The 56387-nt window shown below is 66.3% G+C and carries 54 protein-coding genes and 1 tRNA gene (1 of these 55 running past the window's edge); 32 read left to right on the top strand and 23 right to left on the bottom strand.

Features of this window, described 5'->3' with window-relative positions:
* From ABS78_RS02580 to ABS78_RS02530, 11 genes are all read left to right on the top strand, one after another.
* Positions 1 to 142, top strand: the end of a protein-coding gene (locus ABS78_RS02580; RefSeq protein ID WP_293374585.1) for a ParB N-terminal domain-containing protein. Its footprint begins 1838 nt before the window's first position; the window shows 142 of its 1980 coding nt (coding positions 1839–1980); the start codon falls outside the window, past its left edge; the stop codon is at positions 140 to 142.
* A 398-nt stretch (positions 143 to 540) separates the two neighbouring features.
* Entirely contained in the window at positions 541 to 852 is a 312-nt protein-coding gene (locus tag ABS78_RS02575; protein ID WP_293374584.1) for a DUF736 domain-containing protein, read from the top strand.
* A gap of 72 nt (positions 853 to 924) precedes the next feature.
* Complete coding sequence (locus ABS78_RS02570; RefSeq protein WP_293374583.1) at positions 925 to 1833, top strand: zincin-like metallopeptidase domain-containing protein; 909 nt, start codon at positions 925 to 927, stop codon at positions 1831 to 1833.
* Positions 1834 to 2443: 610 nt separating this feature from the next.
* Positions 2444 to 4786, top strand: coding sequence for a hypothetical protein (locus tag ABS78_RS02565; RefSeq protein WP_293374582.1), 2343 nt, complete (start codon positions 2444 to 2446; stop codon positions 4784 to 4786).
* Positions 4779 to 8996 carry a DEAD/DEAH box helicase family protein gene (locus tag ABS78_RS02560; protein WP_293374581.1) on the top strand — a complete coding sequence of 1406 codons (4218 nt, stop codon included), beginning with the start codon at positions 4779 to 4781 and terminating at the stop codon, positions 8994 to 8996. Before ABS78_RS02565 ends, ABS78_RS02560 begins: the two co-directional genes overlap by 8 nt.
* A gap of 2 nt (positions 8997 to 8998) precedes the next feature.
* Positions 8999 to 11221, top strand: a complete 2223-nt coding sequence (locus tag ABS78_RS02555; RefSeq protein WP_293374580.1) for a hypothetical protein — start codon at positions 8999 to 9001, stop codon at positions 11219 to 11221.
* Positions 11218 to 12099 (top strand): phospholipase D-like domain-containing protein, encoded by an 882-nt coding sequence (locus ABS78_RS02550; protein WP_293374579.1) that lies wholly within the window; start codon positions 11218 to 11220, stop codon positions 12097 to 12099. Before ABS78_RS02555 ends, ABS78_RS02550 begins: the two co-directional genes overlap by 4 nt.
* Positions 12096 to 13736: an Eco57I restriction-modification methylase domain-containing protein gene (locus tag ABS78_RS02545; protein WP_293374578.1), complete on the top strand. Its 1641-nt coding sequence runs from the start codon at positions 12096 to 12098 to the stop codon at positions 13734 to 13736. The genes ABS78_RS02550 and ABS78_RS02545 overlap by 4 nt, the downstream gene beginning before the upstream one ends.
* Positions 13737 to 13742: 6 nt before the next feature.
* A complete protein-coding gene (locus ABS78_RS02540) occupies positions 13743 to 14363 on the top strand; it encodes a hypothetical protein (RefSeq protein WP_293374577.1) in 621 nt (206 codons plus the stop codon).
* 232 nt (positions 14364 to 14595) lie between these two features.
* Positions 14596 to 15111, top strand: a complete 516-nt coding sequence (gene mobC / locus ABS78_RS02535) for a plasmid mobilization relaxosome protein MobC (RefSeq protein WP_293374576.1) — start codon at positions 14596 to 14598, stop codon at positions 15109 to 15111.
* Positions 15108 to 16136 carry a relaxase/mobilization nuclease domain-containing protein gene (locus tag ABS78_RS02530; protein WP_293374575.1) on the top strand — a complete coding sequence of 343 codons (1029 nt, stop codon included), beginning with the start codon at positions 15108 to 15110 and terminating at the stop codon, positions 16134 to 16136. The genes mobC and ABS78_RS02530 overlap by 4 nt, the downstream gene beginning before the upstream one ends.
* A 9-nt stretch (positions 16137 to 16145) precedes the next feature.
* Here the strand turns inward: ABS78_RS02530 and ABS78_RS02525 are convergent, their stop codons facing one another.
* Complete coding sequence (locus tag ABS78_RS02525; RefSeq protein ID WP_293374574.1) at positions 16146 to 17387, bottom strand: type II toxin-antitoxin system HipA family toxin; 1242 nt, start codon at positions 17385 to 17387, stop codon at positions 16146 to 16148.
* Between the two features lies 1 nt (position 17388).
* Positions 17389 to 17619, bottom strand: a complete 231-nt coding sequence (locus ABS78_RS02520; RefSeq protein ID WP_293374573.1) for a hypothetical protein — start codon at positions 17617 to 17619, stop codon at positions 17389 to 17391.
* Positions 17620 to 18063: 444 nt separating this feature from the next.
* On the opposite strand from ABS78_RS02520, the gene ABS78_RS02515 reads away from it, so the two are divergent.
* A complete protein-coding gene (locus ABS78_RS02515) occupies positions 18064 to 18330 on the top strand; it encodes a helix-turn-helix domain-containing protein (protein ID WP_293374572.1) in 267 nt (88 codons plus the stop codon).
* A 31-nt stretch (positions 18331 to 18361) separates the two neighbouring features.
* Here ABS78_RS02515 and ABS78_RS02510 read toward each other — a convergent pair whose 3' ends face one another.
* The 3 genes from ABS78_RS02510 to ABS78_RS02500 form a co-directional block, all read right to left on the bottom strand.
* Positions 18362 to 18619 carry a ribbon-helix-helix domain-containing protein gene (locus ABS78_RS02510; RefSeq protein ID WP_293374571.1) on the bottom strand — a complete coding sequence of 86 codons (258 nt, stop codon included), beginning with the start codon at positions 18617 to 18619 and terminating at the stop codon, positions 18362 to 18364.
* Positions 18616 to 19269, bottom strand: a complete 654-nt coding sequence (locus ABS78_RS02505) for an AAA family ATPase (RefSeq protein WP_293374570.1) — start codon at positions 19267 to 19269, stop codon at positions 18616 to 18618. The genes ABS78_RS02510 and ABS78_RS02505 overlap by 4 nt, the downstream gene beginning before the upstream one ends.
* Positions 19270 to 19409: 140 nt before the next feature.
* Positions 19410 to 20783, bottom strand: a complete 1374-nt coding sequence (locus ABS78_RS02500; protein ID WP_293374568.1) for an integrase arm-type DNA-binding domain-containing protein — start codon at positions 20781 to 20783, stop codon at positions 19410 to 19412.
* Positions 20784 to 20905: 122 nt separating this feature from the next.
* Between ABS78_RS02500 and ABS78_RS02495 the strand changes: the two genes are divergently transcribed.
* Together ABS78_RS02495 and ABS78_RS02490 are read left to right on the top strand one after the other, a co-directional pair.
* Positions 20906 to 20990: transfer RNA gene (locus ABS78_RS02495), tRNA-OTHER, on the top strand.
* 342 nt (positions 20991 to 21332) lie between these two features.
* Positions 21333 to 22424 (top strand): Fic family protein, encoded by a 1092-nt coding sequence (locus ABS78_RS02490; protein WP_293374566.1) that lies wholly within the window; start codon positions 21333 to 21335, stop codon positions 22422 to 22424.
* 18 nt (positions 22425 to 22442) lie between these two features.
* On the opposite strand, the gene ABS78_RS02485 is transcribed toward ABS78_RS02490, so the two are convergent.
* Entirely contained in the window at positions 22443 to 22820 is a 378-nt protein-coding gene (locus ABS78_RS02485; RefSeq protein ID WP_293374564.1) for a hypothetical protein, read from the bottom strand.
* Positions 22821 to 22893: 73 nt separating this feature from the next.
* Between ABS78_RS02485 and ABS78_RS02480 the strand changes: the two genes are divergently transcribed.
* Positions 22894 to 23625, top strand: coding sequence for an SOS response-associated peptidase (locus tag ABS78_RS02480; protein WP_293374562.1), 732 nt, complete (start codon positions 22894 to 22896; stop codon positions 23623 to 23625).
* Between the two features lie 214 nt (positions 23626 to 23839).
* Positions 23840 to 24085, top strand: a complete 246-nt coding sequence (locus ABS78_RS02475; protein ID WP_293374560.1) for a hypothetical protein — start codon at positions 23840 to 23842, stop codon at positions 24083 to 24085.
* Here ABS78_RS02475 and ABS78_RS02470 read toward each other — a convergent pair.
* The 5 genes from ABS78_RS02470 to ABS78_RS02450 form a co-directional block, all read right to left on the bottom strand.
* A complete protein-coding gene (locus tag ABS78_RS02470) occupies positions 24082 to 24408 on the bottom strand; it encodes a hypothetical protein (protein WP_293374558.1) in 327 nt (108 codons plus the stop codon). The genes ABS78_RS02475 and ABS78_RS02470 overlap by 4 nt on opposite strands.
* Before the next feature lie 190 nt (positions 24409 to 24598).
* On the bottom strand, positions 24599 to 25069 hold the full coding sequence (locus ABS78_RS02465; protein WP_293374556.1) for a hypothetical protein: 471 nt from the start codon (positions 25067 to 25069) through the stop codon (positions 24599 to 24601).
* A 216-nt stretch (positions 25070 to 25285) separates the two neighbouring features.
* Positions 25286 to 26527: a DUF3363 domain-containing protein gene (locus tag ABS78_RS02460; protein ID WP_293374553.1), complete on the bottom strand. Its 1242-nt coding sequence runs from the start codon at positions 26525 to 26527 to the stop codon at positions 25286 to 25288.
* Positions 26528 to 26822: 295 nt separating this feature from the next.
* A complete protein-coding gene (locus tag ABS78_RS02455) occupies positions 26823 to 27755 on the bottom strand; it encodes a DUF2493 domain-containing protein (RefSeq protein WP_293374551.1) in 933 nt (310 codons plus the stop codon).
* 248 nt (positions 27756 to 28003) lie between these two features.
* Positions 28004 to 28492, bottom strand: a complete 489-nt coding sequence (locus ABS78_RS02450) for a GcrA family cell cycle regulator (RefSeq protein WP_293374549.1) — start codon at positions 28490 to 28492, stop codon at positions 28004 to 28006.
* Positions 28493 to 28753: 261 nt separating this feature from the next.
* Between ABS78_RS02450 and ABS78_RS02445 the strand changes: the two genes are divergently transcribed.
* Positions 28754 to 28993, top strand: coding sequence for a hypothetical protein (locus ABS78_RS02445; RefSeq protein ID WP_293374547.1), 240 nt, complete (start codon positions 28754 to 28756; stop codon positions 28991 to 28993).
* Between the two features lie 52 nt (positions 28994 to 29045).
* On the opposite strand, the gene ABS78_RS02440 is transcribed toward ABS78_RS02445, so the two are convergent.
* Positions 29046 to 29450, bottom strand: a complete 405-nt coding sequence (locus ABS78_RS02440; RefSeq protein WP_293374545.1) for a single-stranded DNA-binding protein — start codon at positions 29448 to 29450, stop codon at positions 29046 to 29048.
* 29 nt (positions 29451 to 29479) lie between these two features.
* Positions 29480 to 29827 (bottom strand): hypothetical protein, encoded by a 348-nt coding sequence (locus ABS78_RS02435; RefSeq protein WP_293374543.1) that lies wholly within the window; start codon positions 29825 to 29827, stop codon positions 29480 to 29482.
* 145 nt (positions 29828 to 29972) lie between these two features.
* Here ABS78_RS02435 and ABS78_RS02430 point away from each other — a divergent pair, with 145 nt between their 5' ends.
* Positions 29973 to 30287 carry a hypothetical protein gene (locus tag ABS78_RS02430; protein ID WP_293374541.1) on the top strand — a complete coding sequence of 105 codons (315 nt, stop codon included), beginning with the start codon at positions 29973 to 29975 and terminating at the stop codon, positions 30285 to 30287.
* Positions 30288 to 30500: 213 nt separating this feature from the next.
* Here the strand turns inward: ABS78_RS02430 and ABS78_RS02425 are convergent, their stop codons facing one another.
* A complete protein-coding gene (locus ABS78_RS02425) occupies positions 30501 to 31298 on the bottom strand; it encodes an IclR family transcriptional regulator (protein ID WP_293374539.1) in 798 nt (265 codons plus the stop codon).
* A 99-nt stretch (positions 31299 to 31397) separates the two neighbouring features.
* On the opposite strand from ABS78_RS02425, the gene ABS78_RS02420 reads away from it, so the two are divergent.
* The 12 genes from ABS78_RS02420 (at position 31398) to ABS78_RS02365 (ending at position 43649) form a co-directional block, all read left to right on the top strand.
* Complete coding sequence (locus ABS78_RS02420) at positions 31398 to 32195, top strand: fumarylacetoacetate hydrolase family protein (RefSeq protein ID WP_293374537.1); 798 nt, start codon at positions 31398 to 31400, stop codon at positions 32193 to 32195.
* Complete coding sequence (locus tag ABS78_RS02415; RefSeq protein ID WP_293374535.1) at positions 32192 to 33136, top strand: acetaldehyde dehydrogenase (acetylating); 945 nt, start codon at positions 32192 to 32194, stop codon at positions 33134 to 33136. The genes ABS78_RS02420 and ABS78_RS02415 overlap by 4 nt, the downstream gene beginning before the upstream one ends.
* On the top strand, positions 33133 to 34191 hold the full coding sequence (dmpG, locus tag ABS78_RS02410; RefSeq protein WP_293374533.1) for a 4-hydroxy-2-oxovalerate aldolase: 1059 nt from the start codon (positions 33133 to 33135) through the stop codon (positions 34189 to 34191). The genes ABS78_RS02415 and dmpG overlap by 4 nt, the downstream gene beginning before the upstream one ends.
* Before the next feature lie 16 nt (positions 34192 to 34207).
* Positions 34208 to 35053 (top strand): alpha/beta fold hydrolase, encoded by an 846-nt coding sequence (locus tag ABS78_RS02405; RefSeq protein ID WP_293374531.1) that lies wholly within the window; start codon positions 34208 to 34210, stop codon positions 35051 to 35053.
* Positions 35050 to 35901, top strand: coding sequence for an NAD(P)-dependent oxidoreductase (locus tag ABS78_RS02400; RefSeq protein WP_293374529.1), 852 nt, complete (start codon positions 35050 to 35052; stop codon positions 35899 to 35901). The genes ABS78_RS02405 and ABS78_RS02400 overlap by 4 nt, the downstream gene beginning before the upstream one ends.
* Positions 35885 to 37171: a Rieske 2Fe-2S domain-containing protein gene (locus tag ABS78_RS02395; RefSeq protein ID WP_293374527.1), complete on the top strand. Its 1287-nt coding sequence runs from the start codon at positions 35885 to 35887 to the stop codon at positions 37169 to 37171. The genes ABS78_RS02400 and ABS78_RS02395 overlap by 17 nt, the downstream gene beginning before the upstream one ends.
* On the top strand, positions 37164 to 37754 hold the full coding sequence (locus tag ABS78_RS02390) for a 3-phenylpropionate/cinnamic acid dioxygenase subunit beta (RefSeq protein WP_293374525.1): 591 nt from the start codon (positions 37164 to 37166) through the stop codon (positions 37752 to 37754). Before ABS78_RS02395 ends, ABS78_RS02390 begins: the two co-directional genes overlap by 8 nt.
* A 102-nt stretch (positions 37755 to 37856) precedes the next feature.
* Positions 37857 to 40034 carry a TonB-dependent receptor gene (locus tag ABS78_RS02385; protein ID WP_293374523.1) on the top strand — a complete coding sequence of 726 codons (2178 nt, stop codon included), beginning with the start codon at positions 37857 to 37859 and terminating at the stop codon, positions 40032 to 40034.
* Positions 40035 to 40120: 86 nt separating this feature from the next.
* The gene (locus ABS78_RS02380; protein ID WP_293374521.1) at positions 40121 to 40849 is read left to right on the top strand and encodes an SDR family oxidoreductase; all 729 of its coding nucleotides are present in this window, start codon (positions 40121 to 40123) and stop codon (positions 40847 to 40849) included.
* Between the two features lie 65 nt (positions 40850 to 40914).
* Entirely contained in the window at positions 40915 to 41781 is an 867-nt protein-coding gene (locus tag ABS78_RS02375; protein WP_293374519.1) for a VOC family protein, read from the top strand.
* Positions 41782 to 41876: 95 nt separating this feature from the next.
* Complete coding sequence (locus ABS78_RS02370) at positions 41877 to 43214, top strand: MFS transporter (protein ID WP_293374518.1); 1338 nt, start codon at positions 41877 to 41879, stop codon at positions 43212 to 43214.
* A 114-nt stretch (positions 43215 to 43328) separates the two neighbouring features.
* Positions 43329 to 43649: a 2Fe-2S iron-sulfur cluster-binding protein gene (locus ABS78_RS02365; protein ID WP_293374517.1), complete on the top strand. Its 321-nt coding sequence runs from the start codon at positions 43329 to 43331 to the stop codon at positions 43647 to 43649.
* 242 nt (positions 43650 to 43891) lie between these two features.
* Here the strand turns inward: ABS78_RS02365 and ABS78_RS02360 are convergent, their stop codons facing one another.
* The 3 genes from ABS78_RS02360 to ABS78_RS02350 form a co-directional block, all read right to left on the bottom strand.
* Positions 43892 to 48139: a strawberry notch-like NTP hydrolase domain-containing protein gene (locus ABS78_RS02360; protein WP_293374515.1), complete on the bottom strand. Its 4248-nt coding sequence runs from the start codon at positions 48137 to 48139 to the stop codon at positions 43892 to 43894.
* Between the two features lie 267 nt (positions 48140 to 48406).
* Complete coding sequence (locus tag ABS78_RS02355) at positions 48407 to 50443, bottom strand: ParB N-terminal domain-containing protein (protein ID WP_293374513.1); 2037 nt, start codon at positions 50441 to 50443, stop codon at positions 48407 to 48409.
* The gene (locus ABS78_RS02350; protein ID WP_293374511.1) at positions 50421 to 51425 is read right to left on the bottom strand and encodes a toprim domain-containing protein; all 1005 of its coding nucleotides are present in this window, start codon (positions 51423 to 51425) and stop codon (positions 50421 to 50423) included. The genes ABS78_RS02355 and ABS78_RS02350 overlap by 23 nt, the downstream gene beginning before the upstream one ends.
* Before the next feature lie 118 nt (positions 51426 to 51543).
* Between ABS78_RS02350 and ABS78_RS02345 the strand changes: the two genes are divergently transcribed.
* Positions 51544 to 51762 carry a hypothetical protein gene (locus tag ABS78_RS02345; protein ID WP_293374509.1) on the top strand — a complete coding sequence of 73 codons (219 nt, stop codon included), beginning with the start codon at positions 51544 to 51546 and terminating at the stop codon, positions 51760 to 51762.
* Between the two features lie 16 nt (positions 51763 to 51778).
* Here the strand turns inward: ABS78_RS02345 and ABS78_RS02340 are convergent, their stop codons facing one another.
* A complete protein-coding gene (locus ABS78_RS02340; protein ID WP_293374507.1) occupies positions 51779 to 51955 on the bottom strand; it encodes a hypothetical protein in 177 nt (58 codons plus the stop codon).
* A 636-nt stretch (positions 51956 to 52591) separates the two neighbouring features.
* Here ABS78_RS02340 and ABS78_RS02335 point away from each other — a divergent pair.
* Positions 52592 to 52840, top strand: coding sequence for a hypothetical protein (locus ABS78_RS02335; RefSeq protein WP_293374505.1), 249 nt, complete (start codon positions 52592 to 52594; stop codon positions 52838 to 52840).
* Between the two features lie 252 nt (positions 52841 to 53092).
* Here the strand turns inward: ABS78_RS02335 and ABS78_RS02330 are convergent, their stop codons facing one another.
* From ABS78_RS02330 to ABS78_RS02310, 5 genes are all read right to left on the bottom strand, one after another.
* Entirely contained in the window at positions 53093 to 54448 is a 1356-nt protein-coding gene (locus tag ABS78_RS02330) for a hypothetical protein (protein ID WP_293374503.1), read from the bottom strand.
* Positions 54449 to 54450: 2 nt separating this feature from the next.
* Positions 54451 to 54972, bottom strand: coding sequence for a Mov34/MPN/PAD-1 family protein (locus ABS78_RS02325; protein WP_293374501.1), 522 nt, complete (start codon positions 54970 to 54972; stop codon positions 54451 to 54453).
* Positions 54926 to 55411, bottom strand: coding sequence for a hypothetical protein (locus ABS78_RS02320; protein ID WP_293374499.1), 486 nt, complete (start codon positions 55409 to 55411; stop codon positions 54926 to 54928). The genes ABS78_RS02325 and ABS78_RS02320 overlap by 47 nt, the downstream gene beginning before the upstream one ends.
* A gap of 3 nt (positions 55412 to 55414) precedes the next feature.
* Positions 55415 to 55900, bottom strand: coding sequence for a hypothetical protein (locus tag ABS78_RS02315; protein ID WP_293374497.1), 486 nt, complete (start codon positions 55898 to 55900; stop codon positions 55415 to 55417).
* A gap of 83 nt (positions 55901 to 55983) precedes the next feature.
* On the bottom strand, positions 55984 to 56387 hold a 404-nt coding region (locus ABS78_RS02310; protein WP_293374484.1), incomplete at its 5' end, for a hypothetical protein.

The following is a 56387-nucleotide window of genomic DNA, read 5'->3' as shown; positions in this document are numbered from 1 at the left end:
CCTTAAGAAGCCCGATATGGCGTCTGAGGCCGAGGCCTTGCTGGCTGGAAAGGGCTGGTTGCCCAGCCTGCTTCGGGCGCCGGTCCCGGTGGAGGCTCAATGCGACGCCGAGGCGCCGGAACTGACCGAAGAAGCCGCCTGACGGCAGGCCGCTGATCGCGGCCTCCATCTCTCTGACTCGGGGCCGTTCGCCGATGAGGCGGGCGGCCCTTCCTTTAGGTTCGCCGTGACCGGCGGCGCTGCTGGGGGTGATCTCGGTCGCCAGGCCAATCGTCCTGCCTCCGCACCGACCCATGCCGCCTCTCTGGCCTGATAGGACCGAGGGGTGCGGGCCGTTCCGCCCCCGCTGATCGCCGCAACGCCGGCTCTTCGACTTCTTTCCCCTTCGGCTGCGCCGAATTCCTCGCGCGGCAAACAAGTCGTCGCCGGCGTCCTCCGCTGCGCTGCGGGCCTGACGGCTGCGGCGCTCAGCGCCCCTCGTCCTGGAAATCGCCATCGAGGCCGCGATGGGCGCGGTCCGAGCAACCAGGAGACTTCACCATGGCGACCATCGGCACCTTCACCAAGGACGACGCCAGCAACTACAACGGCGCGATCAAGACCCTGACGCTCGACGTCAAGAAGGCCACCTTCCGCAAGGTCGAGAAGACCAACGACCAGGCGCCCGACTTCCGCATCTTCTCCGGCCAGACCGAATTCGGCGCCGCCTGGATGAAGACCTCCAAGGAGGACCGGGCCTACCTCTCGGTCAAGCTGGACGACCCGAGCTTCCACGCTCCGATCTACGCCAGCCTGGTCGACGCCGACGAGGGCTACAGCCTGATCTGGTCGCGCAGCCGCCAGGCCGACTGACCTTCCCGCAGAGCGCCCCGCCGAACCGGGCGGGGCGCCGCTTCCCCAGAACCCACATCACAGGAGGCCGCCATGACGCGCCCTCACGAGACCTCGCGCCCGGACGTCTACAGCCGGGTCACCAACGCCATCGTCGCCGACCTCGAAAACGGTGTGCGCCCCTGGACCAAGCCCTGGTCCGCCGAGCATCTGGCTGGGAGGATCAGCCGACCGCTACGCTCCACCGGTGAGCCCTACAGCGGCATCAATGTCATCCTGCTCTGGGCAGAATCGGTCGCCCGCGGCTTCACGGCGCCCATCTGGATCACCTTCCGCCAGGCGCTGGCGCTCGGCGGCCACGTCCGCAAAGGCGAGCACGGCTCGACCGTGGTCTACGCCAACCGGATCACCCGCACCGAAGCCGGCGACGGCGGCGAGGATGTCGAACGCTCGATCCCGTTCCTGAAGGCCTACACCGTGTTCAATGTCGATCAGGTCGAAGGTCTTCCTGCCCACTTCTATGCGGTGAGCGAGCCTCGGCTCGACCCCGCCCAGCGGATCGACCACGCCGACGCCTTCTTTGCGGCGACCGGCGCCGACATCCGCCACGGCGGGAATCAGGCCTACTACGCCCTGCAACCCGACTACGTGCAGATGCCGCCGTTCGAGTGCTTCGAGGACCCGGAGGCCTACTACGCGACCCTAGCCCACGAATGCACCCACTGGACCCGGCACGCGACCCGGCTCGACCGTGACTTCGGCCGCAAGCGTTGGGGCGACGACGGCTATGCCCGCGAGGAACTGGTCGCCGAACTCGGCGCTGCGTTCCTCTGCGCCGACCTGGGACTGGAGCTTGAGCCCCGACCCGACCACGCCAGCTACATCGACAGCTGGCTGAAGGTGCTGAAGGAGGACCGGCGGTTCATCTTCACCGCCGCTGCTCACGCGCAGCGCGCGGCCGACTTCCTGCACGCCCGCCAGGCCGTGACGATCGAGGCCTGAGCGGTGCGCGGCGAGCGCCCAGCGCTCGCCGCAACAGCCGTCTTTGGTGACATGGGCGTCTTCGACGTCTTGGATGGGGCCGACGGCTAAACAGTTGGCGCGCCGACTTTCACAGTTCGCAATTGGGTTTTGGCACCTCGCCGAGGACCGGAGCGATGTCGCACCGACTGAACGCCCTGTCGTTCCGGCAAATGCACGCTAACATGGCACCGGGGCTGGGCTAGCACTCTCGATTATTCGGGGCACTGGGGTGAGTAAGCGCGCAGGTGGGGGTCGCGACTGGGATCAGCGTGGCCGATTTCGCGACAACAGAGAAGGTGCTCAGGACAGGATGAAGCGCGTCCACGCGCTCCTGGCTGCACGCGTAAACTCCAGCTCTGACGGCGCGCTTGATCGGCCCGGCGTGAGTACTCCTACGGCGCAGCGCTACACAACGTCCGCCGAGCCCACAGCCTGGAAGGCACCTGGCCAAGGACGCCTTGTCCCGACCGCCATACTGGACGCAGTCGCAGACGGCCAGGATCGTGTCTTACTGGCATGGCCCTTCACGCCGGTAAACGGCTTCGCTGCGGCGGCGCTTGCCCTGCGGGAGGGGCGTGCGACGGGACGATTGGCGCACGCGACGCTCGGGTTCTGGCCCTGGCGTGCCGGCGCGAGCTTCGCCGCTCGATCGATCCTCGTGCATCCCGGCGATGTTCATCAAGCCGCGGCGAGGATTGCCACGGAGATGCGTGGCACACAGGCATGGGCCCTGCCTTCGCTGGCCCATGAGTCCCAGTGCCTTCTGGACTTGCGACTCATGGACCTGAAGCCGCCGACCGGCGGCGGCTCTGCCAAGTCGATCCTCGTCCGCAGCCCTACGCTGCTCGAAACGACTTCGGTCTTCGCACCCATGGCGGGCACCGGCCTTCCGTATCTGCCAGACCCTACGCAGGTTCTTCGGCGCGTGCGAGCCTACACGCACATGCGAGATGAAAATGCGGGTCTTACCGATCACGTGGCGGCCATAGGGGATCCAATGTGCGCGCCATTTGGGCTGTTCGGCTTGCCCGCGGAAAACCGGGCTGACCGGCTCGGCCGCTACTTCGCGGCCAAGCGATTTTCGGAGATAGGGCTTGACGGCGTGTTGGTCGACGCCACGCGGAATGGACGCTCTGAGCTCTCGGACGACTGGGATCGTCGACTCGCGGTCCTCCTCGACGCGCTGGCAACCGTCCCTGGGCGGCGGCCCCCCGTCATCGTCCTCGTCGAAGACGTCTTCGCCATGCGGCGGGCAGCCAAGGTCCTCAGAGTTCATGCCGCGGCCCAGCAGCCGCGGCGACGGCGCGCCATCGAGACCGGCGCCTATCTGCCGGACCCGTCGCCATTTGCCGCCGCCATAGACCTGGGAGTCGTTCACCCGCCGGTCCAGTTCGACGCCGACATCAAGGACGCGTCCCTTGCGCCGCTCAGAGAGGATCTCGTTTCGCTGGGGCGCACCCTGCGTGAGGCCGGTCATCAGAAGGCGGCGGAGGGCGTTTCGCAGGCGCTCGCGCTGCTCCGGCGATCGGCCAGTCTTCCGATCGGTTTGGAGGAAGCCCGGGCGATCAGCGACATTCTCTATGACGCCGACGACGAAGTGGACGTCAGCGCGCGCAGCCTGTTTAGGCCCAAGATGGCCTTGGCCGCGCTCGCCGCGATCAAGGATACGGTCCCGGAATTTGGCCAGGTCGCAGCCCGCCTCGCCGCCGCGGTGGAAGCCAAGGTAGCGGCCTGGTCCGATGAAACCCCCGTCTCGGCCAAGCTCGCATCGGTTCTGCAGGACGCTGATTGGAACCGGCGCACCACGCTCATGGCGGTTGGCGACCGGCGGGTGATGGAGGCCTACCTCGGGTCCGATCGGGCGGTTGGCTACGACGGAGCCGTCACCGACCACGGCGGCCTGAGGCAAGAGCTTCAGGACAGAAGCTACGAGCGTCTGATCGTTGTGAGCCCGACGCCACATGCCATCCGAACGCTATTGTCGGTCGCCACCTGTCCGAGCCGCGTTCTGCTGCTGGGCGATGCGGCAGGGAGCGCCCTGGTCGTCGCGGAGGCCGCACCCATCGGCCAAATCGCCGCGTTCGCGCCGATGGCCGCCCGCGCCCAGGCGCTCGGGACCGCGCTCGCCCGCGGCGGCGCCAATGAGCGGCTCGACCTCGCCGAGGCCGAGTTCCGCATCGCAGCGACCCTGCCGGAAGGGGAAATCGACTTCACCCAGGCCGGCGAGCGCTATCGCGGCGACATTATCCAGCTTCGGACCCAGCGCGGCCATCGCCTCGCCTACCGGCCCACGAGTGACGTGCTTCTCTCGTCGCCCGGTGAGCTTCGCCCGTTCGAGAAGGTGCAGGCCCGTGAGGTCAAGAAGGGCGATCGTCTTCTCGTCTTGAACGCCGAAGTTCGCGAACCCATACGCCGTGCGCTCGCCGGCTCGCGCGAAGCCTTGTCGCAACTCCAACTCTACCACGATCACATCAACAGGATTTTCGCCGAAACGCCCGGCGGGTCGGTCGTCGACAAAGCCCGGCACATGCTCGCGGCGATGCGCGCCATCGACCCGACGATCAACGCGAGCGAGATCCCGAACATCAGCCGCTGGCTCACCGCTGGCCAAGCGTCGGGAGGGCCGGATGGCGTCAAGCAGCCGCGCGCAGCCCGCGACTGGGCCCGCTTCCGGACCTTCATGTCCGCGGCGGGCGTCGCCACACCCGTAGCGGACCTCTACTGGCGGGCCGCGGTCGTGCCGGCGCGGTCGTACCGGGCGCAGGAGGGCTACTTCTTCAACCAGCGGGTCGTGCAGTTCGTCCGCGATCCCGAGAGCGCCGCGATCGGCGGGTCGGCCTGGGCTTCCATGCCGGGGCTCTGGCAATCGGTGCTCGACGCCGTAGACGAGGTAACTGGCGTCGAAACCGTTCGGGGAGAACGCAATGGCTGATCCAAGGGCGCTCGATGGACTGAACGCCGATGAGCGGCAGCTCCTCAAGGAGGCGGTCTGCGACGCCATCCTGGAGCGCACGAGAAACGTTGTCAGCGGCGACGGCGAACACGGCGCCGTAGTCTTGGGTCAGAAGCCCTCTCGGGCGCTCTCCAGCGGGTTCATCCTGCCGCGCTTGAACGAAGATGGTGACGATGAGGCGAGCGACATACGGATCGCAGCGCACGGGATGGACGTGCGAATTCGTCAAGCCCCGGGAGTCCTCTCGGTGCACCCGCACCTCTCAGTCTATGTCCGAGCGATCCCAACCTCAGAAGAGCTCTTCGCCCGCCGCGGCCGGCTGATCCCCATGGCCGATTTCAACGACGCCGCCCGGCAGCACATTCGGGACGAGGTCAATCGGTGGGCGGCGGCCGATCCGCCGACCGATACCTCGCCGCGCGGGCGGGCGGCTTGGCGCGCGCAGATCACTCGAGATGTCTACATCGCCATGGGGGTGGGCGTTCCGCAGGGTGCGCAATTGCCCGCTGGCGACGAGCGCGATGCTGACGCGGCAGGGGCGGACATCGAGCCGTCACCCGTGCTGAACGGCCGACTGCAGATCCCCTCGCATCATTCGCGCCGATACGACATTCCGCAGAAGTGGATCAGGCTGCCGGTCGCCGCGCCTGTCCTTGAACTCCCGCTCCCCTGCGATCCGGCAGGGTGGGCGGCCGCCTCGGCAACGCACAAGGCCGCCCTGCTCGCTGTGATCGGCGCGACCTATGCCGCTTGGATCGCCAGCCCCGAGGGCCAGGAACAGGCGTGGCGTCGGGTCTATCCGCCGTCGGAGGCGTTCTGGAGTCCTGACCGTTGGGACGCCTTCGTCGCCCAAGCGCGGCAGTCCCCGCCAAATCCCGCCGACCTCGTGCCGACTTTCGATGCGCAAGTGCTGGTCCAGGCGCTCGGCGATCCGATCCATCCCGGCGAACACTCCGTCAGGATCGCCCTGGAAAACCTGCGCGAGAGCGACAGCGATCTCGAATGCGGCCTGTTCAATGTCGCGCTGCTCGTGCGCCTGCCCGAACCGGCGCTGGGACCAATGCGCCTGGAGCGTGTGCGGCGCAGCTATCACCTCGCGGGCTTCATGACGATGCCGGGTATCGGGGTGAACGGCGGCATCGAGGATCTCGGACTGAGCGATGGGACTCGAATCCTCCGCACAACGTGGATGCCGCGGTACGTGCTGCCGAGAATGCGTGCGACGGAAATCAGTGCGGTCCCGACAGCATACGGCGTGCTCGGCGAAACGGCGCGCGAGGTCAGCGACCTACAGGCCCTCCCGCGGGCGATGGACGCATGGATAGAACGGGTTCGGACAACGACGGAACTGTCGGGGCCCGGCGAAGAGGGCACCGCCGCCGACGAAGTGAGCCAATCCGCCCGCTTTCAGGACGACCTGGCGGCCTGGACGCGAGAATCGTCGCGGATCAACCGGGGCATCGATGTGCTCGTTGAGGCGCGCGCAGCCTGGTCGCAGGCGCCGACCGATGCGCGCGCCGCACCCTATCGGGCCTGGATTCTTCTGAACCAGACCTTCGACGCGGCAAATCCGCCGCGGGAGGGTGAGCCGCCGCCTGGCTGGCGTCTCTTCCAGCTCGCGTTCGTGTTGGCCCACATTCCGACGCTCGCCTCGAGGCTGCCCGAGTATTCCGACCGCTTCGAGGCGGGTTTCGACGAGGACGCCGTCAGCCTGCTCTACATGTCGACTGGGGGCGGTAAGACAGAGGCGTTCTTCGGCATCCTCGTCTACGCGCTCTTTTTGGACCGCCTTCGCGGTAAGCATCGCGGCGTGACCGCGATGATGCACTATCCGTTGCGGCTCCTGACGGTCCAACAAGCCCAGCGTCTCGCCAGGCTTCTTGCCCGCGCCGAGATGGTCCGCCGATCCGAAGGGGTGGGTGGAAGTCCCTTCGAGATCGGTTTCTGGGTCGGAGGGAGCAATACGCCCAATTCCACGGAAGCCCGCCCGGGGGTCGTGGAAGAATCCCTGAGGTGCGTCCCAGCCTGGAGTGATCCGCGAGCAGCCGACGAGGGCGCCCTGCTAGCGAGCCAGGAGCGCGTCGATAGGGAGTACGCCGCAGCCCGCGAGGCCTGGAACAAGCTGCCGGAGTGCCCCTTCTGCCGGTCCGGGCGCGGGACGGCGTTGCGACTCTTTCCTGAACGGCACAACCGTCTCGGGATCGTTTGCCTGAACGATCGATGCGACTGGAACCGGGCGCACCGGTCGGAAGCGCCCGAGCCGTTGCCGTTCCTGCTTGCAGACACGGACATTTATCGGCGGGCGCCATCGGTGCTGCTCGGTACGATCGACAAGCTGGCGCTGCTCGGCCAGAGCACGACGACCGTCGACCGGATCGCCGGGATGTTTGGGATGGCCCGGTGGGTTGAAGGCGGTGTCGGCGGCCTACTGCATATGCCGAGCGGCCAACCGGCCGGTGCCGCCCCGCCGGCCGGTTGGGGCAGGGTATCCCCGGCCTATCGGGCTGGCGCGGAAGTGTTCTTCGACCCGTTCCCCAGTCTCATCGTCCAGGATGAGATGCACCTTCTCGAGGAAAGTCTCGGGACCTTCGGAGGCATCTTCGAAACCGGGCTGTTCGCGTGGCTCGAACGGCTCGCCAGGTTGTTGGGGAACCGCGCCTGCCGAATCCCGGGCGCTCCAGACCGGCCGCGGCTGCCGCACGTCATCGGTGCAACGGCGACGGCGGCTGACGTGGCCAAACATGCGCGCGCACTCTACCAGAAGGCCGTCGTTCAATTTCCCCACCCCGGCCCCGCCTTGCACGGGGGCTTCTACACCCAGATGGCCCAATTCATCCCCGGGGGCGAGGCGGACCGTTCGCGGGCGGCCGCACGCGCGACCGCGCGGGGGCGCGAGGCCGCCGCGCCGTGGGGGAGGGTCTACGCCTCCCTGATGACCAATGGCCGGCTGCACACGGTCACCACTCTTTCGGTCCTCGCCGCCCATGCCGCCACAATCACCCGCTGGCAGCGGGACCTGGCCTCGGCCGATCCAGTCCGCACGGCGAGGGCCGCCCGGGAAATCCAGGAAAACGTCCTGCGGTCGCGTTGGGGCGACCAGCGTCGGGCCGCGGTCGATGATGCAATCGCGGCCAGCCGGTTCGATCGCTTGGCCGCGCTCGTCGACCTGCACCGGATCGAGCTCACCTACGTCACCAACAAAAAGGGCGGTGACCAGATCCTGTCCGCGCTCGAAGGCGAGGTCCGGGAGGCGCATGCCGCCATGGGTCCGGACTACGAACTGACCAATTTCGAGATGTCTTTGATTTCGGGAGGCGTCGACATCGGTGGGATTCAGGGCGTGATCCGCGCGGCGGAAAGGGCCTTTGACCCCATGGCCGACGACATCGCCGGGGCCTTGCGCGGGATTGTGGCGACGTCCGCCATTTCCCATGGCGTCGATGTGGAGGTGTTCAATGCGATGGCCTTCGCTGGCATGCCATCGGATATCGCCGAATACATCCAGGCCTCCTCTCGGGTCGGCCGGACCCACGTCGGCTTCTCCCTTTTGATCCCGACACCGCAAACCCGGCGTGACCGCTTCGTGGTCGAGGTGCATGAGTCATTCCACCGGCTGCTGGAACGCATGATCTCGCCCCCGGCGGTTGAGCGTTGGGCGGATCGGGCGATCGCGCGAACCATTCCCTCGCTCGTCCAGACATGGGCCGCCGGGGTCCGCCACCAGGAGCGTTTCGTCGCGGCGGCCGACGACGACAAGGGCCTCGTCGCCCTTCCCACCACCGTGGAGGCGATGGACCGGCTGCTTAAGGACCCGAATCAGTTCGATGACTGTGTCCGTTTCGTCGCCACGGCGGTCGGCACCGGCGCGCAAATCGGCGGCCCCACCAATCCCGAATACTACGGCGATCTCGTGCGCGGGGCGGCGGCTCGCATTCAGGCCAGCGTCGGCAGCGGCGAGTTCGTGGGAAGGCTCGGGGATTTTTGGAACAACCCGCTCAGCGGCATGCAACGCCCCATGACCAGTCTACGCGACGTCGATGCGGCGGGTCAGATTCTGGCATCAGGGCGCACGCCGCGGAATGAGACGATCTCGTGGGAAGAGGTCTCCGACGCGATGGCGATGGTCCGCAACCGCGGTGTCGCTCGCCGGCGCCGCGGCGCCGCGAGCGAATTGGATGGCGAGGCCTGACGATGACCAAACCACCCATCATGCAGCGTTCGCGCAGCCAGCTCGCCACTGCCTACGCTCCGCACAGCCTGTTCACCTTCGAAGGCGGCTCCGGCGCCTGCATGGCCTTGCCATTCACAGGCAACCCCACGGCCGAGCTCCGCCCCATCACGCAACGTCTGATTAGCGAGCAGATTCAGGAGTATTTCGAGGCGTGGGCAGGCCGGGCGATGCGGGGGCAAAACCTGCGCCACCCTACGCCGGCCGCCCTGGCGGTCGATGCTCGCGTTCTCAGCGACGATGCCGTGCGCGTGCGCATCGGCGATCTCGCGTTCCAGATCCCAGACCGGGTTGGCTACGTGCCGTTCCCGCTCGCCTTCACCTGTACGCGCTGCGGACTGCATCGCGAGTGCCGGCGGCTAAATCGCCTGACGGAGGAGGCGGAGCGGTTTCCGCAGGCATGCCCGACCGGTCGCACCGGCTGCGCCAACGACTGGGAGCAGATCGACGTGGTCCTCGCCCACTGGTCGGGTGAAGTCGAGGCGCTGTCGCCAAGCTACCGGCACTGGGTCTCAAACCGCGCCGAAGTGCGGGAAATCACCCGCTGCGGAGCCTGCGACTCGGATCGATTCTATCTGCGCCGGCCGCCCGGCCCCCTCGCCGGGTGGCACTTCGAATGCGTCAATTGCCGGACGGTGCGTCCCATCCTCCAGCGTGATCGGCGCACCCTGGAGCTGCTGGGGCCGTTACTCGATCAGAACCTGGCGATCGTGGCCGAGATGAACATGGAGCCGGTGTCCTACCGCGCGTCCGCGGCCTACTACCCCCATGGCGACCGGCTGCTCGTGTTCGACCAGGACCAGTTCGTGTCTTTGCTGGCCGCGAGCCAGGTCAATCAGCTCGAGGGCTTCATTTCTACGCGCTACGGCTACCCGCCGACGCACCTTTCCGACACCGACAAGGCCCGCCTGTTGGAGGCGGCCGGACGCCGCGGCGAGTGGCAGAACTACACGGCGATGCGTGATCTGCTGCAGACCTTAGTCGCCGGCGGTGTAACCCCTGCAGAGCAGATCGAAGCCTCCCGCGCGGTTCTGACGCGCTGGGAGGACGACTGGAACGCTTCGGTCTTCGCAGGCCACCAGTCCGCGACTCAGGGCATCGCCACCGCCTGCCGTGAGCGACAGAACTATGTGCGCCGGTTCGATCCGCTGCGAATGAGCGTGGACCACGAGACGCTGGTCCAAGAGAAGCTGCACGGTGGCCAGATGCACGACGGTAAGGACGTCTCGGTCGATGTCACCATCCTCGATCCGTTCCTGCGGCCAGACGGCCTCACAGAGCCCGAGTTTGACCAGCTGAGACGCGAGAGCCGCCGGCGTCTGGATTTTCTCGGCATCGCTGAGATGCGTCTGATCCGTGATGTGAAGGTCTGCGAGTACACCTTCGGCTACACGCGGACGTCGTCGTCACCGATCGTCAAGCGGGAGAAGGCCGGCGATGGAGAGTTGCCGGTTCGCTTGAGGCTGTTCGATCGTGTTCAGGTTGGCGACGACGCCCGGCATCCGGTCCTATGCCTGCTGCAATCGAACGAAGGGTTCTATGTCCGGTTGGACGAGGACGCCGTCATTGAATGGCTCACCGAGAACGGCGTGCAGCTGGCGCCGGCCCCGGCGGGGGTACGGCTCGGCGGTCGCCTGATCGAAGAATTCGCGGGGCTAGAACATGACCCCGCATCTTGCTTTTCCCGCTTCCTTGACGAGTACCGTCGCGAACGGGCCGTCCCCCGCCAAGCCTATCCCTTCGTCTACACGCTACTGCATACCCTGGCCCATCACCTGATCGGTGTGAGCGCCTCCATGTCCGGCCTCGACCTGGGGTCCTTCGGCGAGCACATCTTCGCACCCGACCTGGCGTTCCTGGTCTATCGCCGGGGTATGACGATGGACCTGGGCAACCTTTCCTCGATGTGGCGGGACCGCGGCGATCCTCAGTTTGGGAACGAGGTTCTCGACCAAATGGTCAATCCCGTCAGCCTGAGGTGCGGGTCTGAGAGTGTCTGCAGCCACCGCGGTGGCGCATGCCCGGATTGCGTCCTCATCCCGGAAAACGCCTGCATCACCCGAAATGAACTCCTTTCCCGCTCCGTCCTGATCGGTCGCGGCGCGCCGCGCTGGGACGACAACGGGACGCCGCTGCTCGGATTCTATGAGGTCGCGGCCCGCCGCGCAGGCGCAGGGCCGGCATGACGACTTCAGCAGCCATAGGCGAAGCGCTCGGGAGATCGTTGGTCGAGGCGTTAGGCCCGGATTGTTCAACGGCGGCGCTGGTCGCGCGCTTGCTGCAATCAAGCCCCAACGGCATGCTCGATGCCGTCCGGCTTGAAAGCGCGCCGGCTGGTGCGGCCCTGCGTGTCCTGACGGACTTCGAGCGGCGTGGCTGGGTGACCGCGATCGGTCAGGGGTGGACCGGTGGACCCGAGCGTATGCCTGGCGGCATTCCGGGTTTTCTCGACGGGGCGGCCGCGATGTATAGCGCCTTGCCCCACGACGGCCGCGCTACGACGGTCGTGACCTTCCCCGCGTCGACAAACGGAGTGGTTCGGGCGCTTCCCAGAACGGGCTTCAGCTACGCCGGTCTCGTTTCATCTGATGAGGCTTTCGCTCGCATAGCGGACGCCGCGGTGAACACGCTCACGGTGCTGACGCCGTTTCTGAACAAGGACGGGCTGGACTACGTGGTCACGTTGTTTCAGCGCACGCGCGCCGTCCAAAAGGTTCTGGTGGTTCGGCGCTACGGCGGCGCCTTGGCAAGGGCGAGCGAACGCATCGAAGAACTGGCTCGACTGGGCGTGGACGTCCGCAACTACACCCTCCCATTACCGAAGGGCTTCGAGACGTTTCACGCCAAGGTGATCCTGGCAGACCAAGACCTTGCCTACGTCGGCAGCGCGAACATGACCCGCTACGAACGGCGGTCCATGGAGCTCGGCGTCCTCGTGGACGGCAAGGCCGCCCGCGTCGTGGCGAGCGTCGTTCGGGCGGTCGAGATCGTTGCTGAACGGGTATCGGCGGATCGTCGACGGCCCGCGTTCCCCGCGCCAGCATCATCGCAGGAGGCGCGATGATGGCGCGCCTCCAGGACTTCCACGCTTCAGAGATCGTCGCGGTTCGGCCGGAGCCTCCGAAGGGGCATGTTGATCGGGCGGAGGATGCAGGTCCTCTCATCAAGACAATTCTGACCGCATACCGATCTCGAGCGAATGCTTCAGACGCGCTCAGCCAGTGTCTCGCCTTGATCGCGGGCCAGGGAACGCCGGCGGTCGTGGAAGCCCTTGGGAAGCTGAGTCCCGCGTGGAAGGACCACGCCATCGCTAGCGTTTATGCCGTGCTCATGCCGGGAGAGCGGCGAAAGCGTTTGGGGGCCTATTTCACCCCGCCCCACTTGGTGGATCACCTGCTGGGTAGGCTCCAGGATCTTGGCCTCGACCTGGCCACCCACCGCCTGCGTGATCCGGCAGCCGGCGGCGCCGCATTCCTCGTCCCCCTGGCGCGGCGCAAGGTCTGCGTCTGGCGCGCGTCAGGTGTCGCGGACGACGTGATCGTATCGGATTTGGCCGCCCAGCTGCGCGGCTGTGAAATTGATGCCGACCTGGCCAGTCTCGCCAACGCGCTTCTACGGCGCATGCTCGTCGAGGAGTTCGGTATCGCGGAGGCGCTGGTCGCTTCGCTCACGATCGTAGCCACGGGCGACAGCTTGGCGGCGCCAGTTGGTGCGGCGACGGAGATCGACCACGAGATCGGCAACCCGCCCTACCTGCGGTTACCGCGTGCGATCGAGACCGCAAGGCAGGACGAGTTCCTCGACATCTCCAACGGTCGACTGAACCTCTACGCGATGTTCCTGCGCAGAGCCCTGGACCACGTCCCGGCCCGTGGTTTGATCGGCTATGTCATCCCCGCTTCGTTCCTCGGTGGGCCGGAATTCAAAACCTTCCGCGCAACAGTGGCCTCGCTTGCGGAGGTCCTAGTGATCGACCTGATCGAAAAGCGAAGCGATGTGTTCCTCGATGCAACGCAGGACGCCTGCTTCGTCGTGCTGCGGCGTCGCCAACGTCCCTTGGCCACGTCAGCGGAGAGCAAGGCGAGCAGCGGCCTTTTGAAGTCCGACGGCGCGTTCAAGGCCCTTGGAGATGCGATCATCGGCGCCGGCGGCGCACCCTGGCGCCTTCCCGGCAAGGAACTCGATCAGAGTGCGACGCTCGCGGACTGGGGTTATCGAGGCTCCATTGGCTACCTGGTCGCCAATCGCCAGCCCGAGCGACTGCACACGGAGGCTGGCTCGGGTCGATATCCGCTGGTTTGGGCGAAGGCCATCTCGCCCGAAGGCAAGTTCGATTTCGACCGAGCCCTCGAACACAAGGAGAGTGGTTGGGTAGATGCGCCTGAAGCGGCTCCATACATCGTGCGGACCGGGTGCGTCGCGATTCAACGGACGTCTTCGCGAGGGCAGAAGCGGCGAATCACCGCGGCTCCGATTCCTGCGGCGTTCGTTGAGGAGCACGGCGGAATCATCGCAGAAAATCACGTGATCCTCCTTGTGCCCACCACCCCTCTGGCGGCAAGCGTCGAAGCCCTGGCGGCGGCACTGAATTCGACACATGCCAGTGAACAGTTGGACCGTGTTTGCGGCTCGGCCTCCATTTCGGTTCGTCTGCTTGAGACGCTTCAGCTTTCACGTCCACCAAGCGATAGCGAGCAGTGACTGCCAATGGGCCTGGAGCATTGGGATTCTTCTCGACGTAAATGGGTGCTCTACCGGAGCCAGGCGCAGCACAGTGAGGACTGCGCCCGCTATCCCTTTGAGAAGATTCCCGGCCGGGTCTTCCTAGACACAAATGTCGTGAACCTTCTCGTTAAGCATAGGGAGCCGATCTTCGAGCAGGCGGCGATGCCGGCAGGACTCGATCGAACGTGCGCGCATGACGTCGAGGCGCTCATGCACGTATTTCAAGTCGGCGCTCGGGCCGACTGGGATCTGATCGCGTCGCGCAAGACCCTGGATGAAATCCAGGGCACCCCCGACGCCGATGTCAAAGCCGAGTTGTTGGAGTACACAGTCCAACTTGTGGAGCTGCCCAGCGACGACAGCGCCTTCGCAGCGAGTCTGGGCCGGCGGCTCCTCGATGCTCCGTTTGTGTCTGCGCTCCCCGACCTTGCGGATCGAGAGCTAATCGGCAACGCCATTGGCCTCGGTTGTGATGTCTTCTGCACCTGCGACCGCCGAACGATCGTTCGCAAGCGAGAGCGCCTGCATCTGTTGCCAATACGAATTCTCACCCCGGTCGAGTGGTGGGCCCACGTTAAGCCGTGGGGCGGTCTGTGGCTTTAAGTTGCCATGTGTCTGCTTCGGACGAATACAAATGTCGGCTTCTGGGCCCCGAGCAGACTCAGTGCTCCGTCGCCCTTGGCCCGGCTGGGGCGGCTCGCAGAGCCGGCGGGCGAGCGGCGGCGGGGCGTAGACTTACGCGTCGCCGACGCCGAGGGGAGGGGCCAGTCTTGGCTCGTTGCTGTCTAGGGCAGGATAGCCTTCGCGGCGGCGGATCACTACGTGGAGCGGCCCAGTGGCCAATCTCAGCATTCGGGTCGCCGACGACCTTCTCGCCCGGTTCGATGCCGCTGCGGGCGCCCAGGGAGGCCGGGCGCCGACACTGCGCCGCCTGATGGACCAGGCCGCCGGCGAGGGGCCGTCCGTGTCTGGCCGCCTTCCCTCGCGGCCCTTGAAGCTGACCGTCCGACTGGCTGAAGAGGATGGCGACGGCTTGGTGCGCGAGGCCGCCGCCATGGGCCTGACCCCCAACGGATGGGCTGCGGCGCTCATTCGGCGCCGGCTTCACGGGCGGCCGACCTTCCCGCGTGGCGACGCGTCGGCCTTGCTCGCCGTCCAGGGCGAGGTGCGGCGGATCGGTGTGAACGTGAACCAGATCGCCCGCGCCCTGAATACGGCGGTCATGGAGGGCAAGGTGCTCGACCTGGAGGTCGCCTACCTCGCCGACCTGCAGACAGAACTACGTGCGCACATGTCCACACTGCGCGAGGCGTTCGAGGGCAATCTCGCCTACTGGGCGGTCGAGCTATGACCGACTTCCACATGGTGTTGGGCTTCGAGGATGTCTGGAGACCGCCCGTCCGGCAGCGTATCGTTCGCCCGCGCTCCGTCTTGAGACTTGCGCCGACCGCCGGCAGCGGTGTGCGGGCGCGCCTGGAGCGGGTCGCCTCTCGGGCGCCCGAGGTGATGGTCAAGGTCACCGGCCGCACGCGCGACGGCGTCCACCTGCGTTCGCACCTCGACTATATCTCGCGGAACGGCCAACTGGAGCTGGAGGGCCCAGACGGCGCCTTGCTGGTCGATCGCCGCGACGTGGCTGATCTGGCGGACTCCTGGGCCGCCGCAGCCATGGCCGACAGGCCCCGTCGCCGGGACTCGCCGCTGAGCCATTCGGTCATCCTGTCGATGCCGGCCGGCACGAAAGAGATCGTGGTGCGGGACGCCGCCCGGTCGTTCGCCGCCGACATGTTCGCAGGCCGGCATGACTACGTGTTCACACTCCACACCGACACGCCGCGTCCACACGTCCACCTGGCGATATGTTCACGTGGCCACACGGGCGAGCGCTTGAACCCGAAGAAGGCCGACCTGGAGGTTTGGCGCCAGACCTTCGCCCAGGCGCTACGGGATCGCGGCGTGGAGGCTGAGGCGACACCGCGGCGGGCACGGGGGGTGACGCGGAAGGCCGAGCGGACCCCGTTGCGGAAGATCCGAGACCGTCACGAGGCGGGAGGCGGACCCATGGCGCAGGTTCATCGCTCAGCCTACCGGGAGGCCGCGGGGGCGGCCTTCCAGGGGCGGATCGAGCGGACACCCTGGGATCAGCGGATCTTGGCTCGGCAGCAGGCGGTTCGCAGCCTCTACCTCAGCCAAGCTCAATTGCTCGGACGGTCGAATGATCCGAAGGATCGTGCCTTAGCGGTGAAGGTTGAGGCCTTTGTGCGGAGCATGCCGCAGCCTGACACCCAGAGATTGGCCCTGGCCCGCGAGTTGAGGGCCGTGAACGCGCGGCTCGGCCGCGGCGGCCCTGAGCCAGGCAAGGAGCGAGGGCGGTGAACGCCGGCTTCAGGCAATGGCGCGAGCGAGGTCGTCATGCTCGAACGCACTGGCCATGCGGTCGATCTGGTTGGCGGTCAGCCCATGCTGGGCGGCCACCTCGCGCCATGTGGCGACGACGACCCCGACTTCCCGAGCGATGGCCGAAGCTTCCGGCTTGCTGAGCCTGAAGTAGGCGGCCGTCCCCAGCGCCGTTTCGAGCGAGGCGTCTTGGTCGGTCTCGTTGAGCGCCAAGGCGTGGATGCGCGGCTTCACATCGGTAGGCATGGGGTTGAGGTCGTAGGCCGGGGACAAGCGCCACCCGCCGGGCTCGCGCAGGAAGCCGTGGTTGCGCAGGTGGTCGTCGGTGTTCGAGATCAGGATGTTGAACACGATCCGTCGCCAGAGCTGGGCGGCGTCGCCGGGAGCGTCGGCGCCGTCCTGGCGCAGGACGTCGACCAGTTCCAGATAGCTTCGGACCTCGCCGTCCGCGGCGCCTAGCGCGGTGAGCGCCGAGCGGAATGGCCGGCGGCCGCCATCGGCCATGCGGTCGAAGCGCGACATCATGAACACCGGCCGCCTAGCCACCTGGCGCAATTGGAATGCGGGCACAGAGACGCCGGCCTGCTGGGCCAGGGTCATCGCCACGGATTCCCAGGTCGGTATCGGCCAGTCGTCGTGCTGGCTCGGGAATTTGGCCATCAAGAGTTCGCCCTGGGCGTCCTTCACCGACGCCTTCGGGCGCGCGCCACCGAGCGAACTGCCCGGCGCCAGCAGCAGGCGCAGGTCTTCGTCGGTTTCACGGTCATCGACGATCCGCCGCGCGGCCCCCAGCAGTCGGGGCAAGGCGACGAGGGGCGGGACAGGGTGGGCGTCAGCTGCCGCGAAGCCTTCGGCGCCGACATCGCGGAAGCGCAGGGCGCCGAGGCGGGTCTGGTCCTCGACCAGCATAAGGAAGTCCGCTTCCAGCAGGGTGCGGGGCGCCCGGCCTTCCGCCTTGGCTTCATGGCGTTCACGGCGGCCCATCAGATTGCGGCCCCAGCGGTCTGGCGCGGGATCGCTGAAGGCATTGAAGAGGCCGCCGTCCCAGTGGGCGTCGCCTCGCACCAAAGGGAGGTTGGGCTCAAGCGGGAACGCACCCGCCAGCCCTAGCCAAGTCTGGTCGTAGGCGAAGGAGCAAGTCTGGCGGGCGCCCTTGGCCCTGGCCCATAGCCGGCCGACTGGCCGGGTCGCGCCATCCCAGTCGATATGGACTTCGATCTCGCGGTCCATGTCAGCGAGCCTCCGCCTTCGTCCGGACGCGCTTAGGCAATTGCTCCTCCGCGAGCGTTTGGCCAACGTGATCGGTGGTGGGGTCAGCGAGCGCGCCGAGGCGGTCTGCCAACCCAAGGACGAACAGCACCGTGGCATAGATCCCCACGGCGACGCCGGGGTCGCCACGCTCCACGCGGGTGATGGTGTTGCGGCCAACGAAAGCCCGCTCGGCCAGGAGGGCGATCGTCATGTTCCGCCGCTTGCGAGCCGTCGATATGTCGCCGCCAAGCTTCGTAAGTCCCCGGCGGACGGAGAGTGGCAAGGCGGATTGGGCTTTAGAGGTTTTCATGATCGCACCAAAAACAGGGAGCTATCTCCGATAACGCACGATTTATGGCGCGGAATGTTTATACGCAAGCCTAATGCTCAAGATTCTGCACCATAAATCGTGCAATATTCTATTTTACGCGCGAATTATGGTGCATGGAGCGCTGACGCCGCTGCCCTAAAATCGGAACCTACAGGTCATAGAATTTGGCGAAATCGGAACCTGCGGGTTCCGTCTCCGTCACGCTGTCGCCCACTGAGATGGGTAGGCTTACGCCTTTCCCGCCGGACTCCCGCCCGCCTACGCTGAGTCGATGATGGAGCGGTCCGTCTCCGGGCGAGCTCCCTGCGTAGAGGTATCGCCGTCATGGAAACATCCCGAGCTCCCAATCGCTACCTGCGGACTCCCGAAGCAGGCCGTCACCTCGGCTTGTCTGGCCGCACGTTGGAAAAGCACCGCACCTACGGCACGGGCCCCCGCTACCGGAAGATCGGCGGGCGGGTCGTCTATGCCCTGAGCGATCTGGAGGCCTGGGCCGATCAGGGCGCCCAGACCTCCACGACCGACCCCGATGGCGGGCGCGTCCGCGCCGCGCGCCGCTACGAAGAGGAGACCGTGGCGCACCACGCCTGACCACCTGTCGGCACGACGACGTGTGGACGTGTCAGCGCTCGCCAAACGGATGCTTCCCGTACTTGCGCATCAGGTCGTCGACGGCTTCTCCCAGCAGAGCCTGAAGCGTGGTGTTCTGCTCAAGGGCCAGGATGTTGAGGGCCTGGCTCAGCTGGGGGCTGAAGTAGCCCCCGACCGCCTTCTTGCCGACCCGGGCCAGCGGTCGGCCCTGAGGCGCCACAGCGACAACGGGATCGGAAACCGGTTCAGGCTTCGCCCGCTCCGTCCTGATCGCGTCGAACCGGCTCATGCCGGCACCGCTAGGGCGCGCGTGGACATGCCAAGCTGCCCGCATATCCACGCCCAAAGCTCCCGTATCTCGCCGGCTGCCTTGCCCTGGAGCTCGTGCTCGGGCGCAGTCCGGCCTGCGGCGACGCTGTGATGGAAGGCGGCGCGCTCGGGCAGGATGACGGGTGCGATCTCAAGACCGAACTCGCCGCCGATCAGATTGGCGGCATCCCGGTAGATATGAGGCGCGCGAGGCGGGCCGGCGTTGAAGACCACGAATGCGGGCTTCCGGCTGGACCGAACCAACTCCGCCGTCGCCTCGATCGCCGCCAGGTCAAAGGCCCTGGGGCGGCAAGGAATGAGGAGCAGGTCCGCCAACTGCGCAGCCTGGCGCGCCATCGCGTCAGCGTGTGGCGGCGTGTCGATCACAGCGACTTCGGCGCCCAGGTCGGCCGCCTTGGCCAGCTTGCCAGCAAGAAGGGTTGGCGCGCCGCAGTCGACGACTTCCGGGTCGCCGCCGCCACGCCATTGTCCCCAGCGGCTGGCGGTCGCCTGCGGGTCGGTATCGACGATAAGGGCGACGCTGGATCTCGCCGCTTCCGTGGCGAGGTTCACAGCGAGGGTCGTCTTACCTGCCCCGCCCTTCTGGCTCACGATGGCTATGGTCCGCATGTTCACCTCCGCACATGCGGGCATGTGAACAGGCTGGGTGCGCAGGGCCAGGGGCTCAGCGTGCCCGTCGAAGGATATCGTAGGTTCGGTTAGAAATTGGCGGGGTGTCCACGTGCGAACACGCCGACGTGTGGCCCTGTCTACGCGGCTTTGGCCGGCTCGACCGCTTCGGCCGCCCTTGCCTTTCGCGGCCCCAGCGGCTTGCCTTCGCGCGGGTCCGGCGGTGTGGGATCGAGCTGATCATCGCCAATGCGGCGCGCGGCCAGCAGCGGCCAGACCCGTTCCCGCTTCGAGCCGTCTTTGGGGGGCGCGGTCCCGGACTTGATGATGAAGTCCGAAAGGGTCTGCTGCGAAGCCCGCAGGTGATCGTTCAGCAGCTTGGAGCGGGTGATGTAGCCCTCATTCACGCCCTTGACGCTGTGGTTCATCAGCAGGTGCATGTCGACGGGAGAGAGGCCTGCGGCCTGGCCGAGCGTGCGGTAGGTGTGGCGCAGGTCGTTGCCCCACTTGGAGAGCGTGCCGCGGCTCTCCTTCTGTTCGACGATATGGCCCTCCTCACTGTCGGCCGCGAAGACCCAGGTCTTCGCCGCGTCCGGATGCAGCATGCTGCCGGCCCGCATCGCCCGGAGCAGGCAGCGGATCATCGGCCGTGACAGCGGGATATCGAACGCCTTCTTCGCCCCGCCCTTGGGCGAGGGGATGTGCAAAACGCGGTCCTTGAAGTTCAGGTGCTCGACCTTCGCCATCTTCAGCGCAGTCGGGCGGCTGCCGCAGAGGACGGTGAACAGGTGGAATTCGCGACGGATGGGATTCCGCAGGCGGCCCGCCTCGGTCATCCAGCCGCTGATGTCGACGGCGCCCATGGCGACGTCGCGGCGCTTCTCCTCATTCCAGTCCACCGCCATGACCGGGTTCTCCGGCGGCAGTCCCCGGACGCCCCGCCGGGCGTGGTTGTAGATGGCTCGCAGCGTCCGCATGCAGCCGTTGGCCGCGTAGGGCCCCGCGCTCTTCGTCAACTCGTCATGGCGTTGCGAGACCAGGCCCGGGTTCTCGCCCAGTTCCCTCAGCGGCTTATCGAGCCAGTCCTTCAGCATCCGCTCGACATGATCGGCGTAGCCCGCGATCGTCCCGGCGCTGCGGTTCTTCCGTTCGAGGTGCGAGACTCGATAGCGCGCCCAGGCCTGTCCCAGCGTGACATCGGCCGTCGGAGGGGCTTCGGGGGCCTTCTTCGCTTCCTCTGCGTACTCACCCTTGGCGATCTTCGCCAGGACATCCTTGGCCTTTGCCCGCGCGTCGCGGGTCGTAAGGTCCTCGGTCGTGCCGAGCGTGACCTTCTTGGCGTGACGTTTGCCATCCTTCCAGTGCTCGCCGAGGACGGCGAACGCCTTCGTCTTCGTTCCGACCCGCACGAAGAAGCCGCGCAACTCCGTGTCCCGGACCTCGTACTGACCCTTGTCGCTGAGCGGCAGGCGGCTGATGACCTTGTCGCTGAGGGTGGCTTTCAGATCGCTCATGACAGAATTTAGGTTGGGGTTTAGGTTGGGGTTTGCCCCAACCTAGTTTCAAGGTCGGGCCGCTCAGAAACCCTACCACATCCGAAAAAAATGAGCAACAACAATGGGTTTAGCGTGTTTTAGCGTGGGTCCGGCGGACCCCGTCGAGGGCGCTAATAAAAACTACGAATCTGAGGGTCGGACGTTCGAATCGTTCCGGGCGCGCCATTTTCTCCTAGAAAATCAGTCACTTAATAGTACTCCCCTTAGCCGGGTCGGCCTTGTTTCATCTCTGGGGTCACACTGGGGTCACAAGATTTGATGGCTCTCCACGGGAGTTCGATCATTTGCACCGCGGTTCACGGTGACCACAGCCGGTGAACGTCTCCCGGTGCGCCCGGTCCATGTGCATAGGTTTTGGGGAGACTTCCGACGCATGCCGGCGACGTGCATAGGAAGGCGCGATTTTCTTTACGCATCCGCTCGGCATGTGCGGACCGTGCGCTAGGTCTATACACGTCGGGAAATCGTGTATAGAAAATGGCCAATTCCTATACATGTGAGCTTGATATGGGTTTGGTCGCTAGCCACGTCCCACCGGTGTTGCCGCTTTCGGTCGACTTGGAGACGAAGCGTGTTCTGAAGAAACTCGCGAGCGCGCACCGCGCCTTGGCCGAGTTGAAGGGCGCCGCGGGCCTGGTCCCCAATGAAGCGATCCTGATCAACACGCTTTCGCTGCAGGAGGCGAAGGACAGCTCCGCGATCGAGAACATCGTCACCACCCACGACGATCTCTACCGAAGCGATGACGTTGCAAACCGATTTGCGAGCGTCGCCGCCAAGGAGGTCTACGCCTACGCCCGCGCCTTGCGGGAGGGCTTCCAGAAGATCCGCGAAACGGGACTGATCACAATCAACGACATCCTCGCGATGCAGGCGACCCTGGAGCAGAACCAGGCGGGCTTTCGCCGCCTCCCCGGAACCGCCCTCAAGAACGACAAGACGGGCGAAGTCGTCTTCACGCCGCCCCAAAGCTACGAGGAAATCGCATCGCTGATGGCGAACCTGGAGGCGTTTCTGAACGGCGGGGTCGATGTCGATCTCGATCCCCTGGTGAAGATGGCGGTGATCCATCACCAGTTCGAGACGATCCATCCCTTCTACGATGGGAACGGCCGGACCGGCCGCATCCTCAACATCCTCTATCTGGTGAAGGAGGGGCTCCTCGGCACGCCCGTCCTCTACCTCTCTCGCTACATCAACCAGAACAAGGCCGACTACTATCGGCTCCTCCAGGCGGTTCGGACGGACGGCGTCTGGGAAGAGTGGTTGATCTACATGCTCGACGGCGTCGAGCAGACGGCCGGGCAAACCACTCGGCTCGTCCACCGCATCCGGGATCTCATGCTCGATCACAAGGTGCGGATGCGGCGCGAACTGCCCCGGATCTACAGCCAGGACTTGCTGAACAACATGTTCAGCCACCCCTACAGCAAGATCGCCTTCGTGGAGCGCGACCTCGGGGTCAGCCGCATCACCGCGACGCGGTATCTCGACGAACTCACCCGTATTGGGCTGATGCGGAAGCACAAGCTCGGCCGGGAGAGCTACTACATGAACAGAGCCCTGCTCGACCTGCTCGGCAATGTCCAAGCCGTCTAAGGGTCGGCAAGCGTCGGCTCAGTCGCCACGTCGCGCCCGGGCTCGCCGTCGGCGGATCGCCCGCATCAAATCCGGATGGAGCTTGGGACGATCCCATCGAGCGGCGCCGCCTATCCGGCCGAATTCCTCGGGGTAGCGGAGGTAGGTGAAGACCCTGTCGACGACGTCGACCATCAGCACCTTCATCTCCGCGTCGGAGATGCGCGAGAGGCGAGCCCAAGGAATCTCCCCATATGGCGTGACCACCTTCACGTCGCTGAAGTCGCCAGCCAGCGATGACGGGAAGGTCCCGGCATGGAGGTTCTCGAGTTCAGAATTTCGCACGCAGGTCTCGATTAGCGCCTTGGCCAGCTGCTCGAGGTCACGCCTCTCGGCTCCGCTCAGACGAGAACTCATGCCCGGCCACCCTTCCAACGGTCATCGCGTGCGCCAGCGTGGCTCGATCTGCACCACCTGCTAGGCTTCGCGGATGTGCAACCTCTACGCCATGATGCGCGCTCGAGCCGAAGTCGCCGCGATTGCGCGGGCTATGGACCGCAACAATAATCAGCCGCCAATGTCGGGTGTCTATCCCGACTATGCAGCCCCAGTCGTCGTGCGCGACGAGGCAGGTTGGCGTGAAATGCGGGACATGCGCTGGGGCATGCCGACGCCGCACAACGTCCAATTCGAAGCGGCCAAGAAGCGGGCTGACAAGCTGCGCGCAAAGGGCACGGACTTCGATTTCAACGAGCTCCTGAGGATGGAGCCCGACAAGGGCGTGACGAACATCCGCAATACGGCGAGCCGACACTGGCAGGCTTGGCTCGAACCCAAGCATCGGTGCCTGGTGCCGATCACGTCGTTCAGTGAGCCCGACCAGGTGGGCGGGACCTACAAGCAGGTCTGGTATGCCCTCGACGCCTCGCGCCCGCTGGCGTTCTTCGCCGGCGTCTGGACCGCCCACAGTTGCGTGCGGAAGATCAAGACGGGGTGGGAGGACTGCGAGGTCTTCGGCTTCCTCACCACCGGTGCAAATGCGGAGGTCGCGCGACACCACGACAAGGCGATGCCGGTCGTCCTCACCGATCCAGCCGACTGGGATCTCTGGCTCAGCGATGCGCCGTGGTCCGAGGTTCGGCGCCTGCAGCAACCGCTCCCCGACGGAACGCTGCAGATCGTGGGACACGCCACCAAGGAGGACGAGGTTCTTCCGACCTGACCGATGGGACCGGTACAGCACACTTCTCGATCGACGCGGTGGACGGTCCGCCTGCTCGCCGGGGGCTGCGCAGTCCTCGGCGTTATGTGCGCGGTGCTAGCGTTCGCCTGGTCACGGAAGTCGGACGAGGCCGCCTGCTACCGAACGGCTTTGGCCGTAGGCGAGACGCCCGCCATCGCCGAGTCAGACTGTGGCGGCGCCGAGTAGCCCGCCGATGCTGACCCTGACCGACATTCAACTGGAGCTGAACGATCGCGCCGGCGTTGAGGCGACCGGCATTCGGCTCACGCGCCAGGAGTTCGACGACCTGGTGCGGTCTCGCGGTCGGCCGAGCGATCCGCTCATTCAGCCCGAGCGCTCCGGCAAACCGGCCCAGGTCATGGGCATGCCGGTGACATGGGTCGCGCGCTCCGCAGGTCCTCGGCTCCTCCCGGCGGTCAAGCCGAGCCGCGGGCGTTAGGCGTCCCGCGGCCACTTACCGTCAAACAGGTGCGGAAAGACGGCGATCTCACGCGCGCCGCACCCCTCGTCGCCCGCGCAGGCGAGCCTTTCCACGAGCGCCGAAACGCGCACCTGAGACCCATCGCCGAACCGACGCGCCAACTCCGGCGGCGTCCATTCGACGAGGCGCTCGCAGGCCTTGCAGCAGATGGCCAGCGACCATCCCTTCCTCAGGTAGTCCGCCACGGTGTCGCGCCCGACCTGTCCGACCTGGAAGGCCTGGAGCGCCTTCTTGGGCGGCGCCTTCAGCGTCGATACGGGTTCAGATCCAGACAGTGGCACGGCCCTCCGCGCCACACTGGCGGCATCTGGCGCGCCGACGGATGTCCATTGGCGTGGCGTCGGAGCCGCAGGCGTCAACGGCTTCGCGGAACGTCAGCGTCGCGAGGTGTTCGCAGCCATCGCATCGGATCTTGAGTGTTGCGCCGGCGTCATGGAGCGATGCAGGTTCTGGAACATCTGCCCCATCGTGTCAGAACGCAGGGCGGGTGGGCCCGGCGCCGTCGCCCGTGGCGCCGTAGAAGCTGTGCACGCGTGTGAAGTGCAGCGCGGTCGTCTCGAGGCTCTCCAACGCGATCATGAGGGCCAGGTAGTCGCGCCCGAACGGCGGGCAGCGCTCCATGAGGCCGCGCAACTGCTGCACGAATGGGGCGGCCGATTTGAACGCTGCGATCGCCTCCTGCCGGTCGCCAAGCGGGTTGTTGGCGCCGCGCCGCTCGGACCATTCCCGCTCCAGCTCGAAGTAGAAGTTCCGCCGGCGCGTGAAATGGTAGGCTGAGGTCTCCAGACCGTCCCAGGCGATGCTGATCGCCATCCAGTCGAGGCTCGGCATCACGACGCCAGAACGCCATTCGAGCAATTGCTCCGCGTAGGGCCGCAGGTCGTTGAACACACCGACACAGCTCGCCTTGTCACCGAGCCCGCTCCGAGACCGGTAGACCATCTAGGCCTCCCGCGGATCGTTTGGATGCACCGGGCGACGCATTGGGCAACGGGGCATGCCGGGGCCCCGTTCCTGGATCCGGCCGTCGCTGTGGACCCTGCCCAGGATCGGCAGGATGCGCGCCGTGTCCCCGCGCGGCTGGTTGTCGTTGCTGATTACCATGTAAGAACAAAAGCAGAACTTACAGCCGGGGACGAGTCGAATTTGTCGCGCGCGTTAGCGCTCGAGACCCTGTCCGCGCCCAAGCTCGGTCACCGACGCCCCGCCCAGGCCGGGGCCGAGTTCCACGGCGCGGCCTGTCCCGGGCAAGGTTTGGGCGGTGCGCAATCGCGCGAAGTGCTCTACGCCCTGCGCGTCGCGAACGATGACCCAGCCGGAGGCTCCGAGCTCGTCGTGGTGACCGCTCTTCACGACCCGACCACGGACGGGCTCGTCACCGAGCTCGCGCACGTCTCGACCCGCTTCCAGCCGTCGCTGATGCAGGCTTCGGACTACGTCGCGCCGCACCTGCAGCGTCCGCAGCTTCGCCTCGAGGTCCGGGGCCAGCCGGTAGCGCGGTCCGTGCCGCGTGGCCAACCCAAGGGTCTCGAGGTGCCGCAGACGGCCGCGGTTGAGGGCGGCCCAGGCGTCCGTGCCGCCCACGCCATCCTCGACCTCAAGATTGGCGTCGGCGGCCTGCAGGAGTCGCCGATCGAACCCGGTGAAGCGATCAGCCTGGGTTTCGCGCCATATCCGCTGCTCGGCCTCTACCCGGGACAGATCGCCCAGCAGCTCGTGAGCCACCTCCTGAGCCCGGGCTCGAAACCCATAGCCGATGTAGTCGCGTGGAATGACGAGGTCGCGGCCGGACGCGCGACGACCGCGAACCAGGACGTGCGCGTGCGGCTGGTCGGTGTCGAAGTGACAGACGCCCAGCCACTGCAGGTCAGGCTCCCCGAGGTCTTCCGCGACACGCTTCATGGTCTCGCGGGTGAAGCGCCTGAGGTCGGCGATGCGATCACCGTGTTCAGGTGAGACGATGAAGCGGAAGTGGTGGCGATCCTCACCCCAGCTCTTTGTCGTTCGGGAGGCGTCGACCGCGTCCAGCTCGCGGTCGAAGAAGTCGGCCCGCCCGCCCTCAACACCGGCGCCGCTGCGCGCCAGATAAGACACGTGAGCGGCCAATGCCGCGTTACGCTCGAAGCCCCGACCTATATGGCGCGCCACCAGCGCTTTCACGATGACCCGTTGCCGGACGTCCAGTCGGAAGGCCCGTCCTGAGCGCGCCTGCGCCGATCGCAGCACACCGGCGCGATCGCCGAAGGCAAACAAGCGGGAGGCCGCGAGACGCTGGAGGATCGCTGTTCGCGCCGGCGCCTTGTCCGCCTTCAGGCGGTTCGGAAGTCGCGCCAGGCGTCGTGGCGGTTCCGGATCCGACGACCCGGACAGACGAACGCGGATAGCGTCTCGGGCCAGCATAGCGCCTCGCTCAGGACCGTCGAAGCACACACGTCACCGCACGTCGGCGACGAGCGCCCGAGGTCGCTCAAGAGGCTGAAAGTGTAGAGAAAAACAGAGCCGAAAACACTCCTTTTATCTTGCCCTAAGCCACTAAATCGGAGAGGTCGTCAATCATCATCAACAACAAGCAAGTCGGCGCAAAGGTCTGTGGTCGGTCTCAGCGGACCCTAATCTGAGTCGCCGCTCCTCTGGCCAAACGAAGAAACCCGCCCGGCCGGAGCCGAGCGGGTCGAAGGTCGGAAGCGTTTGGATGTCAGGCTGCGCGAGCCCGGATGGGCATGTGCTGCACGCCTCGTGAGTTGGCCTGCTGAGCGAGGTTCAGGGCCGGTCCGAACGGATGCGAACCAGCCGCCCGGGCTTCGTCCAGGGACTGCGCCAGGGTCAGGCAGCAGGTGGGTTCGAGCGCCATGAGTTCGTCATTGGCGCGGAACGGAGCCGCCTTGCCGTGTCGGTCGAAGTCCGCCCGGGCGACCACGAGCGTGACACCTTTCTGCTGCGCCCAGCGGATCGCGATCCGCTCCGCGCCCTTGGCTCCGGTGGTGGCGAGCGCCATGTCCGGCCACTGCTCGCGGGCCCAGTTCAGGGCGTCGAAGATGCGGTTGGCGTCCGCCTGACTGTCGGCGAACGGGGCAGCCCGGAACGCCACGATGGGACCGCCCGGATCGGCCTCGGCCGACCGACGCCGCTCGATGCCGCGCAGGGCCTGCTTGGCCTCCAACTGCGCCGCGGTCAGGTGCGTGCCCCGCCGGCTGCCGCGCCAGGGCGTCCAGACGTCCCCGGTCGCGGTCGTATAGACCTCGGCCGCCGCGTCGCGGATCAGCTCGCAGGCCGCCTGGGCGACATCCGTAGACCGCGCCAGGCGCGTGGCGTCCTGCAGCTCGGTGTCGGCCATCTCGGACCCATCGAAGTCGCGCTCCAGGATCCGCATGCGGTCGCGCGCCCGATCCGCATCACGCTCGATCCGGCCGGCCGCTGAATGGAAGGCGCCGATCAGGCTTTCGGCCAGGATCGTCTGCACATCCTCCAGTGCGGTGTCGCCGATCAGATCGAGGAGCTCGGTCATCACCGCCAGGCCGAGCTGGGTCAGGGCGGCTTCGGTCGGGTGCGGCCGGACGTCTTCCAGCGCCGAGGCTTGCACGTCGAACGCGGTATCGGTGGTCGAGAAGGCATGAAGGGAGAAGGTCATCGAAGGACTCCAAGGTTGAGAGGAATCGCCGATGCGCCCCAGCGCAACGACCTCTGTCTTGGCCACGTCGGGTCCCGGGCAGTCACCGGAGCGGAGCGCCTCACGCGAAGCGGAGGGAAACGGCCGCCAGGCCGTTGACGGCCCGGGTGACGTGACAAGATGAGAGGGCGTTGTGTGGGGGCGTTGCGCCCGCCCGAAGAGGCGGGCGCTCAACTCGGCGCGCCATTCGCGCCGATGGCTGAAGTCGATCAGGCCAACGCCCGGCCGGCCAGCTTGACGAGGTGGTTCCGCTCCACCGGCCGATAGGCCAATGCCCCATGGGGCGCGCAGTACGCCCCCCGCGTCGCCGTCCGGCCACAGAGGCAGAAGTCATCCGCGAGGGGGTCGCCGATCGGCCATCGACATTGCCCGAGGCGCACGGTCACGACGCTCGCCAGTCCGCTCTGTGGCAGAGGCAGGCGAGGGGAGGCCGCACCCGGCGGCGGGAGGGCCTTGAAGGACTTGGACCTGGACCTAAGACGCGCCCGACGTTCCCGGCGCTGGTCCGCGCGTCCGGCGCCCGGCAGGCGCGCGCCGGTCCGGCCGCTCAGGCCGAGGCGATGGATCTTCCCGATCACCGCGTTGCGGGTGATGCCGGCGCCGAGGTCGCGGGCGATCTGGCTGGCGCTCGCGCCATCCTTCCAAAGCTTCCTGAGGGTCTCGACGCGATCGTCGGTCCAGGTGTCGCGGGCGACCATGGCGGTGTCTCCGGTTGACGAGCCCGATCGGCTCGCCTCCCGCCCGCCCTTCCTCCGTCTTCGCGTGAGGGATCGTCACCCGAATGGGCGGAGACCCGGCACGGGGCTCCGGGAGCCGAAGGCGACTAGAGCCCGACCCGGCCCTTCGGCCGGGGCACGCCCGACCACGCTGCGTCGAGAATCGACATCGGAGGAGGCCCGCCTCCGCTAAGGTTCCACGCGCCATCCTGCATTCGGACGGTGGCCGCGCGGAGAGACAGAATGGCTCTCTACACCTTCTACCCCTGCCAGCTCGACCAGACCTCGCTCTCCTTCGAGGCGCACGAGCTTGAGGACGACGCGGCGGCCACGGTCCATTGCCTCTATGTCCTGGAGCAGCATCTCAGCGCGCAGTTCGTCGTGGTCTGGTGCGGCGAGCGCCATGTCGTCACGCGTCGTCGGATGGACCCTGGCCTCGCGGCGGTCCTGGGCCGCGACCCCGACATGTCAACTCTGGCATGAGAAAGCCCCGCCGGCATCGCCGGCGGGGCCCTAGGTTTCAGCAGGCTTGGCTCTAGAACGGGATCTCGTCGTCGAGATCAGCGACCGTCGTCGGTCCCTCAGCTTGAGAGGCCGGCTCCGGGCGCGGGCCCTTGGCCTTGATCCGCAGGTTCTCCACCACGAGACGCAGGTCGTAGTGCTTGGTCCCGTCGCGCCCGGTCCAGGTGTCGTTCTCCACGTGGCCGCTCACCACCACCCGCGAGCCCTTCTGGGCGTAGGCGGCGATGTAGTCCTCCGCGGTCTTCTCGTTGAAGCACACGCAGTTGAAGCCCGTCGTGCGCTCCCCGGTCTGCCCGTCCCCGCGCCGGAAGCGCTGGGTTTCCAGCACCCGGAAGGCGGCGCGCTTCTTGCCGCTGCCTTGAGCCGACAGGATGGAAGGATCGGCGGCCAAATAGCCTTCAATGATCACGCTCTGCATGGTCAGTCTCCTTGGTTCGAATTGTGGGATCAGGCGGCTTGCCGCTCGGCGGAGGCGTCGCGGTCCGACGCCCAGTCGAGGACGGTGAGAGAGCGGACGACCAGCTCCTTGGCGGCGCGTTGGCCGCCGTCGCGCGCCTCGTAGAGGTTGTCCACGAAGGCCCCGATCACCACGACCTCGCAGCCGCTGGCCAGGCCCTGGGCGATGACGCGCTCGTTGAGGCCCTTCGCCCAGCTCACGCAGTTCACACCGACCACCCGCGGCTCGCCGCTCGCGTCGCGGCCGCGGTTCTCCAGCAGCCGGAACACCGCCTTCGCGAAGTCGTCGGTCACCTGCGGATCGGCCGACAGCCGGCCGACAAACACCACGTTCTGCATGACAGTCTCCTCGCTCATCGAAGCGGCGAGACCCATCGTCCAGCCCGCTTCACCCGGCGGAGCCCTCCCTCCGACCCCTGCCGGCCTCCTGCCGGCCCACTTCCGGCCTTGGCGTGCCCGCGGATCGGTTGGTAAGTCGGGGCCGATGAGCGATTTCGTCGATGTCCCGGGCGCCTCAGGCGCCCACTACCGGTTCCGGCGCGCCGCCCCCGCCGAGCTCCCGCCAACGGCCGGCAACCTGCTGGTGGCCACCTGCCAGACCGGGCGGCTGAAGGTGCTCTTCTGCGGGGCGGCGCGGAGCCTCTCGCGCGCCGCCCCTGTCGTCTCGGAGACCCTCAAGGCCAACCGCAGCGCCAAGCTGTTCGTGCGGCTGAACGTGGCGCGCACGACCCGCGAAGCGGAACACGCCGACATCGTGGCCGGCGTGTCCCCCGCCGCCGAGGCCGGCGACCTCGACTAGCCGCCCGCCCCCGGCTCGAGGGCCTGCACGACCGCCTAGCGGGCCGTGACTGAGGCCGCTCTCGACGCCGAGCCAGCCCCGCGAGCGCGGGGAGTCGAGGGAGCACTTCTGAGCGGCGGCGCAGAAGCTGTGGCGACGAGACGATCCCTTCCAGGAAGGACGCCGCGGTTTTGGCGGGCGGGAGCCGACCGGCGTTCGCCGCTGGGTCCGCGATCACATTGCTTCTGGCGGCGGCTGAGCGCCGCCGAGAATGGCGAACCGAGCGGAGATTTGTTTCGCGCACAACACAAGCTCTTCAACCAGCATGCGCTCGTCCCGAGGCGTATCGATCGCCGAAGCAGATATCGCCGCCACAACCTGCCCTGCGCGGTCCCGAACGGGAACGGCAGTGCAATACAAATTCTCGGCGACCTCCGCCCTGTCGAATGCGCAATCTTCGCGAAGGACGCGCTCGAGCTCCTCGCGCAGCGCGGTTGGGTCGGTGATCGTGTTGGGGGTCAACTTCACAAAATCGCCGGCGCTGAGATACTCCGAGAGGCGAGCGCCTCCCAAGTGAGCAAGGAGAATCTTCCCAATTCCAGAACTGTATGCTTCGAGTTGCATGCCCTCTCTGGTGAATAGCCGGTCGTCAACACAGCCTTCCTTTATCAAATATGTCACCATATCATCTTGCAATACACCAAGATGAACGGTCAGCCCGATTCGAGCGGAGAGACGCTTCAATACTGGTCGACTTACGGTCATCAACAACGAATTGGGCTCGGTGACGCCAAACAACTGAGCTAATACAGGTCCGGCGCCATAGGTGCCGCGCCCCACTTTAGCGATAAGACCCCGACTTTCGAACACAGAGACGAGCCGGTAGCTGGTAGACGCTGGTATGGCGAGCTCCGCCGCGATCTCCCGGAGCGAACGCTCCGGTTCGGCCAAGACCTGTACCCACAGATCGAGGGCCTTCTCGAGGGCGGCGGCCCCTTCGACATGACTCCCCGGACGCGGCGAGACAGACATTTTCCCATCCCATGAGACGATCGGGCGACGCGTGTTGCGTGTTTGGAGGGCCGCCGAGTACGCCTCTGTCAACAAAAAAATACCAAAAGGGAGCGAAGGTTGAGTTCGAAGCGTCGCATCTACGCGGACTTGGCCGCGCGCTTGCGCCAAGCATACGCTACTGGCCCCGTGGCGCCGTTGCGCGACGGCTTGGCGACGTCGGACGCGGATGGCGCCTACGAAATTCAGCACCTGAACACGCGATATTGGATGGAGAGCGGACGTCGCGTCGTCGGAAGGAAGGTCGGGCTGACGTCCGATGCGGTGCAAAAGCAGCTGGGCGTGAGCCAGCCGGATTTCGGCGTCTTGTTCGAAGATATGCGCCTAACGGATGGCGGCTCGCTGGCGGCCTCACGCACGATTCAGCCCAAGGTAGAGGCTGAAGTCGCCATCATCCTGGCCAACGATCTGGATAGCGCGGAAGCAACGGCGGAGGATGTCCTGGCTGCAGCGGATTGCGCGGTAGCCGCGATCGAGATCGTCGATAGCCGTATTTCAGACTGGCAAATCTCATTCGCGGACACCGTGGCCGACAACGGATCGTCGGCCTTCTTCGTCCTGGGATCGGAGTTCCATTCGCTGAGCGGACTCGATCTGCGCACGTGTGGCATGGCGATGGAGATCAACGGCAAGGTGGTCTCGCTAGGGGCAGGCGTAGCCTGCCTGGGTCACCCACTGAACTCCGCGGCGTGGCTTGCACGCACCCTTTCGGCCCACGGCACAGGTCTGAAGGCTGGAGACATCGTCCTGACCGGCGCCTTGGGGCCCATGGCGACGCTTGCGCCAGGCGACTTGGTGAGGGCGGAGATCGGCGGCCTGGGTTCCGTCGGCTTCACGTTCGGGGACGACCGCTCGTGACGAAGACCAAGGTTGCAATAATCGGCTCCGGCAACATCGGAACGGACTTGATGATGAAAATCATCAAACTCTCGCGGACGCTCGAGATAGTGGCCATGGTGGGGGTGGATCCGAATTCCGATGGCCTGGCCATCGCTCGACGTCTGGGTGTCGCGACAACGGCGGCGGGCATCGACGGTCTCGCGACGATGCCCCAATTCCATGAAGTCGCGATCGTGTTCGACGCGACCTCCGCCTCCGCTCACCGCTATCACGACGAGGTGCTCCGTCGCCACGGCAAGCGGATTATCGACCTCACCCCGGCGGCCATCGGGCCCTACACCATCCCTCCCGTCAACGGCGAGTCTAACCTCGACGAGCCGAACCTGAACATGGTCACCTGTGGCGGTCAGGCGACGATCCCGATCGTGGCGGCCGTCAACCGCGTCGCGCCGGTGATCTACGGTGAGATCGTCGCATCAATCGCCTCCAAGTCCGCGGGTCCTGGCACGCGGGCGAACATCGACGAATTTACTGAAACCACCTCGCGAGCGATCGAAGCAATTGGTGGGGCCCGCCGCGGCAAGGCGATCATAATCCTGAACCCGGCCGAGCCGCCGCTGATCATGCGAGATACGGTCTATTGTCTATGCGAAGACGCTGAGACTGCGGCCGTTGAAGCCTCGATACTGGAGATGGTTTCCCGCGTTCAAACCTACGTGCCGGGATACAGGCTTAAGCAAGCGGTCCAGTTCGAGCGCATTACGGACAACAACCGGCTGAAGATCCCGGAGATGGACGACCAGGCGTTCGCCGGTCTGAAAGTGTCTGTCTTCCTCGAAGTGGAAGGTGCAGCCCACTACTTGCCCTCCTACGCGGGCAATCTTGACATCATGACGTCGGCCGCATTGGCCACGGCTGAGCGACTTGCGCAACGCATGCCGGGGATCGTGGCGGCATGAGCCCCGCCCGAAAGCTCTACATTCAAGACGTGACCCTGCGAGATGGGATGCACGCCATTCGGCACCGGTACGGACTTGACCAAGTACGCGCGATTGCCAAGGCGCTCGACGAGTCCAAGGTGGACGCGATCGAGGTCGCGCACGGTGACGGCCTGTCAGGGTCCTCCTTCAACTACGGCTTTGGCGCGCACACCGACTGGGCGTGGATCGAGGCGGTGGCGGAGACGATCAGCCACGCAAAGCTGACCACGCTGTTGCTGCCAGGTATCGGCACCGTCGAGGACCTGAAGCGGGCCTATGACTTGGGTGTTCGATCGGTCCGCATCGCAACGCACTGCACAGAGGCTGACGTCGCTCGCCAGCATATTGGCTTCGCACGCGACCTCGGCATGGACGTCGCAGGCTTCCTGATGATGAGCCATATGAACGCGCCCGACGCGCTGGCCCAGCAGGCAAGGCTCATGGAGAGCTACGGCGCGCACTGCGTCTATGTGACCGACTCTGGCGGCGCACTGACGATGGAGGGCGTGACCGAGCGCTTCGCCGCTTATGACAAAGTCCTCCAGAGCAGCACCGAACGCGGGATCCACGCACACCACAACCTCTCGTTTGGGGTCGCGAACTCAGTCGCCGCGGTTCAGGCCGGGGCGATCCGAGTCGACGCCTCGCTCGCCGGCATGGGCGCGGGCGCGGGAAACGCGCCGCTCGAGGTCTTCATCGCGGCTGCTGAAATCTACGGCTGGGAGCACGGGTGCGACCTCTACAAGCTGATGGACGCAGCCGACGATCTCGTGCGCCCGCTCCAGGATCGTGAAGTCCGCGTCGACCGCGAGACCCTCACGCTCGGGTACGCCGGCGTCTACTCCAGCTTCCTGCGGCACGCCGAGACAGCAGCGCAAGCCTACGACCTCGACACCCGGGCGATCCTTGTGGAACTGGGTCGCCGCAGAATGGTCGGAGGTCAGGAAGACATGATCGTGGATGTGGCGCTCGATCTGGTCAAACGCCGAGACGCCGCGAAAGCAAGAGAGCGTGTCAACGACAGTCACGCCTAGTTAGAGAGGGATCGAGATGTCAATCGACAGAGAACAATCCAGCCGCACTGTAAAGGTTGGGGAGCTCGAAATCCACTACCATGAGGCCGGGGAAGGACCAGTTCTTCTCTTCGTGCACGGTTCTGGCCCCGGCGCCACCGGGTGGAGCAACTTTCAACGCAACCTCGATCACTTTTCCCAGAAATTTCGAGTCATTGCGGTCGATCTACCAAATTTCGGCAAGAGCACGAAGTTGTCGGTCCCGATCGACAAGGTGTGGAGCTACTACGCTGAAGTCCTGCTGAACTTCATGTCCGCGCTGCAAATCTCGCGAGCCGATCTCGTGGGCAACTCTCTTGGCGGCGGGATTTCCCTCAAGATGGCGATGGACGCTCCGGATCGCATTGGCCGCCTGGTGCTCATGGGGGCCGGCGGGAGCCTGCCGATCCTGACCCCCACGCCGAGCGAAGGGATCAAACATCTTCTCGAGTACTACGAGGCTCCGGGGCCCTCCCGTGAGAAGCTGAGGAATTTCCTGGACGTGATGGTGTACGATCCGTCCGAGTTGACTGACGAACTCATCGAAGAACGGTTCGCCGCGAGCACCGACCCCGGCATCGTCGCCAACCCGCTGTTCACCCGGACTCGAGTGCCTGGTGGAGAAGCGCTCTTCGGGCGGCTCCCCGGCGTCGCGAACAAGACCCTGCTCATCTGGGGCCGAGACGACCGCACGGTAACGCTCGACAATGCTTTCTTGCTGCTGAAGCTCATGCCCGATGTCCGGCTGCATGTATTCGGCAAATGCGGCCACTGGGCGCAGTGGGAGAAGGCGGAAGAGTTCAACGCCCTGGTCAGCGGGTTCCTTGACGGCGAGTCGTCGTGACCCGTCCAGCCGACAACAAGCTGGGCTTTATCGGCCTGGGAGAACAAGGCGCGCCCCTTGCGCTGAACCTGCAGGGGGCCGGCCTTGCGCCGATGGTGTTCGACACTCGGTCGGAGGCTCTAGAGCCCTTCGCGGCGGCGGGGGTCGCAATCGCCGACTCGGTCGCAGAACTGGGACGTTGGGCGACAACGGTCCTGGTCTGCGTGACGAACGACGAACAGTTGGAGGCCGTCTTGTTTGGGCCAGGGCGGCTCATCGAATGTATGGGCGCCGGAGGGCTGATCGTGGTGCACAGCACGGTATCCCCAAAGGTTGTCCTCGCTGCGAACGAAGTCGCAGCGCAGAGGGGCCTTGCTCTGGTCGACGCCCCTCTCACGGGCGGCGGTCAAGGCGCGATGAACAAGAGCGTCGTGTACTTCGTGGGCGGAGACGCAGAGGCGGTCGAGCGTTGCCGGCCCGTACTCGGGGTGTCCGGCCAGAAGATCATCCACGCGGGGCCTGTCGGAGCAGGCATTCGCGCCAAGCTGGTCCATCAACTCGTGCTGTGTGGCAACGCGGTTGCGGCGCGCGACGGCTGGATCCTGGGCCGCCGGTGCGGTCTGGACGATGAGGTCATCGTCGACGTGATCGAAAACGGCGCCGCTCAGAGCCGCATCGCTGGCCGTTGGCCTCGGATCGAGTGGTCAGACCATGCCGTCGCACTGTTCCAGAAGGACATGTCGCTCTGCCGGTCGTTCGGCGAGGAACTCAATCTAGAACTTCCGACGGCGGCCTTCGTGCAAGAAGAACTGCGGTCAAACGGTCTCGCTGAGAACCAGGAGGGCTTTAATCATGAACGCGCGCGTTAAACTCGTCGACCGCCAAGCCGGAATTGTCAGCCGGGAAATCTATGTGAGCGAGGAGCTTTACCAAAAGGAGCGGGAGCGGGTCTTTGGGAAGGCATGGCTCTACATTGGCCATGAGAGCCAGATCCCGGATTCGGGTGACTTCATCCTATCTCGGATGGGGGAGGAGTCGGTCATCATGACCCGCGCCCGGACGGGTGAAGTCCAGGTCATGCTGAACAGCTGCCGGCACCGCGGTATGCGCGTCTGCCGCTATGACGAAGGTCACACCGAGAAGTTCTACTGCCCCTACCACGGCTGGTCCTACAACCTCGACGGGTCTCTCGCGCACGTCACCGAGTACGAGCGCGAGTACAAGGAGCAGGGGTTCGACCACTCGCAGTGGGGTCTCATCAAGGCCAAGGTCGCCGTCGTACGGGGCACGGTGTGGGCGACCTGGGACCCCGACGGCGATTTCGACTCTTACCTCGGAGGCGCGCGTCAGCTCCTGGAACTTTCATTCGTCGGCTGGGACGGAGAGGGGGCCGTAGAGGTCGTCGGCTCCACACAAAAGTGGCAGATCCCCTCGAACTGGAAGATCGTGGCCGAGAACTTTGCTGGCGACATGCTTCATGTTGTCAGCCATCGATCGGTCGACATAGTCGGGATCGGTCCCAACACTGAATCTGGGCGCCGAGACGCCAGCCACACTGCACAATACGTGCAGGCGGGGTACGCCGAGGGGCACGCGAGTGTTGTAGGGTTCTACAACGATACCGACCCCCGTCGTGACTATTCCGCTTCCAAGATTACCGCCGAATATTTTCAGGACTGCTACGCGAAGCGCAAGCGGGTCCTGGGCGATCAAGCGCTCATCAGTCCTGCCGTCGGGACAATCTTCCCAAACATGTCTTTCCACGGAAATCAGCCGCGCACAATTCTTGTCGCGCATCCCGTGAGCGTAGACAAGACTGAAATGTGGCGACAATACTTTGTGGATCGAGATGCGCCAAGGGAAGTCAAGGACTTTCTCCGCAAATACTATCTTAGATACTCTGGGCCTGCCGGACTTACCGAGCAAGATGATATGGAGAATTGGAACTACGCCACGAATGCGAGCAAAGGGTTCATGGCTCGACAATTCCCATACAACTACGCCGCAGGCATTGGAAACGAAACCACCACGAACAGGCTTCCTGGCGCCACCGTCGAAGTAAACGGCCAGGGCGAGCTTCACGGCCGCTCGATGTATGGCAAGTGGGCGGAATTCATGGGGGAAGCTGATCATGTCTGACATTGCGAAGAATTCTGCCGATCTCCAAGGAAAGACGATCGGCGGACTGCCAATCGACAGACTCGCTCACCTTATACTCATCCGAGAGATAGAGGATTTCCTCTATACAGAGATGGACGTGCTGGACAATCGCGAATTCGAGAGGTGGTTGGAGTTCTTTTCCGATGATCTTAGGTATTGGATGCCAATGCGAAAGAATTTGGCGTTTCGAGATCATCACCACGACATCACCGGTCCGGACGATGCAGCCTGGATAGACGACGACAAGAACATTCTGACCAAGCGTGTAAAGCAGATCCTCACGGGAATTCACTGGGCCGAGGAGCCTCTTTCACGCGTATCCCACATCATCACGAACGTCCGCATCGATCGATCGATTACCGCCCTCGCCGAGGGTGAGGAAGTCGAGGTGAAGTCAGGTTTCCTGGTTCACAGGAATAGACTTGAGACCGAGACAGATTTTTTGGCGGGTCGTCGCATAGATATTCTTCGCAGGTCCGGGGACAGCTTCCTGATTGCGAAGAGAACGATCGTCATCGATCAAAGCGTTCTTCTCGCGAAGAATTTGACGTTCTTCTTCTAGTACGAAGAGATAATTCAATTTCAAAAAGAATGAAACTCGCGACGCCGAAGGCGTGTGCGAAATGAAAGGGGAAACGACATGGGACATCGGGGCAGATCATTAGTGTTCGGCGCCGCGATCGTGAGCGGATCTGTATTCGCTTACGCCGATTTGGCGACGGCGCAAGTCGTTGCCGGCAGCACCGCCGACGCGGCGCCCTCTGCAGCGCTCGAAGAGGTCGTCGTTACTGCGACTCGGAGAGAGGAGCGCCTGCAGGAGGTGCCTATCTCTGTCAGCGCCGTAACGAGTGACGCCCTCGCCGCGAGCGGGGTTACCGATGTCCGTCAAGTGATGTTTGCTGTGCCAGGCTTCACCGGCGGGCGCAATTTCGGGGTCTTGCAGCCCTCGATCCGTGGCGTCGGATCCACGGGCAACTCGCCCGGAGACGAGTCGAACGTCGCGATCTATGTGGACGGCATCTATCAGCCGCACGCCAATGGCAACATTGTTGATTTCGTTGCGGTTGATCGCGTCGAAGTGCTGCGTGGGCCCCAAGGTACGCTGTTCGGCCGCAACGCCACGGGAGGCCTCGTAAATATCATTACGCCGGATCCGAAGTTTACATCGGAGGGCCGGCTGATCGGCCAGTACAGTCGGTTCCATGGCGCGGACAATGTTGGCGTGAGAGGATACATCACCGGGCCACTCACCGAGAATATCGCAGCTGATCTTGGCATCCTCTACTCGGACTCAGACCCCTACATTGATGATCTCGTGCGAGGCGGGCGGCTTGGCGACGCGAGGAGCTTGAACGCGAGGGGAAAAATTCTCTTCAAGCCGAACGACCAAATGCAAGCCATTCTGACGATGGGGTTTGCGGACCAGCGGGGAGGCAATGGCAACATCATCGGGCCCCTCGATGGGAACACGTCCGGCAATGTGCTCGCCGGCAACGTCCTGCCTACGGACGCATATTCTGTTGCTCTCAGTCTTCGCCCCCGGCTTGAGGTGAAGCAGTCCACCTTTGCCCTACGCACCAAATTCGATCTGGGTTGGGCGGGGCTTGAGACCAGCAGTGGGTACCTGCGCGACAAGGTGTTGCAGCTTTCCGATACCGACGCGTCCCCGGCTGTAGTTTCGCAAAACTTGACTCAAATATACACGTCGGCGTGGAGCCATGAGGCGCGGCTGCTTTCGCAGGGTAGTGATAAGTTCAAGTGGATCGTGGGAACTTATTACTACTACATGCGCGGACGAGCGCGTTCCGACGGCGTCAGCGGTATACCGCCAACGTATTCGCAAGCGCGTCTGACACTGATTGAGCCCAACGTCCGCGTCACGTCGCTCGCGGCTTTCGGTGAAGGGACGTACGAGGTCACAGACGCCCTGAGACTCACTCTGGGCGCGAGATTCACGCAAGAAAACCGCCACTTTACCCAGCGATTCAACGGCGCGCTGCCGTTTGCACCCCAGGCGGCCAAGGACAACAGCGTGACTTACCGCGCAACGGCGCAATACTTCTTCGCTCCGAGGTCCAACGTCTATGCGACGTTCAGTACGGGCTACAAGAGCGGCGTCTTCAACTCGTATTCCGTGGCGCCGAACTACGTTGATCCAGAAACGGTAGATTCGTTTGAAATAGGTGTGAAGTCTGACCCGTTACCGTGGCTCAGAACAAATCTCGCCGTATTTGACTATTCGTACGACGATCTCCAAGTTGTGGCGCGCGAACTCTCAGCGACGGGCCCAGCGACCTACGTCCTGTTGAACGCGGCGAAAGCGCAAATCCGCGGGCTGGATTTCGAGGTCCAAGCGGTGCTGGGTGAAAATCTCCGCATCGGCGCCACGGCCAACATTATGAAGCCGACGTACGATTCATTCCCGAATGCGCAGGTGTTTCAGCCCATCATCGCGCCAGGTGGCGGGCCGCCGCGCGGAAACCTCGCCACAACCGCTGACGTAACGGGAAATGATCTGATCCGTGCCCCGCGGCGGACGCTCGCGCTGACGGCGGATTGGACGCACGAGATGTACGGCGGAACGTTCGGCGTGAACATGTCGGCCTTCTGGAGTTCGAAGACTTACTACGACTTCGGAAACCGCATCAAGCAATCGGCTTACACCAGATTGAACGGCCAGATCTCATGGACGTCGCCAGACGATCAGCTTCGGTTACGAGTATTCGGCACGAACCTGACGAATGAAGTGATCATTCAGCAAGCAACGGCGACGCCAATTGCAGATCAGGTGACATACGAGCGTCCGCGAGAAGTCGGCGTGGCTCTGGAAGTTCGCTTCTAGTCCACCCTTAACGAGGTGTCGACGTGGCGAATGTGCCGCCTCGTCGACGCACTCCCCTTCCAGCGAGGTATGGCGTGTCGAGATCGTTGAGCGGCAAGGTCGCGTTGGTGACCGGAGCAGCGAGAGGCATTGGGCGTGCGACAGCCTTGAGGCTCGCCGCCGACGGTGCGGCCGTCGTTGTCAACTATCGTGCCAACAAGGCCGCCGCCACGGAGGTGCAGCGCGCCATTGCGGCGCATGGCGGCGAAGCGGCGATCATTCGCGCGGACGTTACCAAGCTGGACGAGATCGACGCCTTGTTCGAGGCCGCATCTTCTCGATTTGGACGCCTCGATATCCTCGTGAACAACGCTGGCGTCGGAGGAAGGAGCGCGTTCTCCACGACGGAGGAGGCGGCGTACGATAGCCTTTTCGCGATCACCAAGGGCGTGTTCTTCACGCTGAAGGCCGGCTTAACTCACGTTGAGGACGGAGGGCGGATCGTTAGCATTTCGACGGGCTTGACGCGGGGATGGGCGTCCGGCGCCGCGGCTTATGCAGGCTCGAAGGCGGCGATTGAGCAGTTTTCGCGGGCGCTCTCGAAGGAGGCAGGTCCGCGGCAGATCACCGTGAACGCCATCTTGCCCGGCGTGATCGAGACGGACATGACCGCAGGGATGGCGGAGGAGGTCCGGTCCGCTGCCCGGTCGCAAACCAGCTTCTCAAGACTGGGCCAACCTCGGGATATCGCCGACGTCGTGGCCTTTCTCGCCTCCGACGACGCTCGATGGATTACGGGCCAGATGATCGTCGTCAATGGGGGCAGCACGCCCTAGCCGTTTGGACCGGGTGAGCCGAAGCAAGAGATTTTGCGAAGACTACTGCGCACAGGAGCAAGCGAATGGGCATCGTTGCACTAGGTTACATTGGCCTCGAGGTAAGTGATCTGGGGGCGTGGAGCCGCTTTTCCGAAGACGTTCTTGGCCTCATGCGAGCTGGCGAGGCCGGACATCGCTACAGGATCGACTCGCAGGCCTGGAGGATCTCGCTTCAACAGGGAGATGGCGACGACCTCTCGTACGCGGGGTTCGAGGTAGCCGACGCGGCCGCTCATCAGGCGTTGCGCGAACGTCTCGCCCAGGCCGGCTTCGTTCCCTCATCGGCCGATGCCCAGCTCATTGCCGAGCGGGGGGTGACGGACCTCTTTTACTGCCAGGACCCCGATGGCCTGCGGGTCGAAGTTTACTACGGCCCCACCCTCGCGACGGAAGCGCCGTTTACATCTCCTGTTGGAGGCGCGGGCTTTGTTGCCGGCGAGCAGGGTCTGGGCCACATCGTTCTGACGACATCGCGGATGGAGGCCACGCGGGCCTTCTACCAGGATGTTTTGGGCTTCCGTCTGTCGGACATCATCCGGATGCGCCTCGGCGATGCGGGCGCCATGGACCTAGAATTCTTCCACTGCAATCCGCGACATCATACGCTGGCGCTCGTCCCGATGGGTGCGCCAAAGCGGCTTCTCCACTTCATGCTGCAAGCGCGCGTCCTCGACGACGTCGGCTTTGCGCTCGATCGGGTTGCGGCATCCGGCGCGCCGCTCGCGCAAACGCTCGGGCGGCATACGAATGATCAGATGGTCTCATTCTACGTCAAGACACCTTCCGGCTTCGAGGTCGAGTACGGTTGGGGTGGTCAGGAAGTCAATGAAGATCTGTGGAGAGTAGTGCGTCACGATAAGCCAAGCATTTGGGGTCACAAGCGTGTCTGAGGCAGTATCTTCCTCGCCCGTGAGCTTGCCCGCCTTCATGAACCCGCGAGGCGCCCTCACGAGGACGATGATCCCGCGCTCCTGCGAGGGTGTAGATGGGCGAGCTTAATGTTCCACGCGAACCGCGGAGCGTGTCCCCGGCATATCGTCGATATGTCGTCTGGCTGCTGTTTTTGATTGCTCTGATCAATTTCTTCGATCGCCAGATCATAAATATTCTTGCCGAACCCATTAAGCACGACCTCGGATTGGCGGATTGGCAACTGGGTCTGTTGACGGGATTTTCCTTTGCGGCGCTTTACACGTTCACCGGAATACCCATCGCAATAATTGCAGATCGAACGAATCGGGCTCGGATCATCTCTGGGGCCTTGCTGTTCTGGAGCGTGTTCACGGCCATCTGCGGCTTGGCGCAGACCTTCACTCAACTGCTGCTCGCGCGCCTCGCCGTGGGGTTGGGGGAGTCGGGATGTCAGCCGCCTTCCCTCTCGTTGATTTCCGACTACGTGCCTAAAGAAGAGCGATCGTCTGCGCTGGCTCACTACTCCCTAGGAATAACCGTAGGCGGCCTCTTCGCCCTCGCTGCAGGAGGAATACTAGCCGATCAGTTCGGCTGGCGGGTCGCATTCTATGTTGCGGGCGCGCCTGGCGTAGTCTTAGCAATCGTCGCCCTGCTCACACTCAAGGACCCGAGATCCGGTCGAGGGGCGACGGGTGAAGGGGTTCGTCCCGTAAGAGACACTCTCGCGGAGCTCAGTCGAACAAAGATCATCTGGTGGCTCTATGCTGCATCTGCGGCGAAGGGGATGATCAGCTATGGCCAGGTTGCATTCCTCGGATCGTTTTTACTTCGCGTTCATGGCGAGAGCCTCCAACAGGCTTCGTCCCGCCTCTCGGAACCGTTGCAGCTGGACCTGGGGCCACTTGTGCTGGTCGGCTTGGCTCTGGGGCTCATCTCAGGTGTGGGCGGGATCACGGGAACTTGGTGGGGCGGTCGATTGGGCGATCAGGTCATGCAACGCCGTCCGGAAAGGCTGCTTCTCATCCCGGCGATCGCGACGCCGCTCGCTGTGCCCTTCCAAGTCGCAGCCTTTCTGGCGCCCAATGGCTGGCTCGCGATCGCTCTCTTGATCCCGCCAGCCTTGCTGCACGCAATGTGGCTTGGGCCGACCTTCGCGGCTCTTCAAAGTGTCGTACGGCCAGACAGCCGAAGCACGGCCGCGGCGATTCAAGCCACCTTTGTTCTATTTATCGGCCTCGGACTCGGCCCACTGCTGGTCGGTGCCCTAAGCGACACACTGGCCGACGGGGTGGGGCTCGGTTCGGCAGAAGGCGTGCGCTGGGCGCTGATTGCACTCTCCATGGTGGCGTTCGTGGCAAGCTGGCTGTTCTACGTTGCAGCCGGGCGGCTCAAGGCGTCGCTGGTAAGCTGAGCCCGCGCAGCCTCGAGCTAGACCAAGTCGAAGCTCGTGAGGTGGCCTTCCGTCGATCAGAATTCAGTTACGACCCGACGGACGGTGCAGCCCGTGGATCGGCAAGGGAGCAGGATGGTCAAGATCACCTATATCGCCCACGACGGTGGCGTTCAGACCGTTGATGCAAGACTTGGCGCTTCGCTGATGGAGGTGGCGGTCAAGAACAACATCCAGGGGATCGCCGGTGACTGCGGGGGCGCCTGCGCTTGCGCGACCTGTCACGTCTATGTCGACCGGGCGTGGATGCAGAGAATTGGCGATCGTTCATCGGTTGAGGAGGCCATGTTGGAGTTCGCTGAAGGCGTCGAGGCGAACAGCCGTCTCGCATGCCAGATCACCGTGGGCGCAGCCCTCGACGGGCTTGTCGTCCATCTGCCGCCAAGTCAGCATTAGCAACAGAAGGAAGGTTTGGCTCACTTCTGCGCAAAAGATCGCGACTGACCAAGCGGGCTCAACACGACGAAGCCTGCGGCAGCATCGACAGGCGATCCCGTTCGAGATGACTTGGAACGAGCTGAGCCGCCGGCATCACCCGGCTACGTCCGCCTGAGCGTTGCCCGCACCGTCCGGGGGGGCCGGGTGCGCAGACGGCTTGGCGTCGGTCGAGCCGATCGCGGCTGCGCCTGGCCTGGAAACTAAGTGCGAGGCGCCAGCACCTGCACGACAGCGTGGCGGCGCAGCACCGCCTCCGTGACGTCGGTCCGGTCGGCCGGCACGAAGACCCGCAGCGTGTAGGCGATGATCTCGGTGAAGCAGCCCAGCGCGACCAGCGCGGCGCGGTCGCCGGCGCCGCCCACAACCTCGACCCGCCAGCGGTCCATGACCCGCGCGCGGCGCAGCCACATCCCGCCGGCCAGACCCAGCTGCACGTTGCGCTCAAGCACCTCGCGCAGCACCAGCCCCCCGTCGGCCCAGGCTTCAGCGAGGGACGTTACGCCCAACGCCCCCTTCAGCGCGGCGACCTGCGACGGATCGAGCACGCGCCCCAGCCAGCGCCGCCCGTCCGGCGCCTTCACGCGCCGCACCTGAGCGCCCTTTGCCGGCAGGCGGGCCCACACGGGGAGCAGCAGCCCCGTGGCCAGCGTGATCTCACGGGTGCGCCAGGGGTCGGTCGTGGCGATCTCGGCCTCCCAGACGGCGCGCCAGGCCGAGGGCTCGGCCGGCGCCCAGGCCGACTCCTCGAACGCCTTGGCGGTCTCGAGCGACTTGCCGTCAGGCCGCCGAAGGCGCACCGCCGGCAGCAGGCGATCCTCTTCATCGGTGGTCGTGAGACCGACCTCCACCAGCGCGGCGCGCCCTGAGCGCCCGTTGACCGCCAGCACCGCCGCCTCGCCCAGAACCTCGGCCATCGCCAGCGCCTCATCCGCCGAGAGCAGCTCGCGTCGCGTGCGCAGGGCAAACCCCACGAGCCGCGTCTCCGCGCCCGTGGCGGGATCCGTGCGCACCACCTCCTCGGATACCACCTCCAGGTCCTCGGCGACGATATCCTCGACGCCGTGGTCGAGCTCTCCGGCGGCGGCGGCGCGCTCGACGATGCCGGACAGAATCTTCTCGTAGTCCGCGAAGAGGGCGTTCTGGTCGGCGATCCGCAGCGCCAGCAGCCGGTTCAGGAAGGTGGTGATCGGCGGCAGGTCCTCGTGACTCTTCAGCAGGCCCTCGCTGTCCAACAACGAGAGGCCAGTCTTGGCCTGGAACTCCTCCAGCGACATGCAGCTGAGCTCGCCAAAAGCCAGCGCCCGATAGAGCACGAGCAGCGCGCGTCGCGCCCACGGGCTCTCAAGATTGTCCTCGGCGCGAAAGAGGCCGGCGCCGGCGACGCGGCGCTCGCCCCGTGTCAGAGCGCCCAGCGAGTCCAGCCGCCGCGCGATGGTGGACAGGAACCGCTTCTCGCCCACGATGTCGGTGGTCGCCGGCCGGAACAGCGGGGCCGAGGCCTGGTGAGTGCGATGCGTGCGCCCCAGGCCCTGGATGGCCGCATCAGCGCGCCAGCCCGGCTCGACCAGGTAGTGCACGCGGCGCTCTCGGTTCACCGCATCGAGCGCGGCGTGATAGCTGCGCCCCGTGCCGCCGGCGTCGGAGAACACCAGCACGCGCTTGCGTCCGTCCATGAAGGCGTCGGTCTCGGCCTTGGCGGCGGAGGGTCCGCGCCGTTCCACGACGCGCCGGCCCTCACGCATCACCACGCGCTTCGAGCGGCCGGTGATCTCGGCCACCGCGCCGGTCCCGAAGGCGTCGAGCAGCGCATCGAGCACGCCGGGCACCGCCGGCAGCGACGCCAGACCCGCGATGGTCTCGTCGCGCAGCCGCAGCGCCTCCTGGCTGTGCACCGGGCGGCCCTCGTTCATGACGGGGACCAGCGTGACCTCGCCGTCCTCGCCCTCGATCGCCTCCATCAACGCGGTGGGGAAGGCGCCGCGAAGATAGTCGAGGACATACTCCTTCGGCGTCAGGTCGATCGACAGGTTGGACCATTCCTCCGGCGGGATGTCCGCCAGGCGGCGGTTCATCACCGCTTCGTTGGTCGAGACGATCTGCACGACGACCGAGCGCCCACCCGCGAGGTCCTTGCGGATCGAGGCGACGAGGCTAGGGGCCTTCAGCCCGGCCAGCAGGTGCCCGAAGAAGCGCAGCTTGGCGCTCTCGAAGGCCGAGCGCAGCGCGCTCATCGCCTGGCCGCTCTGCACCTTGCCCTCGTCGTCCACGACGCCCACGGCCTTCAGCGCCTCGCCGAGATTGGCGTGGATGACCTGAAAGGCGTCGGCCCAGGCGTCCCAGATCGCCACGTCGTCCGTGGTGAGCGGGTGCTCGAGCGGCTCGTACTCGACGCCCTCGAACGACAGGCTGCGCGCCACGTAGAGGCCCATGGCCTTCAGCTCGCGCGCGACGAGCTCCATGAAGGCGATGCCGCCGGCCTCGGCGGCGTCGAGGAAGTCCGCCCGCGTCGCGAAAGGCGCCTCGGGCCCGCCCCACAGCCCCAAGCGCGAGGCGTAAGCCAAGTTCGCCGGCTCGGTGGCGCCGGTGGCGGACACGTAGAACACCCGCGCGTTCGGCAGACGGTTCTGGAGCGCGAGCCCGGCGAGCCCCTGCAGGGAGGCCTTCTTCGGGCCACGCGCGCCCGCGCCGCCGGCCGCGCCGCCCATGGCGTGGGCCTCGTCGAAGACGATCGCACCGTCGAAGTCGGCGCCCAGCCAGGCCACGATCTGGTCGAGCCGCGACGGACGTCCACCGCGCGCGGGCTGGCGCAATGTGGCGTAGGTCGAGAACAGGACGCCGCGGTCCAGCCGGATCGCCTCGCCCTGCTTCCAGCGCGCTTGCGCCACCACGTCGTGTACCGAGCCGCCGATCGCCTTCCAGTCGCGCTGCGCGTCCTCGAGCAGCGCCTCGTTGCGCGACAGCCAGAGCGCGCGCACGCGGCCCTGGGCCATGTTGTCGGCGATGACGGCGGCCACCTGCCGGCCCTTGCCGGCGCCGGTGCCGTCGCCGAGGAACATGCCTCGGCGGAGCGAGAACGCGTCCGCCTCATCCTCCCGCGCAAGCCGCACATCGTGGACCGCCTCGCCGAGCATCCAGCGACCCGGCAGCAGCGAACCATGCGCCTCGCCGGCATAGACCACGGTCTCGGCCTGGGCGTCGGAGAGACGGCCCTCGTCCTGCAGACCCGCAGGCAGCAGGGGGCGATAGCTGGGCGCCGGGGGTGCGACGGACGCCATCGCCCCGGACTCCACCAAGGGCGTCGGATGCGGCCGAGCGGTCGCAAACGTGATCCGCCCCGGCCGCCAGGCCTGGTAGAGCCCCACGTCGCGGCCCTCGCCGGACCAGTCGCAGAGGTCGTAGGCGAGCGGTGAGGCCCCCTCCAGGAACCGCAACGCCACGGCGGGGCCGCCGGGACCCCGCGCGCGCAGGGAAAGTCCCACCGGCGCGGCCCGCGCCACACGCACCTGCGCGGTCGGTCGCGCCGGCAAGGCTGCGGCCCAGGCCGCGGCCTCGCTCAGGTCAGCCGCGACGGCAACATCTTCAGCATCGGTCCCGCCACCGCGATCCAGAACGAGGAGGCCCGTGTCGACGCTTGTCCCGTGCTTGAGGAACGCGCCGGCCGGCAGAGCGAGCGCGCCCACAACTCGGCTCCAGCGGCCGAGCAGCCCACGGAGCCCAGCGTCGTCCAAGGCCGAGGCCGGCACGATCGCCGCCAACCGTCCACCGTCCGCCAGGCACTGCAGCCCCGCCAGGAGATGTGAGCCCAGCCCCGCGAACGGCGGGTTCATGACGACGGCGTGGAACTGGCCCGCGTCCGGCAGCAGGTCTCCGAGGTGGGCAGCATCGAGCCGTGTCCGCGACGCGCCGCCGAACAGGCCGTCCAGCAGACCGGCCCGTCGGTCGCTGAGTTCGTTCAGCGCCAGCGACGCACCGCAGCCTTCGGCCAGCACCGCCAGCATGCCGACACCGGCCGACGGCTCCAGCACGCGGTCGCCGGGCCGCACCTGAGCGGCCAGCACCACGAGGGCCGCGAGCGGCGCCGGCGTCGAGAACTGGTCCAGCGCCAGCTGCTGTTCTGAGCGCCGGGTATGAGTGAGGCCAAGCGCGCTCAAGTCGGCCAAGGCCCCGACGATCTCGGCCGGCGCGTCCTCGAGCCGGGCGATCTGCGGCGCGATTCGGCGCACCTGCAGCACCATCGCCGCCTCGATGGCGTCGTAGGCGTCGCGCCAGTCCCAGGCGCCCTCCGCGTCGGTCGCCCCGAACGCGGTGGTCAAGACCGCCGACACCACCCGGCGCTCCAGCGGCCGGCCGCGGAAGAGGTGGGGCGCCAGCGCGCGGGCGGCGGCCAGCAGGTTGGCGGACCGGTCGTGGGCGGAGGTCTCGGCGAAGAGGGGCAGGGCGGCGTTCATGGCGGGGCTCCCGCCCGGCGCGGCCGGCTGGCGCGCCTTCCCGTCCGCCGGGCTCGCCCCGGCCCGCCCTTTCTCCTCGTCCCAGAAGGACGGCGCCGTCCCGGAGCGACCGGAACAGCGCCGTCAGCCGGCGGGCGCACCGCGGAGGGATCTGCCGCCCAGAGGCGCGGCGTGAGCGTCCAATCGTGCCCACCTCCCGGCGGCGTCCGCTCCAGGACGCCGGTCGCCGGGACGTTCGCGACGGGCATGCGCCGCCCGCAGGGAGGCTCAGGCGGCGATCGCCGACGCCCCGTCGTCGGGAGCGGGGTCAACCTCGGCCTCGGCCGCGTCCGGCGCAGGGTCGCCGGCGTCGAGCGTCTCCTCGTCTTCCGCCTCATCCGGCGGTTCGGCGGCCCAGGAGAGGTAGGCCGGCGCCCAGCTGCGCTCGGCGGCCCGCTCGGCCACCAGCGAGACCAGCTCGTCCTTCTTGGCCGCGCCGGCCCGGGTCTCGCCCTCGCCCATGGCCTCCAGCATGTCGAGCAGCTTGGCCTTGGGATGGGCGCCCAGGAAGGCCTCGTCCGGCGTCCAGTGGAGGGTGACGTCGGCCTGGCAGATCGCCGCGATCTCCACCGCCTCGGCCCGGGCGGCGCGGCGCACCTGGGTCGTGCGCTCCTCCCGCAGGTCCAGGCTCAGGGCGACGACCTCGGCCAACAGCGCCATCTTCTCGCCGTGGGGCAGGGCCGCCACCCAGGCGATCGGCGACAGCTCCGAGGCCTCCCAGGCCGCGCGCCGATCGGCGAGCCTTCGGCGCACGTCGCCATCCAGCGCCTCGATCGGCGTGACGCCGCGGCGGCTGTAGGCCTCGGCATCCAGGGAAAGCGCCCCGCCGCCGCGGCCCCGGCCCTGGCAAAGCACCACCACGCTGAACAGGCGCGCCACCACGGCGGTGAGCGCCGCGCCGGGATCGTCCGCCAGGGCCCGGATCAGCGCCCGGGTGGCGGTGTCGGTGCGCACCTCGTGCAGGGCATGGCCGACGCCGTCGAGCTCAGGCCCCGGGGCGACCGCCACCGGCGTCGCCGTGACGGCCGGGATCTCGCGCCGGGAAGGGAACGCGCCGCCCGACCCAAACGGGACGCCTTCGTCCTCGGCGGTCTCCCCGCCGTCGTCGTCCTCGACGACCGGCGCCGGCGGCCCGTAGGCGCGCAGGCCGAGCCCCGTGACGGTGTCGCAGAACACCTGCACGAAGCTCACCTCGCGCGCGGGCTCGCTGGCCAGGTCGGCGGCGAGCCTGGCCGCCAGGGCGGCGGCCAGCAGCGGATCGGCGTCGTCCGACGCCCAGTCGGCGTCCGCGAGCGCGACGCCGGCCTCGTGCTCGGCGTTCTGCAGCTCTTCCCAGGCCGCGAGGCCGTCGCTGTCGAGGCCCATGCCGTAGCTGGTCCCGAACGGCTCGAGTTCGGCGTCGTCGATCTCCGGGCACGCCACCGACACCCGCACCGGGGCGCCGAGGTCGCGCGACAGCGCCTCGGCGCGCGCGATCCAGGCCGACTGCAGGATCTCGGGGTCGAGCACCACGTCCGGCCGCTCTCCGAAGAGGTCGCTGTCGATGCGCCCACCGGCCGCCGCATAGCGGTCGGGACCGACGAGTCGGAAGCGCCGGTCGCGCGTGGTCACCTGGCCGGCGTCGAGCCGGTCGGTGATCCGCCACTCCTGGAAGCCCATGCCGTTCAAGGCCGCCTCGGCGATCTCGCCCTGCTCCTTCCGGTCGGGCAGACGGGCCAGGAGGCGGGCCTGACGCAGGTTCAGGCGGCCGGCGCGCAGCGCCTCGAGGGCCTTCGGGTGGAGGTCCGCCAGCGCGGCCAGCCGGCGCACCTCCAGTTCGGCGAAGCCGAGGGCGCCCGCGATCACGGCGAAGGTCAGCTTGGCCTTCAGCATCTTGCCGATCGCCACGATCACATCGGCCGGATGCACCGGTACGTGCTTGTTGGTGAGCACGATGGCGGCGGCCTGCCGGGCCGGATCGGTCTCGACAAACGCCGGCACAGGATAGGCGTCGGTGATCCGACCACTCTCCAGCAGCAACTGGAGCGCCAGCCAGCGGCGGCGGCCGTCCAGCGCCATGCCGGGCTTCTCCGTCTTGCCCCGTCCGGGCCGCACGGTCAGCGGCTGCAGCACGCCGGCGGCGAAGATGGTCTCCGCCAGTTCAGGGATCTCGTCGTCCGGCGCCTCACCGAAGCGCATGTTCTCGGGCGCGATCGCCACGTCGCGCAGCGCGAACGTCCTGGGCAGGCGTTCGGCGACCGGCTCAGGCACAGGGGTCTTGGGCATCGAGAGGCTCCCGCCCGGCCGGTCGGGACCTCCCCTCCGCGCTGGGCGCCTCCCTCGTCCCTTCCTTCATCTCCTCGGCGTCGTTCCAATCCCCGAACCCCTCCGGCGGCAACGCGAGCTGGGCCTCGCACCCCACAGACCGCAGCCGCGCCACCAGCATTGCGGCCGACCGCTCGCCGTCCGTCCCACGATCGCCGGCGACCACCACCCGCCGGACCCCGGCCGGCGCGATCCAGCGTCGCAGGTTGCTGGTCGACAACAGCGCCCAGCCCGGCAGCCCGAACCGGCGCATGGCCGAGAGCGTGGTGGGCACGCCTTCGCCGACCACCATCGCCTCGCCCACCAGCGCCAGCCGCACCGCACAGCCCGCCGGGAGCACGCCCACCATCTTGCGCGGCGGGCGCGCCGATTTGCTCCGACGTCCCTCCGAGTCGAGATAAGTCACCTCGACGGCGGTGAGCTCGCCCAGGTCCGTGCGCACCGCCGCCAGCAGGGCCGGCCGGTAGGGACCGGACCCTCGGTAGACGGCGGCGGGCGCGGCGGCATGCGCCCGCAACGCCCCGGCGTCGGCCAGGCCGGCATCGACGCCCCGCCGGGCCAGGTACATCGCCGCTGCCGCGCCTGACGCCAGCGGCCCGCCGCCGTCCCAGAGGCGCCGGGCGGCGGCGACCCGCTCCGCGCGCGTCGCCTCCACGGCGTCGTCCCGGCCAGCTCTCCCCGTGACCCCGCCGCCGTCCCGCAACCGGTTCTCGGCGTCGATCCAGCCCCGCGCGCGCAGGCCGTCGAGCACCTCCCGCCAGTCGCCCGCGCCGAAGCTGTGCACGACGACCCGCCCCGCCCGCAGCCACAGGGAGACGGAGCGGTCGGCAGCGCTGTGGCCGGGCGCTGGCAACAGCGCCCGGCGCCCGCCGGCGTAGACGTCGCCGCCGAAGGCGCGGGCCAGGGGCAGCAGGCTGGACGCGTCCCGCGATCGTGCCGGCATCGTGAGCCTCCCTTACAGCAACGTCCGCCGGCGCCGCCCTCCCTCCGACCTCCGACAGCCGGGTCGCGTCGAACCAACTTGCGAGCCAGGGATCGCTGTTCCATGGAGGCGCATGACGATGTCGCTCGATCAGGCGCTGCTCTACTTCGTCGACCTGCGCGTGCAGGTCCGCGGCAATCCGGCCGCGCGCGAGATCGTCGATCACTGCCTGGCGCTGCTCACGGCGGCGCGGACGGCCGACGCCGTGACGCTCCGCCGCCTGGACGCCGAGGTCGAGACCCTGCGACGGGAGCTCGAGACCCGCCTGGGCAAGCCTCGCCCCCTGAAGGTGCATTGAGCTCAGAGCGGGGCGGTCACCTGCACGGCCAGCACAGGACGATCCGGACCATCGCCCTGGCCTGGACCATAAGTTCGGCGACGACGCCGATGTGATGGGCGCAGGCCAGCGCCACGAGCCGGTTGAACTCCGCCACGCTGGCGTCGATCTCGGCGGCCAGGCGGCGAGGGTCAATGGGCTGCGGGATGGGCATTCGGCACAAGATCCTCGACAGCGTCGCGGCCAACCCCGCGGTCCCGACGTAGGCGCCCCTCGGGCTCGTCTCGGAGCCCCCGTATGAGCATTTGCATGCCCGTCGCCGCACCGGCGCTTCTCCTCCCGCCACGGACACCCTGGCCCGCCGGCTTCCCGGCGGTCGTCGTGCACACGCAGACCGCCTTGCGCGACCACCACCCCGACGCACACCAGATTGCGCTCTGACCTGAAACCCTGGCCGTGCCAAAGGAAAAGCATGGGGAAGCCCTCGAACAGTTCTGGCAGGAACAGCTTGGCCACGGGCTCGAGTGCCTCACCGACGTCGAGGGGCAAATCCTTGGTCGTGAGCCGTCCCTTGACGCCATCCAGGGTCGCTTGGCTCAAGCAGCAGTCGAAGCGCGTGGCCGAGGTGTCGAGCCAGCGTTCCGTCCTGGAGGTTAGCAAGAGTCCTTCCGCCGGGCTCAAGAGCGTCGCCGGGCGCGTGCTGAGCAGCCCGAAAGCCTCGAAGTCGGCCAAGTCCGCGGCGGCCGCGGTCCTAACGCAGCGGGTCTCCTCGCGCGCCAGCGGCGCAACGCTTGCGACGCCGAGCAAGCCTCACCATGTTCTGGCTTTGCTCCCGGCCGGGAGGGCGAACATGGCCAACGAGAAGACCAGTCGGAAGGCAGCTTCCGCTGCCGCGAAGGTATTGAGCAACCCCAAGTCCACGCCGGCGGCGAAGAGCGCTGCCGGCTCGGCGCTGACCCAGCGGGGCAGCACGGAAGTCACCGGCAAGGCGGCCGCGTCCAAGGCCGCGAAGGTCCTGTCGAGCCCGACCGCTTCGAAGGCGGCCAAGAGCGCAGCGGGATCGGCCTTGACGCAACGCCCCAGCAAAGGCCGCCGGTAGAGAAATCGCAAGCCTCGGCGGGGGCGGCGCCCAGGCGCTGGATCGCGCCTCAGCGGCGCTCAATCGACCGTGACGCTCAGGCGCTGGAAGGCGCTGACCCTCCAGAGCGACACCGCCAAGTATGAGCTCGACCGAGGTCCCGCCCCTGCCGGCTCCGCGTAGTGACGCGGTTTGACTCAACACGGACCTTCGGAGGGTCCGGTCGGGGGCTGCAAGCTAGACGGATCTCGCGCGGGCCGTGGCTCGGCAGGATCAGACGTCGACGTACCCGTGAGCATAAACGGGAGCGTCCACACGAACCTGGTCTGCCGCATCTGGGGCCAGAGTCGAGAGCGAGGCAACCTCCACACCGCGCCCGCCGTGAAGTCGTCGGAGCATCTCGGCGATGACCATCGTCGCCGCGATCAAACCAACAAAGGGAACTCCGACGGTACGGGACGCAAGTTGGGCAAGCCCGCAATCGTCCAGACCTTTGTCCTTCAAAGAGCTGTAAGCGGGGAGGCTTGAGGGGTCGAAGGTCTTCGTGCCGCTGGCGCGATCACGCCAGACTTCAGCCGAGGGGCGGGAGGCAGGCAGAGTGTGAATGGCTATGCTGCGGAACGCCTGGGGCCCCGCGCCAAGGCCGGCTTCAACCACTAGCGGGAAGCCGGCGCCGTCGAGCTGCGACCGCACCAGGAGGTTATCAACGCCGCACAAAGCAACGCCTGGATCGTCGGGCGACCACTTCGTAGCGGAGTTGAATCGCAACTCGTTGATCACGGTCGTAAACCCGCGATCGTCCAGCCAGTCGGCGACTGCGCGAGTCTTTTTTCGGCCGACCAGTTGAGGCGAAGACAGCAGCGATGTGCTGTCGTTTGACACGCCCACATGGTCGAAGTCCTGCAGGACGAGTTCGGGCGACTGGTCGCCCCTGTACGGTAGCGTCGCCAGCGACCAGGCGTAGGCCTGTCCGAGATTGCCAAGGCCGAGTAGCCACAACCTTGAAGGCAGGAACCTGAGGCGAGGCCCTTGGTTATCGGCGAGCCAGTCGGCTTGGAAGTTCCAGAGGCAGAGGCCGCAGGCGCGTCGGCCTGCGAGCTGGTGGTCGCCGGCGAAGTACGCGAACGCCTCGCTGACCGCGAACGCCGCAGCAAGCGCCGGTGTCAGGGCCATGGCCTGTTGGTCGAGAGGCGCCGCCGGCCATTCCGCCGGGATCACGCCGCCGCTCCAGCCCGACCAATGAAGCCGCCAGGCAGGTTGCGCGACACCAGGCGATCCGTCGCCAATGATGATGCAGGGACGACCGCCCGTCGGCGAGGAAGCCGCCAGGCCGCCCAGGGCCTTGACGGCGTCGACAAGCGACATGCTGGGCATCAGTCGGCCGATCGTCGGAACATCAAGTCTGCCAACAACCTCAACGCCGCCGAGAAACGTGCGGCGCGCGAGGTTCACGAAGGACAGCAAAGCGGTTTGCCCGTGGACGGTGGTGGCCGTCGTGTCGTCGATGTGAACCGTGACTGCGAACGTGTCGAGCAGAGCCAGAGCGTCCTCCGCTGAGGCCGCCTTGCCGCTGTCCATGAAGTACTTCGCGGTACGGTGAAGGGTCTCGTGGGTGATCGTGTCGGCCATCGTTAGATCCAGCGCGTGATGAGGAGGAAGTCCGGGGTGCGGGTAGGGCTTCGGTCGATCCACGCGTGGTCGCCGACGTATTCGAAGATGCCCAACCGCTGCATGTTGACGGGCTTGTTCGCGTAGTTCGGGACGATGATCGCGATGTGGCCCTGACGCGCGACCATAGGGTTGTCGCGGTCGGACCAGCTCTGAAAGGCCGCGCCCGGATGGGTGTGAACGTCGGCGACGACGCTGAGGCGGCGCTCACGACAAATCGACCAGAGTCTCGCGAAAGCGGGCGCGTGCAGGATGCAGACGCCGCTGGAATAGGCGGCGGGCTCGAGCTCGTCGTAGTAGATCGCTTCGCGCACTATGAGGCGATCGCCTCGCGGCTCGCCAAGCAAGAACGCTCCAGCCTCGTGCTGGTCTTCACCGCGGCGGTTCAGTTCACCGAGGATCGCCGACCAGCATTCAGGGTGGCAAAAGATACGATGATCAGGCGCCAATAGCGCCCGTATAGTCGCCTTGATTGAGAAGTTCATAGAGTTGTTCCACGTAACAGACGATGCCGCGCTCAGGATTCCAAAGGCGACTGGGGTGCTCGTGACGCCACTGATCATGTCCGGCGATCGACAGGCGATCGCAGGGTAGGTAGAGGCACTCGCCCTTCTTCCAGCCGGGCCGGAAGACCGAAGGCAGAATGGAACGACCGTTCGGCCACCGTCCGGCGGGCAGCGGCGCGTTGGCGTCGATATCCCAGGGACGGCCCGTCGGCAGGTTCTGCGGATAGCCGCTACATTCGAAGCGGAAGCCGTACTCGCTGGGCGAGTTCGGTCGCTCGGCAGCTGAGACAGCGATGATCACGTAGGGCCAGTCAGTGCTGACATGCCGCCAGCGGCCCTCGATCTCGCCGCACCGGTAGAGCGGCGCAGCGAGATCTCGGGAAAGCAGCAGCTCGTCCGGGCGAAGCGCCGCGTTCATGGCCTAGCCCTCGACGCGCTTCTCGGGGACGAAGTCGAAGCAGACCGCGCAGTCGTGCCCGGTGACCAGCTCGTGCAGCGGTGTGTCGCCGGCTGGACGGTCGGTCGAGTTGCAGAGTTGCAGGACGTGCTCGGCGGCGTCCGTCGGGCTGATCTTCAGCTTGTGGACGGCCCAGGCCTTCACCGTGCGGACGCGGGCGCCCGGCGGGAATGCGTGTTCGATCGTGCGGTCGAGGTAGTGCACGGTGGTCTTGACGCGCTGGCAGCGCGCCACGTGGACGCGGCAACCGTGCTTCAGACCGTGGACCGGCTTCCCGTGGTGCACGTGATCCTCGGCCTCATCGATGAAGACGAAGGTCTCGGGCGTGACCTCCAAGCCCAGGCGAACAAGCTCGGCGTGGAGGTCGGCGGCGGCGAGCGCCGGGGCGACCTCCGCTTCCGCAATCCCCGCACGGCCCTGCGCCTGAATGAAGATGGTGATGGTCGACATCAGAATTGCCTTTCTGGGCGCGGTGGGAGGAAGAGGCGCCCACCAAGGCAAGCGATGTCAGGAAGAGAAATCCGGGGCGGCCGTCAGGTCCCGCAGATGAAGTAGCAAGGGCAGCTCGGGCAGTAGCGGTTGTCGCTCGTGGGAGGGAACTCGCCCAGCTCAATCGCCTTGATGGCGTCGCTGTAGTTCTTGAGACTCTTCGGATCGTTTTTGGGCGGCGGGACCGGCACCGTCTCATCGGTCCCGGGATAGAAGGTCTCAAAGGAGACGCGACGGCCCGCATAGCGCTGCGCAGCACCGCGCCGTATTAGGGCGTAGATCTCGTTGTCGTGCTCGGACTTCGTCCTGCGGCCGGTGCGAAGGCGCTGGATGCGCACAGAGCCGTCGGGGGTGACGTGACCCCCGTTTCTCATCCAGTCGTAACGAGAGTCCTGGGTTGATCTGAGCCGTGCTCGGCGGGGGTTGCAAGAGGCCGGCGCGCGGAGAC

The sequence above is a fragment of the Phenylobacterium sp. SCN 70-31 genome (assembly GCF_001724605.1).
GTDB lineage: Bacteria > Pseudomonadota > Alphaproteobacteria > Caulobacterales > Caulobacteraceae > Phenylobacterium.
The sequence above is the reverse complement of the archived record's forward strand: the minus strand, read 5'-3'. Positions and strand labels throughout refer to the sequence as shown.

Excerpts from the sequence above, each read along its gene's own strand:
- ABS78_RS02575 (WP_293374584.1), top strand. The coding sequence starts at position 541 with ATGGCGACCATCGGCACCTTCACCAAGGACGACGCCAGCAACTACAAC.
- ABS78_RS02570 (WP_293374583.1), top strand. The coding sequence starts at position 925 with ATGACGCGCCCTCACGAGACCTCGCGCCCGGACGTCTACAGCCGGGTC.
- ABS78_RS02560 (WP_293374581.1), top strand. The coding sequence starts at position 4,779 with ATGGCTGATCCAAGGGCGCTCGATGGACTGAACGCCGATGAGCGGCAG.
- ABS78_RS02555 (WP_293374580.1), top strand. The coding sequence starts at position 8,999 with ATGACCAAACCACCCATCATGCAGCGTTCGCGCAGCCAGCTCGCCACT.
- ABS78_RS02550 (WP_293374579.1), top strand. The coding sequence starts at position 11,218 with ATGACGACTTCAGCAGCCATAGGCGAAGCGCTCGGGAGATCGTTGGTC.
- ABS78_RS02545 (WP_293374578.1), top strand. The coding sequence starts at position 12,096 with ATGATGGCGCGCCTCCAGGACTTCCACGCTTCAGAGATCGTCGCGGTT.
- ABS78_RS02540 (WP_293374577.1), top strand. The coding sequence starts at position 13,743 with ATGGGCCTGGAGCATTGGGATTCTTCTCGACGTAAATGGGTGCTCTAC.
- ABS78_RS02530 (WP_293374575.1), top strand. The coding sequence starts at position 15,108 with ATGACCGACTTCCACATGGTGTTGGGCTTCGAGGATGTCTGGAGACCG.
- ABS78_RS02525 (WP_293374574.1), bottom strand. The coding sequence starts at position 17,387 with ATGGACCGCGAGATCGAAGTCCATATCGACTGGGATGGCGCGACCCGG.
- ABS78_RS02520 (WP_293374573.1), bottom strand. The coding sequence starts at position 17,619 with ATGACGATCGCCCTCCTGGCCGAGCGGGCTTTCGTTGGCCGCAACACC.
- ABS78_RS02515 (WP_293374572.1), top strand. The coding sequence starts at position 18,064 with ATGGAAACATCCCGAGCTCCCAATCGCTACCTGCGGACTCCCGAAGCA.
- ABS78_RS02510 (WP_293374571.1), bottom strand. The coding sequence starts at position 18,619 with ATGAGCCGGTTCGACGCGATCAGGACGGAGCGGGCGAAGCCTGAACCG.
- ABS78_RS02505 (WP_293374570.1), bottom strand. The coding sequence starts at position 19,269 with ATGCGGACCATAGCCATCGTGAGCCAGAAGGGCGGGGCAGGTAAGACG.
- ABS78_RS02500 (WP_293374568.1), bottom strand. The coding sequence starts at position 20,783 with ATGAGCGATCTGAAAGCCACCCTCAGCGACAAGGTCATCAGCCGCCTG.
- ABS78_RS02490 (WP_293374566.1), top strand. The coding sequence starts at position 21,333 with ATGGGTTTGGTCGCTAGCCACGTCCCACCGGTGTTGCCGCTTTCGGTC.
- ABS78_RS02485 (WP_293374564.1), bottom strand. The coding sequence starts at position 22,820 with ATGAGTTCTCGTCTGAGCGGAGCCGAGAGGCGTGACCTCGAGCAGCTG.
- ABS78_RS02480 (WP_293374562.1), top strand. The coding sequence starts at position 22,894 with ATGTGCAACCTCTACGCCATGATGCGCGCTCGAGCCGAAGTCGCCGCG.
- ABS78_RS02475 (WP_293374560.1), top strand. The coding sequence starts at position 23,840 with ATGCTGACCCTGACCGACATTCAACTGGAGCTGAACGATCGCGCCGGC.
- ABS78_RS02465 (WP_293374556.1), bottom strand. The coding sequence starts at position 25,069 with ATGGTCTACCGGTCTCGGAGCGGGCTCGGTGACAAGGCGAGCTGTGTC.
- ABS78_RS02460 (WP_293374553.1), bottom strand. The coding sequence starts at position 26,527 with ATGCTGGCCCGAGACGCTATCCGCGTTCGTCTGTCCGGGTCGTCGGAT.
- ABS78_RS02455 (WP_293374551.1), bottom strand. The coding sequence starts at position 27,755 with ATGACCTTCTCCCTTCATGCCTTCTCGACCACCGATACCGCGTTCGAC.
- ABS78_RS02450 (WP_293374549.1), bottom strand. The coding sequence starts at position 28,492 with ATGGTCGCCCGCGACACCTGGACCGACGATCGCGTCGAGACCCTCAGG.
- ABS78_RS02445 (WP_293374547.1), top strand. The coding sequence starts at position 28,754 with ATGGCTCTCTACACCTTCTACCCCTGCCAGCTCGACCAGACCTCGCTC.
- ABS78_RS02440 (WP_293374545.1), bottom strand. The coding sequence starts at position 29,450 with ATGCAGAGCGTGATCATTGAAGGCTATTTGGCCGCCGATCCTTCCATC.
- ABS78_RS02435 (WP_293374543.1), bottom strand. The coding sequence starts at position 29,827 with ATGCAGAACGTGGTGTTTGTCGGCCGGCTGTCGGCCGATCCGCAGGTG.
- ABS78_RS02430 (WP_293374541.1), top strand. The coding sequence starts at position 29,973 with ATGAGCGATTTCGTCGATGTCCCGGGCGCCTCAGGCGCCCACTACCGG.
- ABS78_RS02425 (WP_293374539.1), bottom strand. The coding sequence starts at position 31,298 with ATGTCTGTCTCGCCGCGTCCGGGGAGTCATGTCGAAGGGGCCGCCGCC.
- dmpG (WP_293374533.1), top strand. The coding sequence starts at position 33,133 with ATGAGCCCCGCCCGAAAGCTCTACATTCAAGACGTGACCCTGCGAGAT.
- ABS78_RS02405 (WP_293374531.1), top strand. The coding sequence starts at position 34,208 with ATGTCAATCGACAGAGAACAATCCAGCCGCACTGTAAAGGTTGGGGAG.
- ABS78_RS02395 (WP_293374527.1), top strand. The coding sequence starts at position 35,885 with ATGAACGCGCGCGTTAAACTCGTCGACCGCCAAGCCGGAATTGTCAGC.
- ABS78_RS02390 (WP_293374525.1), top strand. The coding sequence starts at position 37,164 with ATGTCTGACATTGCGAAGAATTCTGCCGATCTCCAAGGAAAGACGATC.
- ABS78_RS02375 (WP_293374519.1), top strand. The coding sequence starts at position 40,915 with ATGGGCATCGTTGCACTAGGTTACATTGGCCTCGAGGTAAGTGATCTG.
- ABS78_RS02370 (WP_293374518.1), top strand. The coding sequence starts at position 41,877 with ATGGGCGAGCTTAATGTTCCACGCGAACCGCGGAGCGTGTCCCCGGCA.
- ABS78_RS02365 (WP_293374517.1), top strand. The coding sequence starts at position 43,329 with ATGGTCAAGATCACCTATATCGCCCACGACGGTGGCGTTCAGACCGTT.
- ABS78_RS02360 (WP_293374515.1), bottom strand. The coding sequence starts at position 48,139 with ATGAACGCCGCCCTGCCCCTCTTCGCCGAGACCTCCGCCCACGACCGG.
- ABS78_RS02355 (WP_293374513.1), bottom strand. The coding sequence starts at position 50,443 with ATGCCCAAGACCCCTGTGCCTGAGCCGGTCGCCGAACGCCTGCCCAGG.
- ABS78_RS02350 (WP_293374511.1), bottom strand. The coding sequence starts at position 51,425 with ATGCCGGCACGATCGCGGGACGCGTCCAGCCTGCTGCCCCTGGCCCGC.
- ABS78_RS02345 (WP_293374509.1), top strand. The coding sequence starts at position 51,544 with ATGTCGCTCGATCAGGCGCTGCTCTACTTCGTCGACCTGCGCGTGCAG.
- ABS78_RS02340 (WP_293374507.1), bottom strand. The coding sequence starts at position 51,955 with ATGCCCATCCCGCAGCCCATTGACCCTCGCCGCCTGGCCGCCGAGATC.
- ABS78_RS02335 (WP_293374505.1), top strand. The coding sequence starts at position 52,592 with ATGGCCAACGAGAAGACCAGTCGGAAGGCAGCTTCCGCTGCCGCGAAG.
- ABS78_RS02330 (WP_293374503.1), bottom strand. The coding sequence starts at position 54,448 with ATGGCCGACACGATCACCCACGAGACCCTTCACCGTACCGCGAAGTAC.
- ABS78_RS02325 (WP_293374501.1), bottom strand. The coding sequence starts at position 54,972 with ATGAACTTCTCAATCAAGGCGACTATACGGGCGCTATTGGCGCCTGAT.
- ABS78_RS02320 (WP_293374499.1), bottom strand. The coding sequence starts at position 55,411 with ATGAACGCGGCGCTTCGCCCGGACGAGCTGCTGCTTTCCCGAGATCTC.
- ABS78_RS02315 (WP_293374497.1), bottom strand. The coding sequence starts at position 55,900 with ATGTCGACCATCACCATCTTCATTCAGGCGCAGGGCCGTGCGGGGATT.